Source organism: Paenibacillus sp. RC334 (genome assembly GCF_030034735.1).
GTDB lineage: Bacteria > Bacillota > Bacilli > Paenibacillales > Paenibacillaceae > Paenibacillus > Paenibacillus terrae_A.
The window spans coordinates 1266582-1324252 of the sequence record NZ_CP125370.1; the positions used below are offsets into that span (position 1 = coordinate 1266582).

The 57671-nt window shown below is 45.6% G+C and carries 58 protein-coding genes and 2 pseudogenes (1 of these 60 only partly in view); 44 read left to right on the plus strand and 16 right to left on the minus strand.

The window, feature by feature from the left end; all coding sequences use genetic code 11:
- The first annotated feature begins 1 nt into the window (after position 1).
- Entirely contained in the window at positions 2-841 is an 840-nt protein-coding gene (gene licT, locus QMK20_RS05975; RefSeq protein WP_283654997.1) for a BglG family transcription antiterminator LicT, read from the plus strand.
- Between the two features lie 119 nt (positions 842-960).
- Here the strand turns inward: licT and QMK20_RS05980 are convergent, their stop codons facing one another.
- A complete protein-coding gene (locus tag QMK20_RS05980) occupies positions 961-2166 on the minus strand; it encodes an L-threonylcarbamoyladenylate synthase (RefSeq protein WP_283654998.1) in 1206 nt (401 codons plus the stop codon).
- 1376 nt (positions 2167-3542) lie between these two features.
- Here QMK20_RS05980 and QMK20_RS05985 point away from each other — a divergent pair.
- The 3 genes from QMK20_RS05985 to QMK20_RS05995 all read left to right on the plus strand — a co-directional run bounded on the left by QMK20_RS05985 (position 3543) and on the right by QMK20_RS05995 (position 5492).
- Positions 3543-4679 carry an amidase domain-containing protein gene (locus QMK20_RS05985; RefSeq protein ID WP_283654999.1) on the plus strand — a complete coding sequence of 379 codons (1137 nt, stop codon included), beginning with the start codon at positions 3543-3545 and terminating at the stop codon, positions 4677-4679.
- 8 nt (positions 4680-4687) lie between these two features.
- The gene (locus QMK20_RS05990) at positions 4688-5056 is read left to right on the plus strand and encodes a hypothetical protein (RefSeq protein ID WP_283655000.1); all 369 of its coding nucleotides are present in this window, start codon (positions 4688-4690) and stop codon (positions 5054-5056) included.
- A gap of 256 nt (positions 5057-5312) precedes the next feature.
- Complete coding sequence (locus tag QMK20_RS05995) at positions 5313-5492, plus strand: aspartyl-phosphate phosphatase Spo0E family protein (RefSeq protein ID WP_283655001.1); 180 nt, start codon at positions 5313-5315, stop codon at positions 5490-5492.
- A gap of 88 nt (positions 5493-5580) precedes the next feature.
- Here QMK20_RS05995 and QMK20_RS06000 read toward each other — a convergent pair whose 3' ends face one another.
- Entirely contained in the window at positions 5581-6108 is a 528-nt protein-coding gene (locus QMK20_RS06000) for a cysteine hydrolase family protein (RefSeq protein ID WP_283655002.1), read from the minus strand.
- Between the two features lie 135 nt (positions 6109-6243).
- Here QMK20_RS06000 and tsaE point away from each other — a divergent pair, with 135 nt between their 5' ends.
- From tsaE to tsaD, 4 genes are read left to right on the plus strand one after another with little or no spacing between them, the layout of a single operon-like run.
- Positions 6244-6723, plus strand: coding sequence for a tRNA (adenosine(37)-N6)-threonylcarbamoyltransferase complex ATPase subunit type 1 TsaE (gene tsaE / locus QMK20_RS06005; RefSeq protein WP_283655003.1), 480 nt, complete (start codon positions 6244-6246; stop codon positions 6721-6723).
- 3 nt (positions 6724-6726) lie between these two features.
- A complete protein-coding gene (gene tsaB, locus QMK20_RS06010) occupies positions 6727-7563 on the plus strand; it encodes a tRNA (adenosine(37)-N6)-threonylcarbamoyltransferase complex dimerization subunit type 1 TsaB (RefSeq protein WP_283655004.1) in 837 nt (278 codons plus the stop codon).
- 17 nt (positions 7564-7580) lie between these two features.
- Entirely contained in the window at positions 7581-8096 is a 516-nt protein-coding gene (rimI, locus tag QMK20_RS06015) for a ribosomal protein S18-alanine N-acetyltransferase (RefSeq protein ID WP_283655005.1), read from the plus strand.
- On the plus strand, positions 8093-9157 hold the full coding sequence (gene tsaD, locus QMK20_RS06020) for a tRNA (adenosine(37)-N6)-threonylcarbamoyltransferase complex transferase subunit TsaD (protein WP_283655006.1): 1065 nt from the start codon (positions 8093-8095) through the stop codon (positions 9155-9157). Before rimI ends, tsaD begins: the two co-directional genes overlap by 4 nt.
- A gap of 597 nt (positions 9158-9754) precedes the next feature.
- On the opposite strand, the gene QMK20_RS06025 is transcribed toward tsaD, so the two are convergent.
- Positions 9755-11713: an ABC-F family ATP-binding cassette domain-containing protein gene (locus QMK20_RS06025; RefSeq protein ID WP_283655007.1), complete on the minus strand. Its 1959-nt coding sequence runs from the start codon at positions 11711-11713 to the stop codon at positions 9755-9757.
- Between the two features lie 274 nt (positions 11714-11987).
- Here QMK20_RS06025 and QMK20_RS06030 point away from each other — a divergent pair, with 274 nt between their 5' ends.
- The 7 genes from QMK20_RS06030 to groL all read left to right on the plus strand — a co-directional run bounded on the left by QMK20_RS06030 (position 11988) and on the right by groL (position 17414).
- Positions 11988-12647, plus strand: coding sequence for a 5-formyltetrahydrofolate cyclo-ligase (locus QMK20_RS06030; RefSeq protein ID WP_283655008.1), 660 nt, complete (start codon positions 11988-11990; stop codon positions 12645-12647).
- A gap of 37 nt (positions 12648-12684) precedes the next feature.
- Complete coding sequence (gene moaC / locus QMK20_RS06035) at positions 12685-13173, plus strand: cyclic pyranopterin monophosphate synthase MoaC (RefSeq protein WP_137061965.1); 489 nt, start codon at positions 12685-12687, stop codon at positions 13171-13173.
- Between the two features lie 112 nt (positions 13174-13285).
- Positions 13286-13768, plus strand: coding sequence for a MogA/MoaB family molybdenum cofactor biosynthesis protein (locus tag QMK20_RS06040; RefSeq protein WP_013309212.1), 483 nt, complete (start codon positions 13286-13288; stop codon positions 13766-13768).
- A 179-nt stretch (positions 13769-13947) separates the two neighbouring features.
- Positions 13948-14199: a twin-arginine translocase TatA/TatE family subunit gene (locus QMK20_RS06045; protein WP_283655009.1), complete on the plus strand. Its 252-nt coding sequence runs from the start codon at positions 13948-13950 to the stop codon at positions 14197-14199.
- Positions 14200-14311: 112 nt separating this feature from the next.
- The gene (gene tatC / locus QMK20_RS06050) at positions 14312-15082 is read left to right on the plus strand and encodes a twin-arginine translocase subunit TatC (protein WP_283655010.1); all 771 of its coding nucleotides are present in this window, start codon (positions 14312-14314) and stop codon (positions 15080-15082) included.
- Between the two features lie 347 nt (positions 15083-15429).
- Positions 15430-15711 (plus strand): co-chaperone GroES, encoded by a 282-nt coding sequence (groES, locus tag QMK20_RS06055; protein ID WP_025685233.1) that lies wholly within the window; start codon positions 15430-15432, stop codon positions 15709-15711.
- A gap of 71 nt (positions 15712-15782) precedes the next feature.
- Positions 15783-17414 (plus strand): chaperonin GroEL, encoded by a 1632-nt coding sequence (groL, locus tag QMK20_RS06060; protein WP_044647879.1) that lies wholly within the window; start codon positions 15783-15785, stop codon positions 17412-17414.
- A 66-nt stretch (positions 17415-17480) separates the two neighbouring features.
- Here the strand turns inward: groL and QMK20_RS06065 are convergent.
- A pseudogene (locus tag QMK20_RS06065) lies at positions 17481-17813 on the minus strand (tyrosine-type recombinase/integrase); the annotation flags it as partial.
- Between the two features lie 69 nt (positions 17814-17882).
- Between QMK20_RS06065 and QMK20_RS06070 the strand changes: the two are divergent.
- Genes QMK20_RS06070 through QMK20_RS27560 form a run of 4 tightly spaced genes read left to right on the plus strand, consistent with a single transcriptional unit; the run spans position 17883 to position 18851 of the window.
- Positions 17883-18017 carry a hypothetical protein gene (locus QMK20_RS06070; protein WP_283656362.1) on the plus strand — a complete coding sequence of 45 codons (135 nt, stop codon included), beginning with the start codon at positions 17883-17885 and terminating at the stop codon, positions 18015-18017.
- Positions 17981-18253, plus strand: coding sequence for a helix-turn-helix domain-containing protein (locus tag QMK20_RS06075; protein WP_283655011.1), 273 nt, complete (start codon positions 17981-17983; stop codon positions 18251-18253). Before QMK20_RS06070 ends, QMK20_RS06075 begins: the two co-directional genes overlap by 37 nt.
- Entirely contained in the window at positions 18148-18369 is a 222-nt protein-coding gene (locus QMK20_RS06080) for an IS3 family transposase (protein ID WP_161797189.1), read from the plus strand. The genes QMK20_RS06075 and QMK20_RS06080 overlap by 106 nt, the downstream gene beginning before the upstream one ends.
- Before the next feature lie 47 nt (positions 18370-18416).
- Positions 18417-18851: a transposase gene (locus tag QMK20_RS27560; protein WP_481857800.1), complete on the plus strand. Its 435-nt coding sequence runs from the start codon at positions 18417-18419 to the stop codon at positions 18849-18851.
- 471 nt (positions 18852-19322) lie between these two features.
- Here QMK20_RS27560 and QMK20_RS06090 read toward each other — a convergent pair whose 3' ends face one another.
- Positions 19323-19544: a hypothetical protein gene (locus QMK20_RS06090; RefSeq protein ID WP_044647876.1), complete on the minus strand. Its 222-nt coding sequence runs from the start codon at positions 19542-19544 to the stop codon at positions 19323-19325.
- A gap of 128 nt (positions 19545-19672) precedes the next feature.
- On the opposite strand from QMK20_RS06090, the gene QMK20_RS06095 reads away from it, so the two are divergent.
- Positions 19673-20149 (plus strand): hypothetical protein, encoded by a 477-nt coding sequence (locus tag QMK20_RS06095; protein ID WP_044647875.1) that lies wholly within the window; start codon positions 19673-19675, stop codon positions 20147-20149.
- A gap of 178 nt (positions 20150-20327) precedes the next feature.
- On the opposite strand, the pseudogene QMK20_RS06100 reads toward QMK20_RS06095, so the two are convergent.
- Positions 20328-20881, minus strand: a pseudogene (locus QMK20_RS06100) (transposase); the annotation flags it as partial.
- A 73-nt stretch (positions 20882-20954) separates the two neighbouring features.
- Here QMK20_RS06100 and QMK20_RS06105 point away from each other — a divergent pair.
- The 15 genes from QMK20_RS06105 (at position 20955) to QMK20_RS06175 (ending at position 37066) form a co-directional block, all read left to right on the plus strand.
- Positions 20955-21149: a hypothetical protein gene (locus tag QMK20_RS06105; protein ID WP_283655012.1), complete on the plus strand. Its 195-nt coding sequence runs from the start codon at positions 20955-20957 to the stop codon at positions 21147-21149.
- A gap of 143 nt (positions 21150-21292) precedes the next feature.
- On the plus strand, positions 21293-22672 hold the full coding sequence (locus QMK20_RS06110) for an MATE family efflux transporter (RefSeq protein ID WP_283655013.1): 1380 nt from the start codon (positions 21293-21295) through the stop codon (positions 22670-22672).
- A gap of 60 nt (positions 22673-22732) precedes the next feature.
- Positions 22733-23527 carry a DeoR/GlpR family DNA-binding transcription regulator gene (locus QMK20_RS06115; RefSeq protein WP_283655014.1) on the plus strand — a complete coding sequence of 265 codons (795 nt, stop codon included), beginning with the start codon at positions 22733-22735 and terminating at the stop codon, positions 23525-23527.
- A 264-nt stretch (positions 23528-23791) separates the two neighbouring features.
- A complete protein-coding gene (locus QMK20_RS06120; RefSeq protein ID WP_192510354.1) occupies positions 23792-24772 on the plus strand; it encodes a CehA/McbA family metallohydrolase in 981 nt (326 codons plus the stop codon).
- A complete protein-coding gene (locus QMK20_RS06125) occupies positions 24769-25743 on the plus strand; it encodes a CehA/McbA family metallohydrolase (protein ID WP_283655015.1) in 975 nt (324 codons plus the stop codon). Before QMK20_RS06120 ends, QMK20_RS06125 begins: the two co-directional genes overlap by 4 nt.
- Positions 25740-26849, plus strand: coding sequence for a 2-aminoethylphosphonate--pyruvate transaminase (gene phnW / locus QMK20_RS06130; RefSeq protein WP_283655016.1), 1110 nt, complete (start codon positions 25740-25742; stop codon positions 26847-26849). Before QMK20_RS06125 ends, phnW begins: the two co-directional genes overlap by 4 nt.
- Positions 26839-27660, plus strand: a complete 822-nt coding sequence (phnX, locus tag QMK20_RS06135) for a phosphonoacetaldehyde hydrolase (protein WP_283655017.1) — start codon at positions 26839-26841, stop codon at positions 27658-27660. Before phnW ends, phnX begins: the two co-directional genes overlap by 11 nt.
- Entirely contained in the window at positions 27641-28999 is a 1359-nt protein-coding gene (locus tag QMK20_RS06140; protein ID WP_283655018.1) for an aspartate aminotransferase family protein, read from the plus strand. Before phnX ends, QMK20_RS06140 begins: the two co-directional genes overlap by 20 nt.
- Positions 29000-29149: 150 nt before the next feature.
- Entirely contained in the window at positions 29150-30517 is a 1368-nt protein-coding gene (locus QMK20_RS06145) for an extracellular solute-binding protein (protein ID WP_283655019.1), read from the plus strand.
- A gap of 82 nt (positions 30518-30599) precedes the next feature.
- Positions 30600-31538, plus strand: coding sequence for a carbohydrate ABC transporter permease (locus tag QMK20_RS06150; RefSeq protein WP_137061976.1), 939 nt, complete (start codon positions 30600-30602; stop codon positions 31536-31538).
- Positions 31539-31548: 10 nt separating this feature from the next.
- Positions 31549-32379, plus strand: coding sequence for a carbohydrate ABC transporter permease (locus tag QMK20_RS06155; RefSeq protein WP_052646828.1), 831 nt, complete (start codon positions 31549-31551; stop codon positions 32377-32379).
- A complete protein-coding gene (locus tag QMK20_RS06160; protein WP_283655020.1) occupies positions 32376-33491 on the plus strand; it encodes an ABC transporter ATP-binding protein in 1116 nt (371 codons plus the stop codon). Before QMK20_RS06155 ends, QMK20_RS06160 begins: the two co-directional genes overlap by 4 nt.
- Before the next feature lie 18 nt (positions 33492-33509).
- A complete protein-coding gene (locus tag QMK20_RS06165; protein ID WP_283655021.1) occupies positions 33510-34313 on the plus strand; it encodes a histidinol-phosphatase HisJ family protein in 804 nt (267 codons plus the stop codon).
- 444 nt (positions 34314-34757) lie between these two features.
- A complete protein-coding gene (locus tag QMK20_RS06170; RefSeq protein ID WP_283655022.1) occupies positions 34758-35639 on the plus strand; it encodes an AraC family transcriptional regulator in 882 nt (293 codons plus the stop codon).
- 101 nt (positions 35640-35740) lie between these two features.
- Positions 35741-37066 (plus strand): prolyl oligopeptidase family serine peptidase, encoded by a 1326-nt coding sequence (locus tag QMK20_RS06175; RefSeq protein WP_283655023.1) that lies wholly within the window; start codon positions 35741-35743, stop codon positions 37064-37066.
- An 84-nt stretch (positions 37067-37150) separates the two neighbouring features.
- Here the strand turns inward: QMK20_RS06175 and QMK20_RS06180 are convergent, their stop codons facing one another.
- Positions 37151-37720: a hypothetical protein gene (locus tag QMK20_RS06180; protein ID WP_283655024.1), complete on the minus strand. Its 570-nt coding sequence runs from the start codon at positions 37718-37720 to the stop codon at positions 37151-37153.
- A 445-nt stretch (positions 37721-38165) separates the two neighbouring features.
- Between QMK20_RS06180 and QMK20_RS06185 the strand changes: the two genes are divergently transcribed.
- On the plus strand, positions 38166-38618 hold the full coding sequence (locus tag QMK20_RS06185) for an SRPBCC family protein (protein ID WP_283655025.1): 453 nt from the start codon (positions 38166-38168) through the stop codon (positions 38616-38618).
- A gap of 79 nt (positions 38619-38697) precedes the next feature.
- Here the strand turns inward: QMK20_RS06185 and QMK20_RS06190 are convergent, their stop codons facing one another.
- The 6 genes from QMK20_RS06190 to QMK20_RS06215 form a co-directional block, all read right to left on the minus strand.
- Entirely contained in the window at positions 38698-40188 is a 1491-nt protein-coding gene (locus QMK20_RS06190) for an oligosaccharide flippase family protein (protein WP_283655026.1), read from the minus strand.
- An 87-nt stretch (positions 40189-40275) separates the two neighbouring features.
- Positions 40276-41403 (minus strand): amidase domain-containing protein, encoded by a 1128-nt coding sequence (locus QMK20_RS06195; RefSeq protein WP_283655027.1) that lies wholly within the window; start codon positions 41401-41403, stop codon positions 40276-40278.
- Positions 41404-41405: 2 nt separating this feature from the next.
- Positions 41406-42083: a class F sortase gene (locus QMK20_RS06200; RefSeq protein ID WP_283655028.1), complete on the minus strand. Its 678-nt coding sequence runs from the start codon at positions 42081-42083 to the stop codon at positions 41406-41408.
- 80 nt (positions 42084-42163) lie between these two features.
- Positions 42164-42472 (minus strand): hypothetical protein, encoded by a 309-nt coding sequence (locus tag QMK20_RS06205; protein WP_283655029.1) that lies wholly within the window; start codon positions 42470-42472, stop codon positions 42164-42166.
- Positions 42473-42585: 113 nt separating this feature from the next.
- Entirely contained in the window at positions 42586-43368 is a 783-nt protein-coding gene (locus QMK20_RS06210; protein ID WP_283655030.1) for a polysaccharide deacetylase family protein, read from the minus strand.
- Positions 43369-43584: 216 nt separating this feature from the next.
- The gene (locus QMK20_RS06215; RefSeq protein ID WP_283655031.1) at positions 43585-43905 is read right to left on the minus strand and encodes a hypothetical protein; all 321 of its coding nucleotides are present in this window, start codon (positions 43903-43905) and stop codon (positions 43585-43587) included.
- Between the two features lie 193 nt (positions 43906-44098).
- Here QMK20_RS06215 and QMK20_RS06220 point away from each other — a divergent pair, with 193 nt between their 5' ends.
- The 6 genes from QMK20_RS06220 (at position 44099) to QMK20_RS06245 (ending at position 50836) form a co-directional block, all read left to right on the plus strand.
- On the plus strand, positions 44099-45064 hold the full coding sequence (locus QMK20_RS06220) for a carbohydrate ABC transporter permease (RefSeq protein ID WP_283655032.1): 966 nt from the start codon (positions 44099-44101) through the stop codon (positions 45062-45064).
- Positions 45061-45882, plus strand: a complete 822-nt coding sequence (locus QMK20_RS06225) for a carbohydrate ABC transporter permease (protein WP_283655033.1) — start codon at positions 45061-45063, stop codon at positions 45880-45882. Before QMK20_RS06220 ends, QMK20_RS06225 begins: the two co-directional genes overlap by 4 nt.
- Positions 45883-46004: 122 nt before the next feature.
- Positions 46005-47372 (plus strand): ABC transporter substrate-binding protein, encoded by a 1368-nt coding sequence (locus tag QMK20_RS06230; protein ID WP_283655034.1) that lies wholly within the window; start codon positions 46005-46007, stop codon positions 47370-47372.
- Positions 47373-47638: 266 nt separating this feature from the next.
- Entirely contained in the window at positions 47639-48226 is a 588-nt protein-coding gene (locus tag QMK20_RS06235) for a TetR/AcrR family transcriptional regulator (protein ID WP_283655035.1), read from the plus strand.
- A gap of 20 nt (positions 48227-48246) precedes the next feature.
- Complete coding sequence (locus tag QMK20_RS06240) at positions 48247-49611, plus strand: HlyD family secretion protein (protein ID WP_283655036.1); 1365 nt, start codon at positions 48247-48249, stop codon at positions 49609-49611.
- Position 49612: 1 nt separating this feature from the next.
- The gene (locus tag QMK20_RS06245) at positions 49613-50836 is read left to right on the plus strand and encodes an ABC transporter permease (RefSeq protein WP_283655037.1); all 1224 of its coding nucleotides are present in this window, start codon (positions 49613-49615) and stop codon (positions 50834-50836) included.
- A 104-nt stretch (positions 50837-50940) separates the two neighbouring features.
- On the opposite strand, the gene QMK20_RS06250 is transcribed toward QMK20_RS06245, so the two are convergent.
- The gene (locus QMK20_RS06250; protein ID WP_283655038.1) at positions 50941-53529 is read right to left on the minus strand and encodes a glycine betaine ABC transporter substrate-binding protein; all 2589 of its coding nucleotides are present in this window, start codon (positions 53527-53529) and stop codon (positions 50941-50943) included.
- Positions 53504-54727: a quaternary amine ABC transporter ATP-binding protein gene (locus QMK20_RS06255; RefSeq protein ID WP_283655039.1), complete on the minus strand. Its 1224-nt coding sequence runs from the start codon at positions 54725-54727 to the stop codon at positions 53504-53506. The genes QMK20_RS06250 and QMK20_RS06255 overlap by 26 nt, the downstream gene beginning before the upstream one ends.
- Positions 54728-55244: 517 nt before the next feature.
- Here QMK20_RS06255 and QMK20_RS06260 point away from each other — a divergent pair.
- Both QMK20_RS06260 and QMK20_RS06265 read left to right on the plus strand, forming a co-directional pair.
- Complete coding sequence (locus QMK20_RS06260; RefSeq protein WP_134910742.1) at positions 55245-55808, plus strand: GbsR/MarR family transcriptional regulator; 564 nt, start codon at positions 55245-55247, stop codon at positions 55806-55808.
- A 154-nt stretch (positions 55809-55962) separates the two neighbouring features.
- Entirely contained in the window at positions 55963-57444 is a 1482-nt protein-coding gene (locus tag QMK20_RS06265; protein WP_283655040.1) for a carboxylesterase/lipase family protein, read from the plus strand.
- Between the two features lie 113 nt (positions 57445-57557).
- Here QMK20_RS06265 and QMK20_RS06270 read toward each other — a convergent pair whose 3' ends face one another.
- A protein-coding gene (locus tag QMK20_RS06270) for a methyl-accepting chemotaxis protein (RefSeq protein WP_283655041.1) crosses the window boundary here: on the minus strand, positions 57558-57671 show its 3' end. 1929 nt of this gene lie beyond the right edge of the window; 114 of the gene's 2043 nt are visible here — the last part of the coding sequence; the start codon falls outside the window, past its right edge; it ends in the stop codon at positions 57558-57560.

The following is a 57671-nucleotide window of genomic DNA, read 5'->3' on the forward strand; positions in this document are numbered from 1 at the left end:
TATGAAGATTGTCAAAATTCTCAATAATAGTATTGTTCTTGCCGAGAAGGAGAACGGGGAAGATATCATTGTTATGGGGAAAGCTATCGGATATAGCAACAAGATCGGTAATTTCATTGATCCTTCCAAGATCGAAAAAATCTATGTGCTCGAAGACCAGACCTCCAAAGATCTGATCAAGCTCATGGAAGAAACACCTGCCGAATACCTGGAAATCACACGCCGAATTGTGGAAATGGCGGAGAAAACACTGGGTTCTAAGCTGATTGATTCGGTGTATTTCACGTTAACAGACCACCTTCATCTGGCGGTTATTCGCTTTAAATCGGGAATCATCCTACAGAACAGGCTGCTGTGGGAGGTGCGGAAATTCTATCCACGGGAATTCGAAATTGGCATTCGGGCACTGAAAGAAATCGAATCCAGACTGGGTCTCCGATTGCCGGAGGAAGAGGGCGGCAATATTGCTTTTCATATTGTCAACGCGCAAAACCTCGAAGGGCAACTGCAAGACGTTATCTTCATGACGAATTTCATCAAAGATGTTCTGAAAATTATCAATCACTATTTCGGGATTGAACTGGATACGGAATCCATAAACTATTCACGTTTTGTGACACACTTGCAATTTCTGGCGCAACGGTTACTTGAGGAACGTCCGCTGGACTCCGATAATTTTTTCCTCTACGACAATATAAGTACAACCTTTGCCAAAGAGCATCAATGCACGCTTGTCATTAAATCATACATTGAAAAATCGTTCAAATTCATTCTGACCCGAGAAGAGCAAATCTACCTGACGATTCATATTAGCCGGCTTCTTATGAGTTCAAACGAATGAAGATTCAATTCAAATAGGCAAACGCAAACTCCTAAAGGAGCCTGCGTTTGCCTATTTGAATTGAAGATATGCGCCCGGTATGGCTGAGGCGTGTTCAGCAGTAAAGCTTTCTTGTCTGGTTAATTGGTATCAATGAGAGAACCACGAGCTGCTTTGAGCAGCCTGTTCATGATGGCTGCGCCAAGTCCGGTATCCGGGCAGGTCTCAGCGATAATGTAGGTCGCTCCCACTTCATCGAATCGACGCAGCGCGGCATACAAGAAGCGGGCCCCCTCTTCCAGTGAGGATAACGAACCCAGAGAAACGACGCAGGAAGCAGCATCCTTGGCATACAAGGATCTGTGTTCTTCAAAAAGAAGTAGTCCTGTAACCTCACCCCTGTTGTCCGCATTGCGCAGTAGCCCAGCAGCCGCGTCCGCTACGCGCTGCGGCGAAGCACCGCCTACCAGGCCGAGCCATCCGCGCGGTGCATAATGGGCATATTTCATACCCGGCGCACGCGGTGCCGAATGGTCGTCATTGGCAGCGCCCGGAGCGACTGCTGCTTCTTTGTGAAGTGGGCCCGCCGTATTAGCCTGCGTAGAGACCGTAATACCAGCTACCGCCTCCAGCTGTTCGCCCGTGATACCGCCTGGACGCAGTATGGTCACTGTCCCGTCAGGCTGCACTTGTACCACTGTCGACTCCAATCCGACGCCTGTGGCCCCATCGTCCACAACCCCGCTGATGTAACCTGCCAGGTCATCCATCACATGAGAGGCCAATGTGGGGCTTGGCCGACCGGAGCGGTTAGCGCTGGGCCCCGCTACGGGAATGCGAGCCGCACGCAGCAGCGCCAGTGCAGTGGGATGGTCAGGCATCCGTACAGCGACGGTGTCAAGTCCGGCGGTCACGCGCTTCGACAGGACATCTGCCCGGACAGGCAGCACCAATGTCAACGGCCCCGGCCAGAAAGCATCCATTAACGCTTCGGCAGTCTTATTTACACCAGTAACCAGTTCCTCGAGCTGGCTCCGCTCAGCAATGTGCACGATCAGAGGATTGTCAGCCGGTCGACCTTTGGCGGCGAACACGGCTTCTACTGCGGCGGTGTTGCATGCGTCTGCTCCTAGGCCATAGACCGTTTCAGTAGGGAAGGCCACCGTACCTCCGCTAAGTAATAAAGCTGCCGCTTCGGCAATAAACCGCTCATCTTGTGCAGAATACTGCCGTACAGTTTCTCCGGCCGCCTTGGGTGGGGTTAGCTGCCAGTATATAGTTTCTTGATTTCCCTGAGTCTTCCATTGAACAGCAAATTCAGTTGTATCCGCTTTTATCAAGTTCATCACAAACTTTCTTCATATTAAATTGCAGTTCCTCAGTTAAGGCCTGATTGGGCCTTGGTCAACAGCTTGCCATTCTGGAAATGAGAACACGTTCGGCCACACGTTCATTTAAGCTGTCATAGTCGGCCTGTGAAGTTCCCGAGGAGACGCAAGCCACAAGTGTAATCAGAGATAATCATTGCTGCGCCGCCTAACCATTGCTTACTCGGATTGTTCATGGGTACAAAATCTCCTTATCCGTATATAAATAAAAAAATATCGTCTTATATTTTACCATAGCAGATGTCCGCTGTAACTGAGACTATGGCTCTGGTCGTAATTAAAGTAAGGTGAAAGAGAAGTGAATATTATTGAGGCAGCGAACCGATTTAATATAGATGTAGACAATATTTTACAACGGTTTGAAAAGGAAATTACAGAATATATACAACAACAGCAACAAGCCGTATGACATTATACGCAGCAGCACATATCTGAGCAGTTTACTCGTTTTCTACACGAATTAGCCTTTTATTATTTAAGTAAGGGTATATACCCAGATGGTTTTGAATATTTATTAATATGCTTGGGGAAATCTTCTATTATAAATAATAAATCATGTATAATTAAGTGTATAGGTTTGTTTGAGCTTTTTAGAGAACAGGCATTTTCCGAAACAAAAGCAGCCTACCAAAAACTCATTAAAGAGGTGTACGCAAATGAAAAGAAAAATCGCGATAATGTTGTTGGCGACTAGCTTTCTTTTGGTACTGTTTGTTCCTACTCAGGTACACGATTCTTTAATCAGAGTTCTTTTTGATCAACATGGAAGCGGTTGATAATATATGCTAAACATTAAATTCTAATTCAGGACCAGCTCAAGGGCTGGTCTTCTTCTATATATCATACATGTTTTCTTTATTTATCCATCATAGATTTAGAAATAACGCTTTAGACTAAGAATGTGAAAGGAGGGATTGGGATGAGAAATAAGAAATTTTGCAACATTCCTTAGAAACGGACAGAAAGAAGCTCTACAATCTGCAAAAGATATGGATCGGATAATTCTAGTGTGCTCAAGCAGTCCAACGTTCTGGATAAAAACTTATCAATTAGTATAATGAACCTTCTATGCAGCACATGAAAGAAACTACTGTGTAAAAAATTCGTTCTTGGGCGAGGAACTTTTGGCGGGTGACTCATTTTATCATTATTTAATAAAATATTTTTATTTCAATAGCCACAGCTATCTTTATGAAATATCAGATTCATCAAAAATAAACAAATAATCCTGAAAAGACAAAATACGACATCGTTTTTTGATATAAACGGCATATTAAAATATTTTCGGCTGTGTGCTAGTCTTTATACTATAAATAACATAAAGGGGTGCAATTATGTTAAAATTTATAAAGAAAATTGTTAGTCCGATACTTGTTATTTCTTTTTTAACCACCTCATTCATAGCATCGCCTGCATCAGCAGACGTAGAAAAGGAATTGACGTCAAAAGCTAAACCCAATTCGTCTTTTTCTACATTGGTAGATAACATTGTGCAAGGAAAAACCGAACTAAGAATCAATACCCTTAAAGAAACAAATGTTACAAAAGACGAAGCCTTAAAACAATATGCTAAAGCTTTTGATATTGTAGAAAAGTATATTGCAGAAAAAAATATTAAAATCAATCAAGATCTCGACAACATTGAATATCAAAGATTTATAAAGTCATTAGGGGTATCACTTGATGACTTTTCAGAGTCTGACAGACAAGAGATTGTGAAGCTAGTTAAGTTTGTGGATTTATACGAAAACGCTGAGAAAAATAAGATTATTAATAACCTTAAATCAAAATTATATGCAAAGTCCATTAATGAGAAAGACTTAGCGGAACTGTTGGAACTTGTACCAGTATCCTTATCTGAGGCTTCAACAGTTGAGGCTCCTACAACTGTTGAAGCCTCAGTTTATCAAGAAAAGGCGGACATAAAACCGTTAAGATATGCAAATGGATACAGTTCAGTTAATGCAAGAGACTATGCTTACAAATGGTGGGATGACCGTAATCCAACTTACTCTAAGTACTACGCCGATTATTTTGGTTGTTCTGTAAGTAGAGCATGTTGGAATGACTGCACCAACTTTGTTTCACAGGCATTATACGCTGGTGGTATGCTGGAATGGGATGGTTTATATTTAACTGGTGATGATGCTTGGTACTTTAGAAATGGCTCCCCCTTTAAACCATCTCATAGCTGGGGGGGTTCAAATAATTTCTATAATCACTGGAAGTATAGAGCTAAATTAGCATCTATTACAAACGATATGTCAATGGGAGACCCAGTAAATGCTGACTTCAATAATGATGGTGACATCGATCATACAGCTATTATAACTGAGTTTACGAATGGCCGTTTCTTTTTGACTCAGCATACAATAGATAGAAAAGACGCTCCCTTATCTACTTGGTATTCAAATGGGTACAAGGTTTATGCATGGAAAATGAGTACTGCAAAAAGAAGCCCAAATGACTGAGGTGTTTTATGCGCTTGATTTGTTTAGTATTATTAATAATCCTTGCATCATGCTCAAATGTAACAGACAGTTCGACCAAGGAGGTTAGTACTGAATATGAAAATGTTCAGGAACTTAACAATTTACCTGTTCCCAGCACTGCCATCGAAGTCGATGAAAAATCTGCTAGAGATTTAAAGAACTATAAAATTCCTCAGTCCTTTGAAAATTTTAATGCTTCATATCAAGAAAAACTCAAAGGTGAGGGATGGGAAATAACTGAAGTCGAGAGCAACAAGGTAATATCAGTAGAGAAAAAAAATATCAAATACTTACTGATTATCACTAAAAGCTCTGACACTCAAACAACCAATGTTACAGTTAGAGATAATTTTTAAGACCCCACACGGGGTCTTTTTTTTACTCTTATTGAGTTAATCAAGCTTTATATACTCAGCCAGCCAGATTCATCGTGAATTAGTGATTTGTTGATATTATTCGTTAGCGACTGATAATCTTATGCTAAATGTTAACTTTAATCAAAGGCCAGCTCAAGCTGGTCTTTTTTCTATAAATCGGACATTTTTTCTGAATTTATTCATCCTCATAATAGAAATAACCTCTTACACTAAGATCATAAAAGGAGGAATTGTGATGAAAAAGCAAGAAATTTTACGATATCGCTTGGAAAAGAACAGACAGAAGCTCTACGATCTTCAAAAAGAACACGGATTGGATGATGCACGTGTGCTCAAGCAATCTATGCTTCTCGACGAACTCATCAACCAATACAATCGGATCTTCTATACAAATGTAAAAAAGCCGACTGCTTGAAAGCAATCGACCTCTGAGCGAGAAACTTTTGGCGGGTGACTCGCTCTATTATTTTATCATACATGCCTTAAAATCAGAATGATTCATATTAAAAATGTACAGCCTCCGTTGCAAGCAAACGTACAAAACGATTACCGAGCATCTCATTGTGGTGTGCAACGATTTGTTCGCCACTCAGCACTTTACTATTAAATGTACTGTGCGCATCCGACACAAGCACATTATTCTGGTACCCCAGACTGTAGGCGTTCCGACAGGTCGTGTCGAGGCAGAACTCGGTTTGCATCCCCGCAATGATGAGCCGATCAGCTCCCAGTTCCTTGAGCACATTGTCCAATTCGGTTTGGTAAAAGCTGTCCCAGGATGTTTTACGGACAATTCGCTCATGGGGAAGGGGACGCACTGCATCGGCTATGGCCCAGCCTACACTGTTTTCCCGGAAATCCTCATCCGCTTCATCGGTATGCTGCACAAAAATCACCGGTGTACCTGCAGCTCTGGCTCTGGTCAAAAGCTGCTGCAAATGCTCTACAACTTCCTGCTCTCGGTACAGCTTCTCATCATACATAAACATAGCTTGCTGCACGTCAATTATGAGTAAAACGTTTTGTCCCATCGTTTCGATTCCCTCCCTGTATGTTTCATCTATCTTACAATAGCATGTCTTCATGCCTTGCGGCGACATAAGGTGAACTATATAATAAAGGACAAGTTGGCACGGTCCGATTCGGACGAAAGGTGATTAAAATATATGAAAATTTCGCAGGAACAGTTTACGTTCCGTTCTGCCGGAGAGGCTCAGACCGGGACTTTGGCAGGGTTTTTGGCAGCCAAAGCGGTTCCCGGAACGGTGATCGTGCTGGATGGAGACCTGGGAGCGGGCAAAACCGCTTTTTCCAAAGCCTTTGCCAGTCATCTGGGTGTCCCGGGTATCGTAAACAGCCCCACCTTTACGCTCATTAAGGAGTATGAAGGCCGATTGCCCTTGTACCATATGGATGTGTACCGTATTACACAGGATGAGGCAGAGGATCTTGGGCTGGACGAATATTTTTACGGGACAGGCGTATGTCTGGTCGAATGGGGCAGTATTATACCAGATATGTTGCCGGAGCAGCGGCTTCACATGTATATAGAAACAACGGATGTGGAGGAGCGCTTGATTCACCTTACCGGGTACGGCGAGCCTTATGAACAATGGTGCCGCAGTTTGCGGGAGAATGGAGTTTGAAGCATGCAAAGAGAGCATACAGATGAGAATGTAAAGCCGCGTGAGCGGTTTTTGGCGTTAGATACAGCGACGACCGTGATGGCGGCCGCTCTGATGAACGGAAAAGAGTTACTGGGAGAAAGCAATGTCTATGGCGAACGCAATCACTCGGTGCACGTGATTTCCGAATTGGAACGGCTTCTGAACGAAGACGGGCTGACACGAGATGATGTGGACGGCATTGCGGTGGGTGTGGGACCGGGGTCTTACACAGGCATTCGCATTGCGGTGACCGCAGCGAAAACACTTGCTTGGGCCTGGGGAGTCCCGGTGACATCCGTATCCACTTTGCAGGCGCTGGCCTGGGGCGGTTGGAGCCGTGGCACCGAGTCGCAGGGGCAAGAAGCTGGAAGTGAGTTAGCAAGTATACACTCGCCCGGAGAGCAGGCGGCAGACTGGATTGTTCCAGTGCTGGATGCAAGGCGCGGACAGGTTTACACAGGCTTGTTCGCAGCGAATGTGGACGGCAATACCGGGATTCCGCAGCGTCTGGAACCGGATGCGATCCGATTGATGGCCACTTGGACTGAGGACCTGCTGCAACGGCTGGAGGCTTTGCCGTCCGAACAGCGCCCTGCGGTCATTTGGCTGGTCGGTGAAACGGCGGTTCACGCAGAAACAGCCGAGCGCCTGCGTGCATGGAGCGAGCTTCGTATCGTACCGTATGAGCTGGAAGGAAGATGGGTTGGCCGCCTTGGGGCGGATAAGCTGCTTCGTCAGGAACATGACGAGTTACATACGCTGGTTCCAAACTATACCCAGTTGGCGGAGGCGGAAGCCAATCTGCTTCGTCAGCGCTGAAGAGAGCGGTGAACAACATGGCAAAGAACATACAACGGGAAGAAAAGCTGGAGTTTCGACTGATGCAGCTGGATGATATTCCCGATGTGCTGGCGATTGAGCATGAAGCGTTCACGCTACCGTGGACGGAAGAAGCGTTCCGCAATGAATTGACGATGAATCATTTTGCTAAATATATGATTATGGAGCTGAACGGACAGGCCATCGGCTACGCAGGGATGTGGACGATTATGGACGAGGCTCATATTACGAATATTGCCGTTCGTGAGGCCTATCGCGGGCGCAAGCTTGGAGATAAGCTGCTGGACGAGCTAATGCAAACGGCCTCTTATCTGGGGATGGAACGCATGACGCTGGAGGTACGGGTGACGAATCGGATTGCTCAGGGCTTGTATGAGAAAAAAGGCTTTAAGCCAGCGGGCGTCCGTAAGGGCTATTATTCGGATAATAACGAGGATGCCGTGATCATGTGGGCGGATCTTCCCGCACATGGGGCATCCGGTGAACAGGAAGGAAGCGTGCAGAAGCAATGACGCAAGAGGAAAAAGCAGGTACAGGCGCCGCCTCTGGCGAGCCTTGCTATATACTGGCAGTGGAGACGAGTTGCGACGAGACAGCTGTGTCCGTCGTGAAAAATGGCACCGAGGTGCTTTCTAACCTGATTTCCAGTCAGATTGAAACACATAAAGCCTTTGGCGGAGTTGTGCCAGAGGTGGCATCCCGCAAGCATGTGGAGAGCATTACCTACATGCTGGACGAGGCCATGCAAGCATCGGGAATTACGCCCCGCGAGCTTTCGGCGGTTGCCGTGACGCAAGGACCGGGACTGGTCGGTGCGCTGCTGGTGGGCATTGTCGCCGCCAAAAGCGCCGCCATGGCGTTCGGCAAGCCGTTGATCGGAACCCATCATATCGCAGGACATATTTATGCAAATCAGTTGGAGCATAAAATCGTATATCCATGCATTGCTCTGGTCGTATCGGGTGGGCACACGGAGCTGGTATGGATGGAGTCCGAGGGTCATTTTCACCTGATTGGCCGCACACGGGATGATGCGGTTGGGGAAGCCTACGACAAGGTAGCCCGTGCTATTGGATTTCCGTATCCCGGTGGTCCGCACGTAGACCGAGTGGCTCATGAATCGGAGGAAACTATCACCTTGCCGCGTGCATGGTTGGAGCCGGATTCCTATGATTTTAGCTTTAGTGGCTTGAAATCTGCGGTGTTGAATGTGATCAACCAGACGAAAATGCGCGGAGAAACCGTTCATGCCGGAGCCATCGCAAGAGGCTTTCAAGAGTCGGTCGTGGAGGTGCTGGTGGAAAAAGCAATTCGTGCCATGCGTGAATACGGCGCGAAGCAACTGCTGCTATGCGGCGGTGTTGCCGCCAATCGCGGACTGCGGACCGCACTTCGCGAACGTTGCGAGCGTGAAGGCATTGAGTTGCTAGTACCATCTATGAAATATTGTACGGATAATGCAGCCATGATTGGTGCGGCAGCTTTCGCCAAGTGGAAGCGCGGAGAAAACACCTCGCTGGACATGAAAGCTGATCCCGGGCTGTCTCTGGAAGAGTGGTCCGTCCAATCTTAATTGGAGAGGCATTGGCTAGTGAGTAGAAGGTAAGTGAAGAAAGTGGATAGGGACACGACTCATTTGGGTCGTGTCTTTTTATGTAATATATAAGCTAAATTCGAAAAATACGTATACATCACTATATATAAAATTCAAGAGGCATAAATACAGGAATTTGAGCCGGGGAATTTTACTGTCTAATTCTCCCGCAACATTCGTCATGATGTTGCACGATTTTTCAGCATTCATCAAAAAAATCTGAAATTTAATACTCCCCGAACAATGATATGATTTGTCAAGTTGTGAACAAAGTTATCCACATATCCCGTCCGAAATGTGGATAATCAAGCTCGAAGCAAGCAGCTTAAGACTTTTTTGGGATGCAAGAACAGGGGGCATTTTGCATCTTTAGGTTTTGAGAAATCTGTGGATAATGTGGATAAAAGGGTGGATAAATTTGGCTTTCATATGAAAATGGCTTTTTATCAATAAAAAAATGGCCCTAAAGGCCATTTTTCAATACATTTCATGCACATATTCTGTGGATATCTTTGTGTATAAAAAGACGAATGGGGCAAATGTGAAATTTTTAAGGCCATAATTGTGAAGCAGATCTTACTCCTCTAACAGTTCCTCCCATGATGCGTAGGTTGCTGTCAATTCCTGCTTGCGTGCGTCAAGTTGTGCCTGAATATCCTGAAGCGCCGTGTAATCCTGATAAACCTCTGGCAGAGTCATTTGCTCCTCCAGCCCGGTAATTTGTTCTTCCAGCTCTTTGATTTGATTTTCCAGTGTCTCCAGCTTGCGCTGACGACTGCGTTCCTCGCTCTTGGCTTGTTTGTCTGCGGCATAGGCTGCTGCACCTGTTTTGGGTGTTGTCTCGACCGTTGCGGATACAGACGATGCTTTGCTGCCTGTTGCCTGACTGGCCTCCAGAGCTTCTTGCGCAATTTCCGCCAGCTCCTGCTTTTTGTCTACATAGTCATCATAATTCCCCAGGAAATGTTCTATTCCTCCAGGATGAAGCTCAATGACACGTTCCGCCATTTTGTTAAGGAAATAACGGTCATGGGAGATGAACAGCAGCGTGCCGTCATAGTCGATTAGGGCAGCCTCCAGCACTTCTCTACTGAACAGGTCGAGATGGTTGGTAGGCTCATCGAGAATCAGCACATTGGCTTCGCGCAGCATCAGCTTGGCGAGAGAGACGCGAGCCTTTTCACCGCCGCTTAAAGTAGCTACCTTTTTCAGTACATCGTCACCACTGAACAGGAAGTTACCCAGCACTGTGCGAATTCGTGCCTCCTCCATATGGGGGTACTCGCTCCATAGCTCCTCCAGCACCGTATTGGCCGGGTTCAGGTTCGTTTGCTCCTGATCATACAGGCCGATTTTGATTTTTGTGCCCCAGTGAATCGACCCGGCAGCAGGCTTTAACGTTCCGGTCAGGCATTTGAGCAACGTCGATTTTCCAATTCCGTTCGGACCAATCAGCGCAACGGTATCGCCGCGTTTTAAGTCGAAGGATGCATGCTGAAATAACGGTTTCTTACCTTCGTAGGCTACGGAGAGGTCGCGTACCTCCAGCACTTCCTTCCCTGACATATAAGCTGTTTCAAAGGAAAAATGGGCTTTTTTCAGATCCCCCATCGGCCGATCCATTCGATCCATTTTATCCAGCTGCTTGCGGCGGCTCTGGGCGCGTTTGGTCGTGGAAGCCCGCACGATATTGCGTTGTACGAATGCCTCCAGACGGGCAATTTCCCCTTGCTGCTTCTCATAGTGCTTGAGATTGGTTTCGTACTCGGCAGCTTTCAGCTCCATATATCGACTGTAGTTACCTGTATACCGGGTCGAACGATGACGCTCGATTTCAATAATGGTGGTCACCAGTCTGTCGAGAAAATAACGATCATGGGATACGACCAGCAACGAGCCAGAATAGCCGCGCAAATAATCTTCCAGCCAGGTCAGCGTTTGAATGTCCAGATAGTTGGTCGGCTCATCCAGCATGAGTACATCAGGGGCGAGCAGCAGGATGCGGGCCAGCGCGAGACGTGTTTTCTGTCCACCGCTCAGTGTGGATACAGGCGTTTCCGGTGCAAACGAGCCAAAGCCCATACCATGAAGCACGCTGCGAATACGGGTCTCCATTTCATAGCCGCCGTGATCCTTGAACCAGTCCGACCTTCTCGCATATCTTTCCAGCAGATCTGCATAGCGCTTCTCGTTCTGCGCATTGGCGGGGTCGGCGATTTCCTGCTCCAGCTGCCGCAGTTCCCGCTCGGCTTCGATCAGTGGAGTGAATACGAGCATCATTTCTGCCCAGATGGATCGGTCGGAGTTCAAGCCGCTGTTTTGTGCCAAATAACCAATGCTGGTCTCCTTCGCCTTGAAAATTTGTCCACCGTCATATGATAGTTCTCCAGCGATGATTTTGAGCAATGTCGATTTGCCCGCGCCGTTCACACCTACCAGTCCAATGCGTTCACGTTCCAATATTTGAAGGTTAATCCCGTCCAGAACGGGCTCAATTCCGTAGGATTTCGTAATTCCAGTTACTTGCAATAGCATCGCGTATCGTTCCTCCATTACATTATGCACAGTTTTCCCCGCTTCCTCCGCAGGGTGTCTTCCTTCCAGTTTACATGAAAATACCCACTAATGCACTGCTATCACCCTGTAAACCCTTGAGCCGCGTGTAGTCAATTTGTATAAACAATGATAAACTTAAACGAGAACTGAAAAAAAATGAAAAAAGCTTGCAAGGTACAAGACTTACTGACAATTGGACAAATAGTAACGTTTTAAAGCATTATCGACGATTGTGCGGGAGGACGGATATTCTTTGGATGTCTGGAGTGTGAAGAACGCGCTGCGCTTGCAGCAACGGGAGGCGCGGGACTCCATGGACCCGCTGACGCGGCAGGAGGCATCGGCTGTGGCCTGTCGGCATGCAATTGAGGCATGGGAGCAGCTTAGAATAGACAGAAACGGAGATAGGCTGACGGTATTTAGCTATCTTTCTTTTGGCAGCGAGATTTCTACGACTCCCTTTATCGAGCATTGCTGGTCACGGGGGGACCGTGTGCTGGCTCCCAGAGTGGACCCGGTAACCCGGACCATGGAGCTGAGGCAGATGGGGCAGCACGGCGATATCGTGCCTGGCATGTGGAACATTCCTGAGCCTGCGCCCACATGCGATCAATGGGCGCCTGAAATGTGGTCGGGAATCGACTGGGTTGTCGTGCCGGGATTGGCTTTTGATCGTCATGGGGGCAGAATCGGCTACGGCGGAGGCTACTATGATCGTTTCACCGTACAGGTAGAGGCGCAGAAGCGTGATAACGGCAATGCAGGTCCGCTTTATGTTTCGCTGCTGCTGCCAGGACAATTGCAGGAGCAGGTACCCATGGAGCCGGGGGATTTGAGGGTAGATGTGCTTTTTACCCCGGAAGGTCCCATACATTGCGATATTGCAAAATCAGAAAAAACAAACGATGAATGAAGCGAAGTCGGCATGTGAAAGGAGCTGTGAGGGAGTCGTGGATTCCTTTACTCATTTTAACGAACAGGGACGAGCTCGTATGGTGGATATTTCGGGCAAAGCGTCCACGGTTCGTACAGCAGTCGCCGTGTCGCGGATTACGATGAATCCGGCTACACTCACGGCTGTGAAAGAGGGTAGGATCGGCAAGGGCGATGTTCTTGCTGTGGCCCAGGTCGCCGGGATTCAAGGCGCGAAAAAAACGTCGGACTGGATTCCGATGTGCCATCCGCTGGCCCTGACGGGTGTGAATATTACGTTTTCCGATAATGGACATGATGTGCTTCATATTGAAGCCGAAGTGAAGACTGAGGGCAAGACAGGTGTGGAAATGGAAGCTTTGACAGCGGCTTCAGCCGCAGCGTTAACCGTGTATGATATGTGCAAGGCGCTGCAAAAAGATATGATCATCGGCCCTACCATGCTGCAATCGAAAACAGGTGGCAAGCATGGGGATTTCCAAAGGGAGGACCACCGGGAACCTTGACATAGACAACATGTCGCCGAGAGGGTACTGTGATGTAGTGGAGAATGCAGCGTAGCTGTTTCTGATTTTCAGAAGAGAAAGTATTCTTTCATGATAGGAGAAGGGTGATCTTATGGTGTGGAAAACGGCGATCCTGACAGCCAGTGATAAAGGGGCGAGGGGAGAGCGTGAGGATACAAGCGCACAGGTCATCCGGGAACTCATCGAAGAAGAGCTGGGCGGAGAGATTGTGGAGTACCGGATCGTTCCCGATGAACCGGATGAAATTATTGCGGCTTTAATCGAAATGACCGATTATTTTCATGCAGACTTGGTGCTGACGACGGGCGGAACCGAGCTGGCAATCCGTGATGTGACACCCGAGGCGACTCGGCGGGTCGTGGAACGGGAAGTGCCCGGCATGGCGGAAGCGATGCGTATGATTGTGATGCAGAAAAATCCGGCGGCCATGCTTTTTCGTGGAATCGTAGGGATCCGGGGGCGTACGCTGATCGTGAATTTGCCGGGAACGCCCAAGGGCGTGCATGAAAATTTGGCGGCTATTATGGATCAATTGCCAGAGGCGCTTCTTATGGTGACAGGCCAGTTCCGGTAGAAGGCAGCACGTCGAGTGTGGTATGATATCCGTAAGAATTTACATGACTGTATGCGGGCTAACTATACAAGAAACATATAACGGACAAGTAGGGTACCCATGGTTGTTTCTGCGTCTGTATACCAGATGCTGTTTCTTGTTTTTAGTTTTTGCCCGTCAACATAAGGAGGATAACACTCATGCCTAATATCGGAGCACCGGGTTATATTTTGTTAATTATTCTGGCGCTGCTGCTATTCGGTCCGAACAAGCTGCCTGAGCTGGGTCGCGCTGTGGGGCGTACATTCCGTGAGTTTAAAAACGGAGCACGTGACATTTTGTCTGAAGACCAGCGGACTGAACGCAAAGACAGTAAGGATAGTACGGCCAAAGCATCCCAGACGACGGCTTCAGAAGTGCAGCCCCAGCCGGAGGATAAACGGTTATCTTAGGTTAGTTTCATTTTTGATGCCTTTTACAATTTCAAGAAGAGCCTCTTCTCCAGGGAAGGGCTTTATTTTTTAGGAGGCGCAGCTGCGTCCGATCCAGAAAGGAGGAGCGAGTTTGACCCCACCAGAGCATGAAATGCCGCTCATGGAGCATCTGGGCGAGCTACGTCGTAGAATCATTTATGTGCTGATTGTATTTGTTCTGGCACTGGCTGGTGGTTTATTCGCCGCAGGTCCTGTCTATGACTGGCTTATTCGCTCCGGTTCGGCGCAGGCTTTTCAGCTGAATGCATTTTCCTTCTGGGACGGAATAGGCATCTATATGAAGATCGCCATGCTGATCGGAATTGCGGTTGCACTGCCGTTTGCATGTTACCAGCTGTGGAAGTTTGTTAGTCCAGGCTTGCGACCGCAAGAACGGAATGCGACTTTGCGGTATGTGCCTTATGTGCTGCTGCTGTTTGTGATTGGTGCAGCTTTTGCCTATTTTATTGTTTTCCCGATGGCGATTCAGTTTACGTCGTCTGTCACCAAAAGTATGGGACTGCATGAAACGTATGGCATCGCCCAATATTTCACCTTCATGTTTAATATTGTGCTGCCTGTGGCTCTGTTGTTTGAACTGCCACTGCTCATCATGTTTCTGACGGGTATTCGGGTGTTAACTCCGATGAGGCTTCGTAAATGGCGGAAAATTTCTTATTTTTTGCTTGTCTTTGTCGCTGTCGTCATAACTCCCCCGGATTTTATCTCCGACTTCCTGGTGGCGATCCCGTTACTGGTGCTGTATGAAGTGAGTGTGTATATGTCAGCAGTGGTGTACCGCAAGCAACTGCGTGCGGACGAGGAACGGGAGGCACAACTGCGTGTAGCACCGGAAAGGTAACAGGCAGAACCCGAATTTCCGTGCAAAACGGTATCTTAGGGTTCTGGAGCTACATGGCAACTTGCAGATCATGAAGATCAGGGATAGCAGATCATGAAAAGCAGCAGCTTAGCTGCCATAAAAATAACCATTAGCCTGAGGTAACGGTTATTTTTATGGCAGATGGATATAATCGAGAAGGGTCGGCCATAAAAATTCCCATAAAAAATACATCAGGGACTTGAAATTCAATCTCAAGTTGAGTATCATAAAGTTGGTTGTTAGCACTGACGAGTGTCGAGTGCTAATACATACAACATAACAACCGTATAACGGAATAAAACACTTAATAAGGAGGCTATTTTTTCATGATCAAACCTTTGGGTGAACGCGTATTGGTGGAAGCAATTGAGCAAGAACAAACGACTTCCTTCGGAATCGTACTTCCTGACTCTGCTAAGGAAAAGCCGCAAGAAGGCAAAATTATCGCGGTTGGCGCAGGCGCATTGAAAGACGGTGCCCGCATTCCTCTGGAAGTAAAAGAAGGCGACCGTGTAATCTTCTCTAAATACGCTGGAACGGAAATCAAATATGAAGGTAAAGAATATTTGATTATGAAAGAAAGCGATATCCACGCGATCATTGGTTAACCGGAATCCGGACAAGACCTGAATATAGGAATCGAACAAATCATTCATAATCCATGGGAGGTTTATCGCAAATGGCAAAAGACATTAAGTTTAGTGAAGACGCTCGTCGCTCCATGCTTCGTGGGGTAGATGCATTGGCTAACGCTGTTAAAGTAACACTCGGACCGAAAGGCCGTAACGTTGTACTGGAGAAAAAATTCGGTAGCCCGCTCATCACAAATGACGGTGTAACGATTGCAAAAGAAATCGAGCTGGAAGACGCTTTCGAAAACATGGGCGCTCAACTGGTTAAAGAAGTAGCCACCAAAACCAACGATGTAGCTGGTGACGGTACGACAACCGCTACTGTTTTGGCTCAAGCCCTCATCACAGAAGGTTTGAAAAACGTAACTGCTGGTGCAAGCCCGATCGGTATCCGTAAAGGGATCGACAAAGCGGTTAAAGCAGCTGTTGCTGAACTGCAAGCGATCTCCAAGCCAATCGAAAGCAAACAATCCATTGCACAAGTAGCCGGTATTTCCGCTGCTGACGACGAAGTAGGCGAACTGATCGCTGAAGCTATGGAAAAAGTGGGCAAAGACGGTGTGATCACGGTTGAAGAATCCCGCGGTTTTGCAACTGAGCTGGAAGTGGTTGAAGGTATGCAGTTTGACCGTGGCTACATTTCCCCGTACATGATTACAGATACGGACAAAATGGAAGCTGTGCTGGACAATCCGTATATCCTGATCACAGACAAAAAAATCACGAACACACAAGAAATTTTGCCTTTGCTTGAGAAAATCGTACAACAAGGCAAACCGCTCGTGCTGATCGCTGAAGACATCGAAGGCGAAGCGCTGGCTATGCTCGTTGTTAACAAACTGCGTGGTACATTCAACGCTGTAGCTGTTAAAGCTCCAGGCTTTGGTGACCGTCGCAAAGCAATGCTGCAAGATATTGCTGCCCTGACAGGCGGTCAAGTGATCACGGAAGAACTGGGTCTGGACCTGAAAACAGCTTCCGTAGACCAACTGGGTACAGCACGTCAAGTGCGTATCACAAAAGAAAATACGATTGTGGTTGACGGCGCTGGTAACAAAGCCGACATCGACGCTCGTGTTAGCCAAATCCGTACGCAACTGGAAGAAACCACTTCCGAGTTCGACAAAGAGAAACTGCAAGAGCGTCTGGCTAAATTGTCCGGCGGCGTAGCGGTTATCAAAGTCGGTGCGGCTACTGAAACAGAATTGAAAGAACGCAAACTGCGCATCGAAGATGCCCTGAACGCAACCCGTGCTGCGGTTGAAGAAGGTATCGTATCCGGTGGTGGTGTAGCGCTCCTGAACGTATACAGCGCTGTTGCAGCCGTTGAACTGCAAGGCGACGAGCAAACAGGCGTGAACATCGTATTGCGCGCTCTGGAAGCTCCAATCCGCACGATCGCTGCTAACGCGGGTGAAGAAGGCTCCGTAATCGTTGAGCGTCTGAAACGTGAAAAAGTTGGCGTAGGCTTTAACGCAGCTACTGGCGACTGGGTAAACATGATCGACGCTGGTATCGTTGACCCTGCAAAAGTAACTCGTTACGCACTGCAAAACGCTGCTTCCGTAGCAGCTATGTTCCTGACTACCGAAGCGGTTATCGCTGACAAACCAGAACCTGCAGGCGCTGCTGGCGTTCCTGACATGGGCGGTATGGGTGGAATGGGCGGAATGATGTAATAAACCCAAAAACCCTTGCTGTAACAAGGGTTTAGGCGATTGATATGTTCATTTGTTAACAATTTGTTAACTCTGATCAGATTTTTTTGAGGCTCTCATTAGTTCGCTGAACTTTTGAGCAGCCTCTTTTCTTTTTGGCTTAGTTATATGAAGGTATATTCTGCGCGTTATCTCGTCGTTCGCATGTCCTAGCCGCTGCATGATTTGTTCGAGAGTGGCTTCAGCTTCAGCTAATAGTGACGTATGGGTGTGGCGAAGTGAGTGCGGGGTGAGATCAGGATTAAGTCCGGCTAGTTTTAAAAGTCTCTTCATCCTGAGTTCAACCATTTTTATAACTTGAGGATACCCAGCAAATTTGCCGACTCTCGCGAATATAAAACCCTGATCGTGATATGAAGTGCACCCCTTAGAATAGACATTGGAATAAACCCCTGGTTTATCCGATGAATTTCTAGGGGGTGCATTTTTATGCCAGCGAAAAAAGGACAGAAGTTTAAAGAGTATACGTTTGAAACCAAAGGGCCATACGGCTTCATATCGAAGAAGGTTGGACATATCGTAAACTTATGGAGAAGTTCGGGATTGCAGATCGACATCGGTTGAAAGAATGGATGCGGAAGTACAAGGAACTCGGTGAATTCGGACTTATGGACCAGCGAGGACGACGGAAGGAATATATGGACCAGGACAGGTACGTCCAAAAGTTAAAACGGGAAAACGATATGCTAAAAAAGTGTTTGGAAATCTGGATGCAGGAGATGAGGCGCACAAGTATGACGGGGTCTACGGCTACCGTCAAATCCAACTATTTTTGCAGCACGATCATGGAGTCTGGATGAACCATAAAAAGGTACTCCGGCTCATGCAGGTCTTGGGAATCCGCTCACAAATTCGTCGGAAGCATCGCTGCAACTATGCTTCTTCTACGGAAGGTCGTGTGGCGAAAATCTGCTAAAACAGGATTTCAAGGCGGACAAACCAAATCAAAAATGGGTCACAGATATCACGCAATATCGTGTGGGTGATTGCTGGCTATATCTATCTGCGATTAAAGACTTGTTCAATAACGAAATTATCGCGTACCAGTTGAGCCATAGAAATGATAACGAACGGGTTTTACAGACGTTTCGACAAGCCTGGAAACAGCAAAAAGACGTGACTGGCCTCATCGTTCACAGCGACCAGGGATTCCAGTACACGTCCTATGCGTACCATGACATGCTGCCAAAGGTTGGTGCCCGAATCAGCATGTCTCGCCGAGGCAATTGTTATGATAATGCCTCGATGGAGAGCTTCTTCTCGCATCTCAAAACGGAAGGGCTCTACCCATATGATATCCGAAATATGGATGAGGCACAGGGGCTTTTTTCAGTGTCTATAAAATGGGGTCTTGACCACATACGTCAAAGGGTTTTTTTTTTACGAATTGCCGCTTAGCCCTGTCAATTTCTTCAAGGACACATACTGTATACAGTATCTAAAAAAAGGAGGAGTTCATGTGAGTGAATGTGGACATGAGCATAAAGCCAAACATTTTTGTCCTTTCACATCGACGGGTGCAATTTTGGTGCTCTTTATCCTGTTGGTCATAATTACTAAAGCGTGCTGGATTTAATTTCGTGAAAAGAATTGTTGGATAATACTACTTCACTTGACTTGACTCATTTTTTAAGGATGGTAAAAAGTAGAGCCCAATGAACGCATTTGGCAATAGCCTATGCGTTCATTGGGTTTTGTCGGCGGGGGAATATTTCATGATGGATTTCTCAAACCATTCATCGAATGAACTAATTTCGCCTGATGCAGTTAAGATTAACGGATCTTTACTTGTTTCGTAAGCAATTTGAATTTAGAGTAGATGTGAAAAAGGACTCCGCTGGTTTATAACCAGTAAGGAGTCCTTTTGGTTTATTCCTGATCACTTCTCGTAAAAACTTTTCCAATCAAGATGTATATGATTAATGCAATAATCACAGCCAGACCATAGTCGATAATAAACTTAATGAGGTTTTCTAATGTGAAAAATCCAGTTCCTGTGTTGTATTGAAAAAATTCTAACCTTCCGTATGTTAGATTCCCGATAATGTTGCCGATGAGCAGCGCGATGATAAATCTCCAAATGTTTTTCACCAAATACCTCCTGAAAAAATAATTAATCAAAATAGAACTTGTCATAAAATCAACTATAGTTTACCATAAATAGAGTAACTATTACATCAATGGTAAATGCATATAAAAAACAATGAGGAGTTGAAGTGATGAAAAAAGTATGGATAACCTCACTAATGGCCGCAACTTTACTATCAGGTGTGATTGCGGTACCAGCCTCAATGTACGCATTGCCTTCTACAGACTCTAGTAGTGTTTCTAGTAGTGCTAAGGATTCTCTTAGTGAATCTGAATTACAAGATATCGAAGGTATCGCCGAATATTTCAATTTGTCTGAGCAGGAAAAAAATGATTTTATTAAAGCCATCCAAAATAAAGAAGACCGTGGAGAGTATCAAACACAAGGGAAATTGAGCTGGGCAGTAAAAGCTTTAAAAGCAGGATATGAAAAGCTTCCGGCCTCAGTGAAAGCTTTCATTGGAGTAGAGGGATTCTTACAGATTCTTGGTGTTGTTGATAACTTTACTGGAGCTATTGAAGATGCAATATATGCAGGTGCTTTGCAAGTTACCGGAAATGAAACTGCTGCTTGGTGGGTTACTAAGGCTCTAATGTTGCTTTTATAGGTTATTCAACAATAAGATGAATGGTGTAGATTTTCCTTAAACTAAAAGCTCTGCTAACCTAATTGGTCGGCAGAGTTTTTTTATTTTTGACCGGAGTGTGTGGCCCATAAACCAAAAAAAGACCTCTCAATAGATGATATATATGGTATTATATGGATTATGATACAAAATGAGACGGTTGCAGCAGAGCCGTAACGGAGTAATTCAGCCTTAGTTCAAAAATGACTTTTACTTTGTCTTGCTTTGTGATTTTTCCTTGCTTTGAACTAAGGCATTCAACTTTTTTAAGTAGGTATTCTCCATGCGCAAACGTTCTATTTCCGCTTGTAACGCCTCGATAAAGCCTTCAACTGGAGTTGGTTTCTTGGATTCTTCTTTCATGGATGGACGCCCCTTTTTCTTTGATTTGAGGGCATCTACACCTTCTGTCTCTAGTTGATTCTTCCAACGTAGTACCAGAGAATGTGTTGGTATATTGAAGATCGCAGCTGCTTCGCGGATAGATGTCCCATGTTCGTTTATATAATGAAGCACCTTTAGTTTATCTTCCACGGAATAAGTTGTATAGCCATTTTCAAAACCCTGTTCTCCATGATGTTCATACTGTCGAATCCATGTTAGGAGTATACTATGCGATACTCCTATACTCCTCGCTATGCTTTTCTGTCCTTCCTTCCCTTCAAGATACCTTTTTACCGCTTGTATTTTTTCTTGTGTGGTCACTTTAGCCATTACAAAAAATGCACCTCCAATGTTAGATGGTGTCTAACAATTGGGGTGCAGTTCAAAGGAGGTAGTCTTTTTTATGTCATTGAAATTTGCTTATCAGGATTTTTTTGATGACAGACGGTTCAAAAATACTACGCAGAAGAACATTGAAACTATCAAACCATGTTTGGTGAGTTTGTGGAGTTTATTTTTGATTGGTGGGCATTTTGCGATGGAAATTAAAGGATTGGTAAAGGTCATGATCTCTCGCCCTCATGCATTGACTAAATGACAAGCAATATGTATGATGAGTTAGGCAACATAAAAGCAACTAAAACAACAAGAAGACTATATTTATACAAACAGAACGAAGTGAAAAACATGCGAGGTATCGTACAATTTGAATGTGAATGAGGGATATGCTTGGGAGAGGGTATGATCGGAAAGTCTGGGTTTACTCGGGAGATGAAGGGATTAGTTATTCCTTCTGTGCTACAAATGCTTGTTGCTAATTCATTTTCTCTAGTGAATATGCTAATGGTGACCAGCTTGGGAGATGGGGCAGTTGCTATCACCGCTGCAGTAGGCAGAATCAGCTTCATTTTATCGATGATCCTTACAGCAGTCTATGGGATGACTGCTTATATGACCCAGTACCACGGAAAACAGCAGCATACGCTTATGCGAGCAACATTCGGTTTTATGCTGTTGACGGGAATCTGCATCAGTCTTCTGGCGTTTGTTGTTGTGTGGATCTGGAAGGAGCCGATTCTTTCTCTATTTATTAAGGACATTGAAATACTGCAGCTTGGTATTCAATACCTCACGATTATGGTTTTTGTTTTTCTGATCAGTGCGATTAGAGATGCTTATGCTCAGGCGCTGGGATCTATAGGGAAGGTTAGGGTAACTTTATATGTCGGTCTATGTGCGATGGCGATTAATATTACACTCGACTATGGGCTGATTTACGGGAAGTTGGGTTTACCCAATCTGGGTGTTGCAGGAGCGGCATGGGGAACGTTGATAGCTTCAGGTACGAGTCTTCTGTTTTTGTTTGTTTTCATTTATAGCAAATCGTATTATTTAAATATTCGATTCCAAGAGCTATTCAGTTTACCTCTGATACTGCGCAAGCAGGTGGTGAAAACGATAACCCCACTAGTGTTTCACGAAGGCATGTGGTCGATCGGAAATATGCTGTATACCGTAGCTTTTGGATCATTAAGCATCGCGGCATTGACTACATTCCAGCTTGCGAATACGCTACAAGGATATTTTATGATGGGGATTCACGGATTTGCCTACGCGGCAAAAGTGATGATCGGACAAAAGCTGGGACAGGACAAGCAGGAGCAGGCGCTGGATTATGCTCGCAGATTTACTCGGATTTCGGTCATTACGGGTATAATCGTTAGTGTTGTCATGATGATGGTTTCGCCGTTTGTGTCCTTTATTTTTCCTTACTTAAGTGGGGAGGTTCACGCTTCTTTAGGAAATATCCTTCTGCTGCAGGCTGTGGCAATGACCGCATTTTTCTTGAATAATGTATGGATTGTCGGTATGTTTAGAGCAGGTGGAGATAATTTGTTTACGATGAGCATGATTTTAATTACAACATGGGCCATTGCATTACCGGCAGTATTTGTTGGGGCATATGTGCTCCGTCTGCCGCTGGAATGGGTGTATGCATTATTTTTGTGTGAAGAGATGAGCAAGGCCTTCATAGGGTATAAACGTTATCGCTCCCAGAAATGGATGCGGAATTTGGTTAAGAATGTCCCTGAGACGCCTTCCTCGGCGTTATCTTTATAATGTCCAAGTGAGTGTCTAAATGCGTGGGAATAGTAGCGAGGAAGAATAGGAGGATTTGCAATGTCTCTTGCGGGTGAAGAAAGAAAGCTAAGTATTATGAACATGCTAAACGAGCATGGGAAGGTCATTGCGGGCGACCTAGCACGCATGTTCGAGGTTACAACAGAAACGATTCGTAGAGATTTGGATGAGCTGGAGAAGGAGAATAAGCTCAAGAAGGTGTATGGCGGTGCGATCAAGCTGAAGGTAGAGGTAGAGCCAGCATTGTTTGAAAGAGCCTGTATTAACCAAGAGGCGAAGGAGAAAATTGGATATCTTGCTTTTACACTAATTGATGATCATGACGTTATCTTTATAGATGAAGGCACGACACCGCTTCAGATTATCCCGTATCTATCTCAGAAGCAGCAGGTTACCGTTCTAACGAGCTCGATCTCTGCCATGATGTCCTTGATCGAGCTTCAGAAACGAGAGCAATTCGATGGCCGAATTATTATGCTTGGCGGCGAAGTGAGCGTGAAGCATCTCCGTGTATCAGGTGCTATTGCAGAAGCAAATATGTCGGATTTTTTTGTGAATAAGGCATTTGTAACTGTAGATGCCTTATCGATGGAGCACGGATTTACAAGCTATGACTATGAGAAAGCTACGTTGACTCGTAAATGGATCCAGCAGTCGGAAACTTCCATCGTTTTGGCGGATTCATCGAAATGGAACAAGCGGTCTATGGTTAAGATATGCGACTTCGAGAATGTCGATGTGGTTATTTCGGAACTGGAGCCTCCATCAGAATGGAAGACGCAGCTGGAAGACTCCAATACAAAATGGATGATGCCGAGTGAATCATATACGTGAGGCTTGATTCAGGCGTAAAGCTAGTAGAGAAGGAATTTCTTCTCTACTAGCTTTTTTTGTGTTGTTTGTTGTTGTGTTAAATTTGTAATCTCTATGTTAAATATTTGGGATCGCATTGTATTGATTGTTTTTTAGCAGTAGAATAATAAAAACAACATAAATAAAAATAAAAGCAATTAAAAGCATTTTTTTATTTGTGTTCATAATTTTGCGCTTCAGCAGGTTCCTAGTAATCTGATGATGATAAAAACAGGAGTGGTGACGATGAAAGACGCAGTGTATTTAGACAAAAGCAAAAGGAAGTACAAAGGAAATTTGCACTTACACACGACATGGTCAGATGGATCGCAAGAGGCGCTGGATGTTGTCGTTGCGTTCAAGGATAAGGGCTACGACTTTATCAGTATAACGGATCATGATGTATTCGTTCGTACGGCTGAATATGATACGGATTCTTTCATCGTGCTGCCAGGCATGGAAAGAGGAGGTTTGAATCACGTGCCGGATAAAGACTCTGGCTACCACTTTGGAGTGCTGGGTGATCCGACAATAGAGTCGGAGAAGGAACAATTTCATCATTTGCAATCGTTTGAGATTCCCATTCCTTGGGAGGGATCACAATCTCCGCAGAAGCTCATTGATGAAATGAAGGCTCATGGAAATCTCGTCATTTTCAATCACCCGGAATGGCATTTGACACGTTTCGAGGATATGGTTCAGTACGATGGATTTTTTGCGATTGAAATATACAATCATGCCACGGAATGGACGCCAAGTTCGTCTTATGGAGCGGCCTACTGGGATCATGCGCTTCAAAATGGCAAGCGTGTGTTTGGGATCGCTGCTGATGACTCGCACAATCATGACCCAAACAGCAAAATTGCTGAGTATGGGGGCGGCTGGGTTTCTGTCGAGGCGGAGGAGCTTTCGCAGCAAGGGATTATAGATGCACTAAAGAAGGGACAGTTTTATTCCAGTTCTGGACCTGAGATCCTGGATTATCGTGTGGAGGATGGGTTCGTCAACGTCGAGTGTTCGCCCTGCCAATATATTATGTTTAAAGCATTTCCACAACGCGGGCCGTTCCTCGTGCAATACGAGACAGGTGAGCTGATGACCTCTGGAAGCATGATGATTCAGAAGGACATGCAATATATTCGGGTCGAATGTGTGGACGAGAAGGGCAGAGTAGCTTGGTCTAATCCGATCTTTGTGGGAGATTTGGCGGAGGAGGAACAACAATGAGAGATGCTGTTCTTTTGGATGCTGTCTGTCAAAAGTATAAAGGAAACATTCATGCACACTCTTTTCGCAGTGATGGCGAGTATACCGTAGAGCAAATGATAGAAGCCTATCGCTCTAAGGGCTATGATTTTATGTGCTTGAGTGACCATGAGATCTATTTTCATAGCGATGCGTATGACACGGAAACGTTTATTATGCTGGACGGCTATGAAATGGCTTGCGAGATGGAACGTAATACGACCGGTCAGCAGTATCATCTGCATGGACTTTTGGATCGCTCATTGTTGGCAGAGAAGCCTTTTCAGCATGATGAGGAACATGCAAAGCCGGATTATGAGAGCTTGGATACCATTCAGCAATTGATTGATGAAATGAGGAGCAAAGGAAATCTTGTCATTATGAATCATCCCGAATGGTCTAAAAATCGGGAAGAGGATTTGCATAAACTTGAGGGCTATGCAGCGATCGAAATCTATAATCATCAATCCGAAATCCAAGAGGCGGTAGGTTATGGTGTATCCTACTGGGACTATGTTCTCAAGCGAGGCAAGCAGGTAAACGCAATCGCCGCAGACGATGCTCACGGGGGGCCGACTGATATGGTGGTATCCGAATTTTATGGAGGTTGGATAGCTGTAGAGACCGATCAATTAGAGCAACAGGCGATTATCGAGGCCATAAAAGCAGGTCATTATTATAGCTCCAATGGTCCCATGATCCATGATCTTCGCATTGAGAACGACAGGTTTAAAGTCAAATGCTCTCCTGTACGAAGCATTCGTTTTATTACTTTCCCGGACAATGGCTTGGCTGAAATGGATCCGACGGGTCAATGCATCACCGAAGCCGAATATATCATTCAAAATAATGAGCAATATGTACGAGTGGAATGTGTAGATGCATCGGGCAGAGTAGCGTGGAGCAATCCAATCTACCCGAAATCTGAGCGGCAGTTATTGGAGGAGCTATGAGCAATCCGTATTTATTATTAACACCGGGTCCCTTATCCACAACGTCAACGGTCAAAGAGGCGATGCTAAAGGATTGGTGCACTTGGGATCATGAGTATAAGGCGATTGTCGAGCAGATTCGTCTGCAACTATTAGAGGTTGGCCGCACATCTAACGAGCACTATGCCGCTCTGTTCATGCAGGGCAGTGGCACCTTCGGTATTGAAGCGACGCTTGGATCTGTCATCCCGAGTGAAGGCAAGCTGTTAATTTTGCAAAATGGCGCGTATGGGAAGCGCATCGAGGAAATCGCAAAGGTGCTCAAAATTCCCCATCTATCTCTTGTATTTGAAGCTAATACGCAGGTAGATCCACAAGCAGTGGAGAGAAAACTGGTTGAGGATGAAGCTATTACACATGTGGCCATGGTCCATTGTGAGACGACAACAGGCATTCTGAATCCGCTTGAAGCGGTGATGGATGTGATTAAGCGGAATAATCGAATAGCAATAATTGATGCAATGAGTAGCTTCGGAGGCATTCCGATGGAAGTAGAGGAGTTGCAAATCGACTTTATAATAAGCAGTTCAAATAAATGCATCCAGGGTGTTCCAGGCTTTAGCTTTATTCTATGTAAAAGGGATGAGCTCATAAAATGCAAAGGAAAAGCGCGGTCGTTATCGCTTGATTTGTATGACCAGTGGGAGACGATGGAGAAGGATGCTGGCAAATGGCGCTTTACTTCGCCAACGCATGTCGTGCACGCGTTTGCGCAGGCGCTAAAGGAGCTAGATGAAGAGGGCGGCGTGGAAGCCCGTCATGCGCGATATCGGACCAACCAGCAAATCGTCGTGGAAGGGTTGACTCAAGCTGGCTTTACGGCCTACTTGCCAAGGGAGCTACAGTCTCCCATTATTACAACCTTCTTGTATCCAACACATATTCCTTTTGCATTTGAACATTTTTATAACTTCTTGAAGTCGGCTGGTTTTGTCATTTACCCTGGCAAATTAACAGATGCTAATGTATTTCGAATCGGGAATATAGGGGATGTGCATGCCAAGGATATGGAGCGATTAAGTGAGCAAATATTACGTTATGTTGGAGTGACCAAATATGAAAATTGAAGGCATTATTTTAGATTGGGCAGGGACGACAGTTGATTATGGCTGCTTTGCACCAGTGCAGGTGTTTATGGATATTTTCAAGGAAATGGGCATCCCATTAACGATGGAAGAGGTTCGTGCTCCAATGGGGCAACTGAAGCGGGATCATATTCGATCGTTGCTGCAAATGCCAAGAATAGAAGCTTCTTTTCAGGTGAAATTTGCCCGTAGTTATACGGAGGCGGATATTGATGAGCTGCATGATCGATTTGAACCTAGACTGCTGTCTATTCTCCCGCAATATGGAAGGCCAAATCCACATGTTGTAGAGACCATACAGCTGTTGAAGCAGCAAGGCTTAAAAATTGGAGCAACGACAGGCTATACTTCCACCATGCTTTCCATTGTGGAAAAGGCTGCCAAGGAATATGGCTACGAACCTGATCATTGGGTAACTCCTGATCTGGTTATGGATAAAGGCAGACCTTATCCGTATATGATCTATGAAAATATGAAGCAGCTTGGTCTGGGTCATCATGCACAAGTGGTTAAGGTCGGAGATACGATATCTGATATTCAAGAGGCAAATAGTGCAGGCGTGTGGGCGATTGGTATCGTGAAAGGCAGCTCTATGCTTGGTCTTACGGAAGCTGAGGTAGAGCATTTGTCTCCAGAGGAAGAACGTCAGATTATGGCTGGTGTGCGTAAGAACTATATGGAAGCAGGAGCGCATGGCGTTATTGAGGACATATCCCAGTTGCCTGCGATGATTGAGCAAATCAATGAACGATTGATGAATAAGGAGCTGCCTTATGCCAATCCGCATCAATAGTCGTATAGAAGGAGATATCAATGGAACGGATGAACGTCAAGCTTGGCAAGATGAGCATCTAAGTGAAGAGACGCTTGCTGTCTTGGACCAGGATAGCAAGCTCTTTCTTCATCAGTCGATGTCCACGCCATGTTTAAATGCCATTGTAAGTGCAGAGGGAATATACATTGAGGATGTGGATGGACGCAGAGTAATGGACTTTCATGGAAATAGCGTTCATCATGTGGGTTACAAAAATGAGCATGTAATGAATGCCATCATTAAACAGATGCAGCAGCTGCCATTTCTGCCCCGCCGATATACGAGCCAGGTTGCGATTGATCTGGCACAGAAGCTGACCGAGCTTGCACCGGGAGATTTGAACAAGGTGCTATTTGCACCCGGAGGTACAAGTGCTATTGGAATAGCACTAAAGCTTGCACGCAGAGCAACCGGTAAGCACAAAACCATTTCGACGTGGGATTCCTTTCATGGCGCAAACCTGGATGCAATATCGGTTGGTGGCGAAGCTGTATTCAGGAGTGGGATTGGACCGTTGATGACTGGAACAGAGCATATGATGCCTTATAACAGCTATCGTTCAATCTTTGGTGAAGGAGAAACGGCTGCTGCCAAAAATCTGGACTACCTATCCTATATGTTGGAACGAGAAGTTGATGTGTGCGCTGTCATTCTTGAGCCTATTCGAAGCACGGATGTACAGATTCCTAGCGTTGCCTATATGCAACGACTTCGTCAAATCTGCGACGATTATGGCGTGTTGCTCATATTGGATGAAATACCGACGGCATTAGGTCGTACAGGCAAAATGTTCGTTCACGAGCATTATGATATTGTTCCAGATATCGTCGTCATTGGTAAAGGTTTTGGAGGCGGGATTTTTCCGATGGCGGGCATCGTTGCGAGAGAGCATTTGGATATTGCGGGCGATATTTCACTCGGACATTATACCCATGAGAAAAGTGCTGTAGGCTGTGCGGCAGCTTTGGCTACCATTGAATACATCGAAAAGGAAAACCTGCTTGACCATGCGCAAAGTATGGAGCAATGGCTGCTTTTTCATCTTGGGGAGTTGCAGAAGAAGTATGCCGTAATAGGTGATGTTCGGGTTAAAGGCATGCTTGCGGCAATAGAACTCGTATCTGATCGCGAGACAAAAGAGAAGGAAGTGACAGGCGCTGAGAAAGTTCTCTATGAATGCTTGTCCCGAGGACTAAGCTTCAAGGTATCCAGCGGAAATGTCATTACGCTTGTCCCCCCACTAATTACCAGTATTACACAAATGGAGGAAGCTATTTTGATTTTGGATCAATCGCTGGAGCAAGTGTTCACAAAATGAAAGCAGATTAATAACTTGTGAAAACAACATGAATACAATTGAAAATAAAATAAAACAAATAATTGATGTGTAATTGACACTGTTTTTACAATTCTCCGTTATAGTTTAGTTATGCCAGTGATAGCTGGAAAACGAGGAGGGTTTAGAAGCATGAAGAGGCTTGCACTTGGATTAGTTAGTATAATTACAAGTATTACATTGTTAGCGGGATGTAGTACAGGCTCAAATTCTGGTTCGGTTACAGAGTCTTCTAGCAATGATGGGAATATGAAAGAGGTCGTGATTTCCGTTCGTGAGAACACATGGGGAGCGCGTAAGGACAATTTTATAGAAGCAGAAAAGCGTTTGAACGAAGAATTGAAGTCGGAAAATGTGCAGATCAAAATAGACTGGTGGCCTGGCGTTGGCGATGATGAGCTGATTTTGCAAGCGCAAGCTAAAAAAGTAGCAGATGTGTTTATTAACTCCAGCGTAGATATTGGGTGGCAGTTGAACGCCGGTCTAATCCGCGATGTGGATTGGGTTGGGACATCAGATGTGTTCAAAAACATGCCAAAATCCTACGATAACATTATGAAGTACCAAAACCACTACTATGGCGTTATTCAGGATATGGACGCTTCTCCTGTATTCATTAGCCGAAAGGCACTGGAAGGCTTGGGCTGGACAGCCGCGCAAATCGATGAGCTGAAGGCTCGTGTTGATTCCGGCAGTTTTACATTCGGCGAGCTTGTTGATCTTGCAGATGCGGCTGTTAAGCAAAAGCTGGTTAAGGTAGGCTTTGGAGTTGAGGATACCCGATTTGAGGGCTGGAATTATACATTCGGCAACTTCAATTATAATGCGGAACAGAACAAGATGGTGCTGTCGCCAAATACGCAGAAGGTCTATGAGTTTTGGTATGACGCGCTGCAGCGCGGCGTAGTCACGGAGGGGATTGCTGATATTGATACGGACAAGGCTGCGGAGCTGTTCATTAAAGGCCAGTTATTCGCTGAATTTGCCCGTACTGAATTTTATCAAGTCATGCGTAAGCAACTTGGCATGGATGATGACTTGGCTGGCTATGAAAAATGGTTTAAGGAAAATGCCATCTGGATTCCGGTTCCGTCAGTTCAGCAGGGAGGAAAGCCTGTATCCTACAGCAATCCTGCGATGATCTATGTAGGAGCTAATGTGGATGATGAAAAGATGCCTTATGTTCAAAGGCTGATTGAGCATGTGCTGGATGCAGATCTGCAGATTAATCATACGCTTAAGAGCGGCAAGCTGCCTGTAACGGCGGCAGCACAGGAGGATCCGCGCTTCCAAAAAATGAGCTTCTACAAAGATCATGCTTATTTAATCGATTTTACGAAAACTCGCCCGGCTCAAATGGATTATGCGGTCTATATGAAATCTTTTACGCTTGGAATTGATGCTATTCTGACAAAAGGTCGAACAGCATCTCAGGCCTATGAGCTATTCAAAAAGGATGTACAACAAAATGTACCAGCGGACAGTCTCATTGTAGAATAACGATGATACAGAAAAGGTGCTCTGCTTGCATGAGCGCCTTTTCTGTATATTTTCTTTATAGGAAGCAGGTGCAGATCTCATTATGGAGATCCCAGTGGCTTTGGCCAAGACGGCTTACAAGAAGCCTTTTACCAAGAAAGTGTACCCATATTTATTCATTATGCCCTTTGCTCTTCTGGTGCTAGTCTTTTTTATTCTTCCGGCTATTGCGACCATTATCATGTCCTTCACGGATTTGAATGCATCAATGAAAATCAACTTTGTTGGTTTGGATAATTTCAAGCGAATATTTTCCGATTACAGCATGCCTCAAATTTTATGGAACACCTTCATATTTGCAGTTATTACGCTCGTGTTCTCTTTGTTCTTTGGTTTATTTATATCGATTGCGACCCAGTACTTCTTGAAGGGTAAATTTACGGCAGTCATTTATCGTGTCCTATGGTTAATTCCGAGCATCATTCCTGCTGTTGTATATGTTACGTTCTGGAAATATTTATTTGATCCTACGGATGAGGGGTTTATCAATAAGGTTCTGCTCTTATTCCAGCCAGATGGCGATCCCATTTCGTGGTTTACGAAAATCGCTATGGCTGTAGTGATCATTGCTACCATTGTATCTACAACTTCAGGCGGCATGATTCTGTTATCGGCTGCAATTAGCTCCATACCTGAAGATTTGTATAAGGCTGCCAAAGTAGATGGAGCAAGTGAAAAATCGGTCATCACTAAAATTATCCTTCCTTCATTAAAATGGCCGTTAATGTATATTACGATATCCGACCTTATCGGTTTTGTGTCCTCCTATTTCTTCATCTTGCTACTGACCAATGGCGGGCCTATGCGAGACACGACAACGTTATCTTTATATGCATATCAGCAGGCCTTTAATTTAAAATATTATGGCTACGGTGCCGCTCTTTCTCTTGTGGTAGTTCTGATCTCGCTTATTTTGACATTATGGCTGCTGAGGCTGTTTGATTTCGATGAAATGATCAAGCCATCACGCATTGAAGATTAGGAGGGCCAAGATGTCGACAACTACTGTAAAAAAGCTGCTCGTGCACACATATCTGCTGTTATTCACCATGCCTATCGTTGGAATGATTATATGGTATTTTCTCTCGGCAACCTTTAATAGCACGACAGGCCAATTTTCACTGGAGAACTTCAATTTTGTCAAAGAACCTGTCGAGTATGCGGGGGTTAACCTGCCGGCGATTTGGCCTATTGTTCTAAATACATTAGTCTATTCGTTTCTTATTGTGGTGATTGAAATTTTTATTGCCGTACCTGCCGCATATGCATTCTCCAGGCTCGATTTCAAAGGAAAGCTGGGCGCAATGAAGTTCCTGTTCCTGATGCGCTCATTTCCAGGCATTACACTCATTATCGCTACCTTTTTCATCCTTGTTCAAATGAATCTGGTGAACACGTACTTAGGCGTTATTCTCGTTGCGATATCAGGATCATTGCCAGGCAGAGTGTATATTATGAAAGGTTTCTTCGACGAGGTACCGTGGGATTTGGAATGGGCGGCTATGGTCGATGGATGTACGAGATTTAGAGCCCTCATGAAGGTGCTCGTTCCGTATGTATTGCCAGGCATCGGGGCGATTGCAGTGTTCGCCTTCTTAGGCGCCTACGGTGAATGGTTTCTATTCAAGCTTTTCATATTCGATGACAATATGCTGACGCTGGCTGGCTATCTGTCTCGTCTGGTAACGAAGGAAAATGTCATTATGAACTATGGATTGATCACGGCGATTGGTTTGTTTTACACGATTCCGCTAGTTGTGTTCTATATCTTTACTCAAAAAGTATTCCTGAAGGTCAATTTGGGAGGAGCAAAGCAGGTATGATTTCTCTTGTAAATATCGTGAAAAACTATGATGGTAAGCAAAACGAAAGCCGTGCAGTTGACGGGTTGAATCTTGAAATTGCAAAAGGTGAATTTGTTGCGTTGCTAGGTCCTTCAGGCTGCGGGAAAACGACTACACTTATGATGCTGGCTGGGTTACTGAAGCCAACTTCCGGGGAAATTTATTTTAAGGATAAGCTTGTCAATCATGTGGAGCCGAAGGATCGAAATATTGGTATGGTGTTCCAGTCCTATGCGCTTTATCCTCATTTGACGGTTCGTGACAACATCGCGTTTCCGCTTCGCGAGCGGAAAATGTCTAAGAAGGATGCGTACGAGCGTGCTCTGCAAACGAGTAAAATTTTGCAAATCGATCATCTGCTCGATCGCAAGCCTTCGCAGCTATCAGGCGGCCAGCAGCAGCGTGTCGCCATGGCGCGAGCATTGTCCAAGGACCCGGAAATTTTACTACTGGATGAGCCGATGTCCAATTTGGATGCGCGATTAAAATTGGATGTACGAGACGAAATTCGGAAAATCCAACGCAAATTAGGAGTAACGACTATTATTGTCACGCATGACCAAGAGGAAGCTTTAGCCATCTCTGATCGGGTAGCTATTCTGAACGGCGGAAAAATTCAGCAATACGCACCCCCGAATGAACTATTCCATCATCCGTCTAACCTGTTCGTCGCAAGCTTTCTAGGCAATCCGCCTATGAATTTGATTGACGGAACAGTGGAGCTGAGAGAGAACCGGCAGTGGGTGAAGACGAAACTGTTCGAATTGGAAATCCCTCCGGCGCGCAGGGTTGAGGAGCAGCACATAGGGAAAGCGGTTAAACTGGGCGTACGTCCTCATGATTTGTTCTTTCCGGAGCAACCAAATGAAGCAGCTATTATGCTAGAAATTGATCTTATTGAGCATTTAGGTAATGGACAATTAGTGAAAATGACGGATCCAGCTGGACAGTCCGATATTATGATTCGTTTACTGACTGATAACGAGAAACTGCTAAAGGAGCGCGAGACGGTCTTGATCGGCATTAGGCCAAATAAATTCCATCTGTTCGATATGACAGACGAAGGGCGCAATCTTTTGCAGTTTCAATAGAAATAGAAGGAGTAAAGGATGACAATACCCAATCTCTTAATCGATCAGCATGTGCATTCCTCCTATTCGCCTGACTCCAACTCAACGCTGGAGGAGCTTGTGCGATATGCGCTCGCACTGGGGAAGCCTGCTATCGTTACGACAGACCATTTAGAGTATGATTGCAAATATTTCAAGCAGGATGTTCATATTGACTGGAAGAGCTACCATAGAGAAGTGGAAGAGCTATTACTGCGTTATCCTATGGAGATTCGCAAAGGCATCGAGGTTGGCTTTCGAAGCGACTATAAAGACGTCATAAACGAATATTTGGCTCAGCGCGAGTTTGACGTCATTTTGCTTTCTGCGCATAATGATGGTTACCTTGACTTTTCCGAAAAGGCTTATCATGATCTGCCCATCCAGCAAAGGCTTAAACACTATTTTATGCAGGTAAGAGAGGCTGTTGACCAGATGGATAATTATGATATCGTTGCCCATTTGGATTATGTTACGAGATATACGATTTATCCAGTTGATGAAGAAGATATTGTGGCTTGCAAACCTGTTTTGTATGATATTTTGAAGCTAATCATCGAGAAGGGAAAGGTGCTTGAGCTGAATACGACAGGACTATATCGACAAGGCTGGATTCACCCTCATCCGTATATTCTCGACATGTATGTGAATTTAGGCGGCAGTGCGGTATCCATTGGTTCGGATGCACATCAGGTAGGGGATGTTGAGCAAGGCTTTGCGGAAGCGATAGAGCTGCTGCATGGCCTAGGTATTCAAGAGGTTGTGCAATTTAAGAGAAGAGCGCCGTATTTGGTGTCCATATAGTAATGACAACCACTGTCAATGTAATGGCAGTGGTTGTTGTTAGGATGGACAGGAGAACTCTGGAAATTAGCACCAGCGTTTTTTATGTGTTCAATACAGAACGTATATTTGTATATAATAAGAGCGAATGTTCTATTTTGAGGTGGTTTGAATGCAGTGGTATATCGGTGGACTTAAAACACTAAAAATCAAAATGAAAGCGTTGACATAAATTTTAACCCACTATATACTTAGCTTAGTTAAATGAATAGTACTAGGATTGTTACTGTTACGCAGGCAAAACCTAAGGAACAAAATGTTAAGATCCAAGGATCTTATGTATTTTGTTGTACTTAGGTTTTTTTATTTATAGAAAGAGAAAGGTTAAATATAAGTGGTTTCGGCATTCTGCTGAAGCCATTTTCTTCTATATTACTATGTTCACATCTGAGAGGGGCGACAAACTTGGAGTACAAATATGAAATGGTCCAGGCAGACAATCATTTTCCATTAAAAATTATAGTTCATTCCTCAAATGAACCAGTTTACATACCTGGGCATTGGCACGACAGCATAGAAATATCCTATGTGCTTTCAGGAAGAATCGATAATATCTATATTGATGGCGCGAATTATAGCTCCAAAGAGGGGGATATAGTGCTCATCAATTCAAATGCTATTCATTCCTTTTCTGTGGCTAAGGGAAAAGGAAGAGAGGCTATAACCGTTCTGATTCCTTGTGGATTTATTAGAGAAAATGTTAACGGCAGTAATCCCATTTCATTTGACTGTATATCCATTTTCGAAACCAACGAGCAGAGATTGCAGCAATTTGCGGAGCTGCGTGATTTGTTAAACACATTATTTGCAGCTTACCTCAACCAGAATAATGACCCTTTAGCACATATCCATTTAACGTCGTTATCTTATAAACTGGTGTATCTTTTGTTAAAGCATTTTAAAACCGACAACGAATCTATCCGTGGCTTTAACTCCAATAAATATTTGGAACGGCTGACGTTGATAACTGATTATATCAAAGAGAATTACGATGGGAGCTTATCGCTGGATTCCATAGCCCAGGTTTTTGGGTTATCTCCTGAGTATTTGTCCCGCTTTTTTGTCAAGCATGTAGGCATGACCCTATTTCAATATATCAATGCCATCCGCCTGGAGGGATCTTTTCGTGTTCTTATGAATACGGACCATTCCATCATACAAATTGCGCTGGAGCACGGATTTCCGAACGAGAAATCTTTTGCCAGGGTATTTAAGAAGGTTTATCAGGTTACACCACATCAATACCGGAAAGGGAACAAGGGGTGTTCTGGGGCCAGGAGTCAGTAAATGACCTTAATTAGGTTAATAAAAGGCGGGATGCAAATAAAAGAAATCATTAAAATAAACAATGTAAGCGTTTCACAAATGGACCTGGGAGGTACGACATCATGTTTAAACGGTTTAAAAAGGCTGCTAAAACAACCATGATATTTACTCTGGCTATCGGTACGACCCTGGCTTTCAGTTCTGGTGCATGGGCCAAGGATATAAAGATACAGCCCACTTCATACCGGACGGTTGCGGAGGTTAAGGATTGGGGAGCAACCATTACGAAGATCATTGTTAACCTGGGTAAGCCGGTACCCAAAGATGCGATAACAAAGGATACATTTAAGGTGCATGTAGAAAGAAGCGATAGCAGGTTGGTAAATCCCTTTGTTGAAAAAGGCAACCGGAAGATCACCAAGGCCTATGTATCGGACAAAAGCGGCAACCCTGTAAAGAAAACCGGAAACTACGTTGTATTGGAAATGGAGATCGGCCCGGCCATAACATTAAGCTCCGCTATTCATTATGATGCAGGTTCCGGGTTTAACGGATGGAATGAAAACAAATACACGATCACGCAGCAAAAAGCTATTAAAACCCAATCAGGAACGATTTCCGGCTTGAAGATTGATACTTCCACAGGTGAGATACGGAAGCTTGTTGATCAATTTACAACCGGCAAAGCTTTTTTTGACGGGGTTACTTTAACCTATGCGGACTATACGCCGGCAAAAGACAAAGTAAAAAACCCTCTAGTAATCTGGCTACACGGTATGGGGGAAGGAGGCACAGATCCAACGATTCCGATCTCTGGAAATAAAGCGGCAAATTTTGCTTCTAAGGACATTCAATCCTATTTTGGCGGGGCTTATGTGTTGGCGCCTCAGACCCCAACCTACTGGATGGATGGTTTTACAGGCTTTGGAGATGGAACCTCGAAGTATGAGCAAGCATTGATGTCCTTAATTAAGGACTACGTGGCCAAGAACAAAGACATTGATACAGATCGAATCTATATTGGCGGAGACTCCAACGGCGGATACATGACTATGCTGATGATCCGTGATTATAAAGACTATTTTGCAGCAGCTATGGTTGTGTGTGAAGCCTTGAAGGATAGCCTTATAACCGATGAACAAATTAGCGAAATGAAGGATCTGCCGATCTGGTTTGTGGCCGCCAAAACCGACACCATAGTACCGCCCAACGATTATATGATTCCGACCTACAACCGTTTAGTGAATGCCGGAGCAAAGGATGTTCATATGTCGTTATTTGACAACGTAGTGGATACTTCCGGCTTGTACAAGAAGAGCGACAAAACACCGTATGAATACAATGGCCATTGGTCCTGGATTTACGTGTATAACAACGAAGTATCGAAGGTGATTAACGGAAAGAAAACAACGATGATGCAGTGGCTAGCCTCCAAAACATTGGACTGAAAGGTATAGCTATGTAAATAAAAAGGTTATTTATCGTTAAACAGTAAAGCCTCTCATCAGCTTCTTAGAGTGATGGGGGGCTAGTTACTTCATAAATACTTTTATACAGACAACTGTTTCAGAATTTTTTTCCAGGGTTTGAACGGATACGCCAGATTCCAAGAACAAGGAATAGCTTTTATTGTTTTGCGTCCATGCTGCTTGATTTACTACATTATTATTCCCCTTTATTGTGATGTCAGTACCATGTATATCCTTTTTGGAGACTTGACTATAAATTTCATAATTTCCGCTAATATCCTCGCTGCCTTCCGCTACTCTATAACGATTGGTATCTTTGCCATTGCTATAAAAAACTTCAACGATTGAATTGCTTATGACTTGGATCAAATCTTGCTTGTATTCATCAGTAAGGATTGAAGGTGCATAAGTTGCAAAGCCTACAGATTTTTCAGCAGCTTGTAATGTTTTAAATTCTACAAGCGGATTCGGAATTTGTACATTTTCCTCTTGTGGTGTATGAATAGTAATGGTTTGTTGAGTAACGTTAACCGTTTTAGGATTGGAGAAAAGAATATTGTATATTTTTACTGGAACATATACATTACCTTTTACAGTTGTAGGAGCAGCACCTAATTTGGTTGGGGCGGACATACCAATTGCACAACATGGACGGCATGATGTGAAAATGCCAAAAACCCTTGTTGTAGCAAGGGGTTAGGAGATGTTAACTCTGATCAGATTTTTTTGAGGCTCTCATGAGTTCGTTGAACTTTTGAGTAGCCTTTTTTCTTTGGTTTGATTACATGCAAATAAGACGGCTCATTATATCTCAGAGAGCGCCTCCAGACAGACCATCTGCTAGAAGATTCAATCCAGAATAAAAAATGTAATCCGAGAAAAACATTAGACGTAAAAATGATGCTCCAACCTTTCTCTGTCTTCTGAGGAAGCGCCCAAATACTTGAAGCAGCAGCGAAGAATCCAGATGATGATTAGCTATCACTCATTTGAGTGGCTTTTTTTATCTTACATCTTTATGGTTATAATAATGTAGACATGATCAAAATGCTGTTGGACTGAAGGGATTGAAGATGAAATGACACTACCTATTTCTTTGCCAGATATTTCACAAAGGCCGCATCATCTGACGGTGGAACGAAAAATGGAGGCGTCCCCTGTTGTCCTGTATCAAGCGTGGACCAAGCAGTTCGAGCAATGGTTTGCAGCCCCAGGGTCCGTAATCATGGACGCCCGAGTGAATACAGCCTTCTTTTTCGAAACGCATTTTGAGGGAAAACGTCATCCGCATTACGGAAGATTTCTAAGACTTGAACCAGATCGCCTTATCGAATTGACCTGGGTTACTGGGGAAGGGGGCACAAAGGGGCATGAAACGGTGCTCACCGTTGAGCTTAAACTCAGCGGAAATGGCACACAGCTTCGCCTAACGCACGCAGGTTTTCCAGATACAAATTCGAGGGACCAGCACGAGCGGGCATGGCCGATGGTACTTGATCAGCTCGACAAGAAGATGATGACCAATAGCTGATTAGAAATCTGAAAGCTAATAATATTATCAAATAGAAAAAGGCATCTCACGAGTTTAATAAACTTGTGGGAGGCCTTCCCTACTCTTCGAAAACGCTCTTTAATCGTACCTTCAAATACATAGCACACCAGAAGCAGTAATGGAGTACCTCTACAATCATATGAACAGTCTCCGGCCAGCCCAATGAGGATAACGCCTTGGAACACAGCGTACCAACGATAAGAATGGCTTCAAAAACTAAAATGTCCATCAACAGCACAATGGCTGTACGGGGGTTGGTTCGTTGGAAGGGTTGTAGGGCTTTGAAATTCCAGGCCGTTGCGATCAGCTCCAGCATGATGATTCCCAGGGACATGCCGGCATATCCAAGACCGGGAATGGAAACTAAGGAATAAAGAATGATGAAATTGGCAAGGACTCCTGTTCCAAGGCCAATAAAGGGAGTTTTCTTCCGATTTTGTGCCCATAAGATGCTTGTTGTAATTTCCCGCAATCCGACGAGTAACGGTAACATCGCCAATGATTTAATGGGGATCTCAGCACTTTGCATACCAAAAACAAATAGGGAAATTTCTGAGGCATATTCAAAAATGAAGAAACCAGAGGCTAATCCCCACACCCATGCTACCTGAAGGGCGGTATGGCTTTTTTTGTAGAATAAGCTATACTCCTTATTTTGCCAATCTGAAGTTATTTTCATCGTGAGCGTATGTGTTAATGAGCCTGTAATTAAAGTAGGCATATAAGCGACGACAAGAGCGATACCTGTGACAATACCGAACATCTCCGCTGCTTCTTTGGAAGAAACCCCGGCAACCTGTAATCGTTGAGGGATGATGATCGCATCCATAAAGTCGGAAGTTGGGATAAGCAAGCGTGTAAGTGCAATAGCAAAGGAAGCTTGTACCACTAAAGGTAAATCTGCTCGACTTGATGGGGGGGATAAAGCTACAGAGGGACGGTTATACATAAAAAAAGCAGTAAGCACAGCAAAGGCTAACAATGCGCCTGTAAAAGTTCCCAGTACCGCTCCGCCTACAGCAAACTCGATGCCGGATTGAATAAATAGTGGCACCAGCAACATTAAAGTACCGATCCGGGCGGTTTGCTCTATGATTTCCGAAAGGGCAATCGCAGTGTACCTTTCAAGCCCTTGCAAATATCCGCGCAGCAGACTTAGCAAGGGAACGGCCAGTATAGCAGGGGAGAGGCATCGAATTACAAAATCGAGCTGTGGATAGCCGAGCAAATTAGCGATCGGCTTTGATAGCCAAAAGGTTAAGATACTGCATGCCAATCCTGTGAGAATCAGGAATATCGCAAATACTTTGAACAACCGCCAGCCTCTTGCTGTATGTTTAGCTGTAAACATACCCAAAGCTGTCGGCAATCCCCCTGAAATAATCATCAATATTAAGCTATAGAAGGAATAGGCTAGCTGATAAAGGCCCATTCCTTCAGCTCCAACAAGTCGTGTCATAAATACTTTTCCAACCAAACCGATGGCTTTTACAACAATCATCGCATTAGCTCTCACCATGGTTTGTTTTAATATAAGAGGTAATTTCAAATCATTTTCCACCCCATTAGAAGCTGTCCATTTTATTCCTATGACAGCAACCTCCGGGATATGAACAAGTCTTAAGGGTCATGATGCTTAATCTTGTATATGAATCAACAAATATTTGGTATTTTTATCCCACCCTAAGTCAAAGGGGACTCTGAAACGGTCTGCGGTATGGGAGTTGACTAAGGGATAGCCACTCTGATCAAATCCGACTACAACCGAGAAGTGGTCTACGTCTCCTTGTAATACGTAAGCAATTAAATCACCTGGAAGCAACTGGGGCTTGTTAACATGCTGCTGTCGTTCATTGACCGATTGGACAATATCGGAGAAGCTTCCTTGTTCTATAATCCTTCCATAGCCGGAGCGTAGCAGAAAATTTTTAAATGCGTCCGTTTGAACCCAGGATTGGCTTCCATCGTTGCGATACAAGTAATGCCACCCTGATTTCATAGGAAGCCCTCCGCCTTCCTCCTTGTCCCCGATAACTTGGGAGGAGAAGTTGGTACAATCGCCTCCTTTGGAGTTATAATCCAGGTATTTTTGATTATATCGCTGACCATTACCTGCTCCCCATGTCGTTCCTGCATACTTGTTCGCATAGTCAACGGCGCGGGCCCTGTTGTATTTATGAATAACCCTTTCTGGTGTTGCCGGATCTTTATGGGGAGTAAAAAATAAGTCGGATTTTTGAATCTTTTTTGAATTCTCTTCCAGAGGATCTGAATACCATTCACGTTCCACGTACCAACGATTATCTCTTTTTCTCAGTGTAATGCCATGACGTGTTCCAATTCCAAAATCATGCCGACCGGGATAGCTGTCGATATACTCATAGCTCAATTTCAAGGACTGAACAAGTGACACTTTTGCCGTATCGCCCAACACTATGGCCCGGGCTATCCGAATGGAACTTTTCGCATTCACAAATTTTATTTTTCGAAGCTTGGCCCATTCATGAATATATTCGGCCCTGTTTAGTTCATGAAGGTACGCATATTGGCTGCTTCGTTTATCTTTAAATAAGTAATGGTCTTCGATATGCGTTTTGTCCTGATCCATTAACAACCGGGTACGGTCATCAAACAGTTCTTGAAGAAAGGGGGTAACGTTATCCTGTTTAGCTGGCTCGGCTTGTGCATGAAATAAAGAGAAGCTGTAAGCCGGAATTATTATTAAGATCATGCACAGCAATTGTAATTTTCTGATCCTAAGCACAATTATTCATTCTCCTTGAAAATAATTGGGTTGTTTTTGGAATTGTCCTTGTTTTGAACCGTAATTTTCTCACAGGCTGAATTCATGTGTGTTAATTTGGTAAAGACGACCAGCCTTCCTTCATGCTCCTTCTTGCTTCGACTGTAGCGTCCGGCACAGGTAATCAAGTTTAAACGGTGTTCTTCTGTAGGGCCAAAAATCGTTTGAATCGGTGCTTCAGAGGTTAAGTAAAATTTTACCGACTCCACAACAAACTGTAGCTTACAACCGTCATCGCCAGTCACATACACAAAATCCCCCCTTTTCAGTTTTTTAAGAGGATAAAAAACTGCCGGGCCTGTGTATGTATCAACATGACCATCCATAATTGCATTACCTGCCGCTCCTGGCAATATACCAGTAGATAAATAACCTACTCGATCCGTGTTGCCTGGAACGCCCATTTGACCATTTTTTAAGTAGGTTACCGGTTCTATAATCGAATGAATACGAACCGCAGGAATATCGATTTTACGTGGAATGCTCCCTTGGAAAGGTTTACTTTTAACCTGTAAGGGCTTCGTCGTTTTAGTTTGTTGAATTTCAGGCTTAGCTGGGGTGTGGCTGGAGTTAGCATGGGAGCTACCTTGAGGTTCAGCCGAAGATGAACAGCTCGTACTACCCAGCAAAATCAATAGCACAATGACACGAATAATCCACTTATTGTTCATATGAAGAAAGAGAGAGGGTTAACAAGCTAACCCTCTCCTTTTACCCCTCCCTAATTCATTTGCTCGCTCGCGCCACCGAATCCGGTTTTTGGTAATTTAGTAGCCTTTGCTTTTATACTTTTCGCATGAATGCTTTTTTCTCCAATCATTTTGGCAGGTGCAGCTTCACGCGCATGTAGCTTGTGGACTTTCTCATGTTTGCTCTTGGCGTGCAGCTTGTGTTCATGTTTCGCATGAGCCTTAACCTTATGTTGGTGCATTTTGTGTTCATGCTTTTCCGTTGTGGGTGCTGCAGATACCATTGATCCTGCTGACAGAAGTACAGCCAGGGACGCTACAGTCAATATTGCTTTTTTCATGTTATTGCCTCCTTGAGATAGTTGGTAATTCATAAATATATTTTCCGTATGAAGAACGTTTTATGTAGCCAATGATTTCAAAGGAAAGGATTGGATCGGAACTTTCCAACTCTTTACTTATTCACCTCAATAAGTCCTTCAGGAGTCTCACGATTGGCAAGCAGTTCGGATACGGTGACGAAGGTAAAGCCTCTTTTTTTCAGCTCAGGTAAAATGATTTTGAGGGCTTCAACGGTTTGTGTACTTTTATATACATAATCGTGCATGAGGACGATATCGCCATTGCGAGCATTACGAAGTACCTTATTGGCGATCCGGTGTACACCGGGCTTCCGCCAATCCAGGGTGTCCTGATGCCAGGACCATAAAATTAATTTAAGCCCTTTTTCTTTAGATAGTCTGACGAGCGAGTCGGTATAGGAACCACCCGGTGGACGGAAAAGATGGGTTTCAACCCCTGTTGCTTGAACGATGCTGGCTTGGCCCTGATCCATTTCAGACAGAGCTTTGTTACGGGAAATATTATGGAAGGATGGATGATGGAAAGTATGGTTGCCAACCTCATGGCCTTCTTTTCGTTCCCGTTTAACAATGTCAGGGAGTTTTTCTACACGGCTGCCGACGACAAAGAAGGTCGCTTTGGCGTCATATTGCTTGAGTAAATCCAGAATGGCGGGCGTTTTGCTTTCATCCGGTCCGTCGTCGAATGTGAGGGCAATTACCTTGCGCTGGGTAGGAACTTCCCATACAATGTCGCCACGTTCTTCATAATAGGCTCTACCCTTTGTTGGTGCAGGGGAGGCATACGAGGCGGCCTCGGTATAGGGTGTGGCGCAAAAGCTGGCACAGAACAACGAAACAACGATACTTGCAGACAGTAATCGGTTATATTTCATTAGGCTTCTTCTCCGTTCTGACGTTTTCTCACATTAGCTTGCCAAGAAGGAGCACATACCATTCCTCGTTCCCAAAATTTATCTGCTTCTAATTCAGTTAAATTCCTGTCCAAAATGTAAAATAAATACGTAAAAACCTCCAGCTTCGTAATATGCCGATGGTCGGCTGTTCACGAAATTGGAGGTTTTTTGTTTTGTGACTGAATGGATCGAGCGTTAGCTCAGCAGTGTCACCACCAGCAGATTGTACAGCACCAGCGGCAGAATGACGTCTCTGTAGGCATAGGAACGATAGGGAGTGGGGGTGCCTGGGGGGGGCGTGTGGTGCGGCTGAGGAACTCTCAGATACAAGTGATCCGCGTCGATGTGGACAATCCTTCCTTCATACACATGATGATCCATTGTTTGAACCCGGACGGTGTGATTGACGTAAGGACCCAACTGGTGATGCAGATGATCGCGGACCCTTTTGAGTTCTGTCTGAAATTCCGGTCTGGCCTGATATAAGGTTTGCGGATTGACAGTGTTGTACGGCATTCGCCTCTGACCTCCATACTCATATAATGATGTATCGTATGCAGGAGTCTGTGCCATTGTGCAGCTACCCAGATGAGACAGGTTTTACAAAGGCATGAAACATTAACATTATGCTCCAACCCACTTGATGTTCCCTTTACATCGAAACGATACACTTACTGAGGTTGGATTGAAAAGAAAGGGGCGCTCCGTTTTGGGTGAGCTTAACAAATCTATGGGACTCGGGACGAGGAGCCAGCAACAGACTTCGTCTAAGGCCCGCGTACGCACGGGTTCGCTAAAAATTCAGAGACTGCGCGAAAACGCGCTGGCGTATACGTTTTTGGCTCCTTCGCTCATTTTGTTTGCTGTATTTATGTTTTACCCGATGATCAAGTCGGTTTATCTCAGCTTGCACTCCACAGATCCCGCAGGAAATGTTGCAGCTTATGTTGGGTTAGACAACTTTGCTACACTTTTCAGCTCGGGTCAATTCCTGCAAGGAATCAAGGTTACACTCCTGTTTACGCTGCTGACGGTGCCTGTAGGCATTTTGCTGGCGCTGGTGCTGGCTGCACTTACACATAGCAAGCTGCGGGGGATGCGTATTTTCCAGTTCGCTTTTTCGCTGCCGATGGTGCTGTCGGTCGGCTCATCTGCGGTCATTTGGAAATTTCTTTTTCATCCGACTCTGGGGATGTTTAACTACGTGCTTTCCCTGCTACATATCAATCCGGTTCCGTGGCTGACCAGCCCGGATTGGGCGTTGTTTTCCGTAGCGATCATGACCATCTGGATGAATCTCGGCTTTAATTACATTATTTTATCAAGCGGACTTCAAGGGATTCCAGATGACATGTATGAGAGTGCCAAAATGGACGGGGCAGGCCCGCTGGTGACGTTTTGGCGTATTTCCATGCCGCTGCTGTCGCCAACGATTTTCTTTGTAACCGTAGTATCCATCATTGGAGCTTTCCAGTCCTTTGCCCAAATTAACATTTTGACCAAGGGCGGTCCGGTGAACAGCACGAATGTGTTCGTGTATTCCATTTATCAGGAAGCCTTCGTTAATTTCCGATTCGGAACGGGCAGCGCACAGGCAATTGTACTGTTTGTCGTCATCCTGTTGCTTACGATGATCCAGTTCAAATGGGTGGAAAGAAAGGTGCATTACCAATGAAACGACATCTTAGTTCAACACTCGTGTATGTGCTGCTTACGATTGCGGCTGCTTTGATTTTATATCCGGTCATTTATACATTTTTTATGGCTGTTATGTCGCCGGAGGAAGCAAGCGCCTATCCACCGAGCTTTTTCCCGCATTCCTTTCATATGGCCAATTTTACCGAGGTGTTTGAAATCGTTCCGATTGCTGCATTCATCGGTAACACCTTTCTCATTTCGGGCTTGACGATGATCGGTCAGTTGATTACAGCCAGCTTGGCGGCATATGCCTTTGCCAAAATGGAATTCAGGGGGAAGAACTTCATATTCAGCATGTTTGTCGCTACCATGATGATCCCGTGGGAAGTGACCATTATTCCGAACTATCTGACCGTACGTAGCTGGAATTGGCTGGATACCTATCAAGGGCTGACAGTTCCGTTTCTGGCGACGGCATTCGGAACGTTCCTGCTGCGGCAATTTTTTCTCCAGCTTCCCAAGGAATTGTTCGAGGCGGCTCGTATGGACGGGTGCGGACATGTTCGTTACTTCCTGTTCCATGTGCTTCCGCTATCGCGCCCGGCGCTCGGAACATTGGCTGTGTATTCGTTCCTGAATATGTACAATTCGTACCTGTGGCCGTTGTTGATCACGAACAGCGAGAATATGCGTACGGTACAGATCGGAATTTCCATGCTCGAATTTCAGGAATCCACCTCATGGAATCTTGTGTTCGCGGGTACGGCCCTTGTCATTTTACCGTCTCTGCTTCTGCTGATCTTTGGTCTGAAGCAGTTGGTACGCGGGATGGCAGCGGGTGCGCTTAAAGGCTAAACAAGCCCACAAGTACAGTAACACCTGCGCAAGCAGCCTATATACAGTGCTTTATCACCAAAGAATATTGCAAGAAAATCTGTATGCGAGAATCATTTAATCAAAGGGAGAGAAGAGAGATTATGAGATTTTTTCGTCTGAAAAGTGCTTTGACCTTGCTTATCCTCACTGCAATCGTTGTTGCAGCAGGTTGTAGCAATAACACGGCGGCTGAGAAGCCAAGCAACGGTAGTGATGCGGGAGCAGCAGCAGGTTCTCCGGTGAAGCTGACTTGGTGGCATTCCATGTCCGGTAACGGTGAGAAAGCAATCAAGCAAATCGCCGCAGACTTTAACGCCAGCCACAAGGACATTCAGGTAGAGCCGGTATACCAAGGTAAATATGATGACAGCTTGAACAAGCTAAAAGCGTCGCTGGGTTCCGATAGCGGCCCGGACATCATTCAGGTGTATGAAATCGGCAGTAAATTCATGATTGACTCCAAGATGATTACTCCTGTACAACAATTTATTGATGCAGACAAGTTCGATCTTTCGCAGCTTGAGCCCAATATTACGCGGTATTACACCATTGACGGTAAGCTGAATGCAATGCCATTTAATACATCGAATCCAATCTTGTACTATAACAAGGATGCTTTTAAAGCGGCGGGACTTGATCCGGCTAATCCTCCAAAAACATATGATGAATTCGAAAAGGCTGCCAAAGCCTTGAGCAAGGACGGGAAATCCGGTGCCTCCATCGCTATCTATGGCTGGTTTATGGAGCAGTTGTTTGCTAATCAGAATGCGGATTATGTGAATAATGGCAACGGACGCAATCAGGCAGCAACGGAATCGCTGCTGAATTCGGATGCAGGTGTGAAAACCCTGACTTGGTGGAAGAAAATGATCGACGAAAAGGTTGTATCCAATCTGGGACGTAACTCCGATGATACTGCCAAAGCTTTTTCCGCAGGACAAATTGCCATGACACTGGATTCCACCGCTTCGCTGCGTAATATTGTGGAGCAGGTTGGCGATAAATTCGAGGTAGGCACTGGCTTTCTGCCAAGAGCGAACGAAGCGAAAGAAGGCGGTGTGGTTGTAGGCGGCGCGAGCTTGTACATCATGAACAACAAGCCTGAAGCCCAGCAAAAGGCAGCGTGGGAGTTCATTAAATTCGTTGCTTCCCCGGCTGTACAGGCACAATGGAGCGTGAATACGGGGTACTTCCCGATCACCAAAGCAGCTTATAACGAGCAGGTACTTAAGGACAATATGGTGAAATACCCGCAATTCCAAACTGCTGTTGACCAATTGCACGCATCGGCGCAATCCACGGCTACACAAGGCGCAGTGATGGGCGTATTCCCGGAAGCGCGTCAAATCGTAGAGGATGCAATCGAGGCCGTCTTGAGCGGACAGCAACAGCCAAAACAGGCGTTGGATCAAGCCGCACAAGAGATTACAGGCAAAATTGCGCAATACAATCAAACAGTAAAAAAATAATCGGCCTTCCCTTAAAAGCGGCTGGTAAACTTAATACGCGACCCCTTTACCAGCCGCTTTTATAAAATAACGGACCGAATAAGTGACCCCCTCACTTGTTCGGTCTGTTTTTTGTATGTCTGAATTCTCCCGTTTTTAGAACGTCCGTTTAGACGAACTGTCTAAAATTGTTTATTTTGTACATTTCCTATTGCTGGATAACTAAAAATGGGCTTATAATGAATACATATTTTTGTACTGGACGGTCAGTTCAAAAAGGAGGAAGCATGAAAAACCAGACGAAGGAAATTATTTTTAACGGTGCGCTTAAGGCTTTTTCCGAACGTGGCTTCAATGAAACCAATATGGAGGAAATCGCCAAGGTGTGCGGCATTGCTAAAGGGACCCTTTATTACAACTTCAAAAATAAACAAGATCTGTACATTTATATTTTGAAGATGGGGATGGAGCGCTTTGTTCAGGATATCCGTGAAACCATGTCTCAGGTTCCGAAGGATCAGGTAGAAACGAGGATTCACAAGCTGATTCAAGTACACGTTGAGTTTATTGGAAGAGAGCCGGATTTTTGTCGTTTGCTAGTTAGCAAGGGATGGGTTTCGCAGGAGCAGCATTTTAATATCAGGCAGGTATTGGCTGACTATTTTGATTTTATGGAAGCGGAGATCGACTCTGGTAAGTTTTACGGGAAAATTTCGAGTAAGCTGGATGCGAAAACGACGGCAAATTGCTTATTTGGTATTTACATTTTTGCACCGATGCGATCAATGGTTTGGGGAGAAACGATGAACTTGCAGGTAGTTCGGGAGAGTATTGAAATTTTTGTTTGTAATGCGCTGGGTATGCATCATAAATAGACAGATGGAGTGATGAGAACATGAAAGCTAAAAAATATACGATTTACGCCGTACTTATTGTTTTAATCGCTATAGGGATTTATGCTTTGACCGCTTTTCAAAGGGGAGGGAGTAGCTTGTCTGCGGATCAGTCCTCTTCCATTCCAACAGCTTATGTAGAATCGGATACGCTCAATGCCAGCTTTAAGATGGCGGGACGTATTGATCAGATGCTCGTCAATGAGGGCGACAAGGTGAAAAAAGGGCAGGTGTTAGCCCATCTGGAAAGCCGTGAGCTGGAAGACAAGGTGAAACAGGCACAGGCGGCATTGCTGGCAGCCCAGAGTAATGTGTCCAAAGCGAAGGCTGGCGTATTGCAGGCTCAAGCGGGAGTGGGGCAGGCACAGGCTACCGTGAGTGCAGCTCAGGCCAAAAAGAGCCAGGGCACCACAGCAGTGGGCGTGACTGCACAGGCTTCCTCCAGTCAGATCGAACAGGCACAAGCGGCTGCGGCTGCGGCCAAAGCGAAGCTGGATGCCCTCAAGAGCGGCGCAAGACCGCAAGAGCTGGAGCAAGCACAAGTGAGTGTGAAGGCTGCCAAGGAAACGCTGGATTTGACCACTAAAAATCTGGAGCGTGCCAAAAAGCTTCAAGAAGCTGGGGCAGCAACCCAAGCCTCACTGGATCAAGCGACGCTGGACCATCAACAGGCGGAAGCCAAGTACAATTCAGCATCCCAGCAACTGAATATGGTACGCGAGGGAAGCCGCAAGGAAGAAATTACGGCGGCTGAAGCACAATACCGTCAGGCATTGGCTGCGGTGAAGGAAGCACAGGCAGGAGCAGGCAAGGTTACTTTGCAGCAGGAGGATGTCAAAGCCGCGCAGGCTTCGGTAGAACAGGCGCAATCTGCTGTGAAGGCGGCGCAATCCACGGTAGAGCAGGCACAGTCGGCGGTTGCAGGTGCCAACGCACAGGTAGCCCAGGCAGAAGCTGCCCTTCAGGAAGCTCAGACCTACTTGAGCTACACCACGTTGCGTGCATCCGAGGACGGCATTGTGAAATCCAAATCGCTCAGCTTGGGTGAAATGGCCAGCGCAGGCTTCCCGGTCTATACGATTGAAACTTCGACTCAGCGTTGGGCTAAATTCTATGTGCCGGAAACGTCTTTGAATGGTCTTCAGGCAGGGGATACTGTACAAGTTAAACTGCTGTCGGGCGGCAAGGAGCTGAAAGGTAAAGTCATCTTGCTGGAATCGGCTGCCGACTTCGCTATTCAAAAACCGAGTCAAAGCTCCGGTGATAAGGATGTCCGTTCCTTTGGCGTTAAAATAGCTTTGCCGGATCTTGCTGCTTCGGTTCCGACAGGCTCCACGGTTCTGTTTACAGGCAAAGGGGCGCAGTAATATGCAGGATCAACAGGAAAGAATTCGTATCCGCGATGTATTTCGTGAGGAATGGCTGAGCATCTTCCGGGATCGACGCTTTATGGCTATTCTGCTGATTACACCGATTGTGTATACCATCTTGTTCGGCTTCCTGTATTCTCATCAGCGGATTACCGAGATGCCTGTCACGGTATATGATGGAGATAATTCTCAGCTCAGTCGCCAGATCATTCAGGCGTTCGATGCGACAGATTCGTTTGCCGTTACACGGCAGGCCACCAATCAGGAGGATGTTGTCCGTCAGGTGGAAACCGGGGAAGCGAAGGTAGGCATCGTCATTCCCGACAATTTCACCACCCGGCTTAAGCATGGGGAGAACCCGCCTGTGCTGACCCTGATTGACGGCAGTAACATGATGTATTCCAACAGCGCCAGCCGGATCGCAAATCAGGTCATCAGTAGCGTGAGCGCCGGGGTTTCGGTCAATTCCATGAAGCAAAAGGGAATGAACGCCGATCAGGCGGCATCAACGCTGAGTACCATCCCGTTCCGGTCCAGAGTGCTGTTCAACCCGGTATATGATTACAAGCTGTTCATGCCGCTGGGGGTCATTTCTGCCGCTCTCCAGCAGTGTTTGCTGCTCGGTATTGCTTTGTCCTGTACGCGGGATAAGGAAGCAGGGACTTGGGGGAGATTTGCCGCATGGAAAAATACCCCCTGGCGACTCGCGATTGCCAAGCTGACACCGTATTATGTGGCGGGAGCCTTCAATGTGCTGACTGTATTCAGTATTAGCGCCCTATGCTTTGATATCCCGTTCAGGGGGCAGGTGCTGCCGCTGATTATGGTGTCGCTGGCCTTTAACTTTGCCTTGTGCGGTTTAGGGTTCCTGTTCAGTCTCTTTTCCAAGACAAGAGTGGATGCGACCCAAACCCTCATGTTGATTGCCGTTCCTTCCTTTATGCTGTCAGGCTATACGTGGCCGCTGGAAGCGATGCCCGGCTTCTTGCGGGGACTTGCCGAAATATTGCCACTAACGTATTACCTGGATGCTGTACGGAACATCACCCTCAAAGGGCTGGATATCACGTATGTCTTCAAGGATACGATTGCGCTGGGCGTTATTGGCTGTGTGAGTCTGCTGGTGTCCTTCGCGATCTATCCGCTATTCTTTAGACAGCGTCAGACGGCAGACCAGCATGCCGATATATCAACGCAAGAGGGAGTTACACTTAAAGGCTAAAAGGCTAAGAGTAACTAAATACGCATATTAAAAAGGCAGACCAGGTTTTTACTCCTGATCTGCCTTTTGGTTTTAAGTGTATATCGTATTGGCTGAATGAAATATTATTGCGTCTTTAAGTCTTCAATAGAATCAATGGGTACGTAGGATGGAACTACGAGTCCGGACATAACGCCGGTCATGCTGGTTCCAATGTCGTCCACCTGATCCTTGTATTTTGCCCAGTAATCAGCATGCGTCAGTGGAAGCCAGGCAGCAGCGGTAGCATCCACACTTCCGCCTGCAACGCCTGTCCACATAGGGCCAATCTCTACCTGAAGGGCAGTCACTTTGTAACCCAAATTTTGCTCCAATACATATTTCAATACATTCGTACTGGCAATTTCAGAATCCCAGGCAGCGTAGCTCAGCTTCAAAGGATCGCCATGGACAGGCTGCAAGTCCTTAATCCATTCCTGCACCTTATCTGGATGCTTATCGGCCCAGTTTTTGGCGGCCTGCTGTGGGGAGTTACCGTCCTGAATGGCGATCATCACTTCACCCATATCCTCGGCAGTCCACTTGAAGCGGCTCAGAAATTCATAAGCAACAGGTGCATCCTGTTTCAGGCCTTTGCGGGCAATTGTATGGATTTCTTCCTTATCACCATAAGCCTTCTTAGGGTCCTTCAAGTATTTTAAATCATACTTGTTAAACATCCAGTGAGGGGTCCAGCCTGTTACAACGATGGGCTGCTTGGCTTTGATCGCCTTATCCAGTGTAGCTGTCATAGCAGCCCCGGAGCTTTCAAGCAGCTTCCAGTCAGACAAGTTGTATTCCTTCATAGCTTTGGCAGTCAGCTTCATGAGACCGGCACCGGGGTCGGTACCAACAATACGGTATCCGACCTCCTTGCCAAAGTCCCCAGCAGCGGCAGAAGCCGGAGCGGCTCCATTGCCTTGCAAATCAGTAATAGATTTGACATTCATATAAGCTGGCACGACCAAGCCCGTTTTGACACCCGTCATATTAGCGCCCAGATCATCAAGCTTATCCTTGTATTTAGCCCAGTAATCCGCATGTGTCAGTGGCAGCCATGCAGCCGGAGAAGCATCCACATCACCACTGGCGACACCCGTCCACATTGGACCTGCTTCAACTTGCAACGCGGTTACTTTGTAGCCCAATTTGTTTTCCAAAATATATTTCAGCAAATTCGTGCTGGCAATTTCAGAATCCCAAGCCACATAACTGAGCTTGAAGGTGTCACCATTGACAGGTTGCAGTCCTTGGGTCCATTCCTGCACCTTATCGGCATGCTTCTCAGCCCAATCCTTGGCAGCTTGCTCAGGACTGGTTCCGCCTTGAATAGCAACCATCATTTTTCCCATATCTTCCGGTGTCCATTTGAACCGTTTCAGAAACTCGTAAGCGATAGGGGCGTCCTGTTGCAGCCCTTTACGGGCAATCGTATGAATACCCTCGGCCTCGCCATAAGATTTTTTAGGGTCTTCCAAATATTTGAGATCATATTTGTTGAACATCCAGTGCGGCGTCCAACCTGTAATAATGATCGGTTTTTTCGCTTTTATGGCTTTGTCCAGTGTTGCAGTCATCGCTGCACCGGAACCTTCTACCAGCTTCCAGTCGGACAAATTGTAGTCTTTTAACGCCTTGGCAGTTGATTTCATAATCCCTGCCCCGGCATCAATTCCGATAATTTTGTAGCCGACTTCTTGGCCAACCGGGTTGGCAGCAGCGTTTCCTTTGCCAGATGCAGAAGGGTTCGATCCAACAAAATATTGCGATGCGCCAGCGATCAGAATGACAGCCGTAACCGCAGAGGTAATCCATACCTTTTGCTTGGTGGATATGCGACTTTTACCTCTTTTCGCTGGTTTGAACAGGTTCTGCGTGAAACGGTCAAGCACGATAGCCAGAACAACGACAGCCAATCCGGCTTCAAAACCTTTACCAATTTGGAGTTGTGTCACGGCACGGTATACAACGGCACCGATCCCTTCCGCACCGATCATGGAAGCAATAACGACCATAGACAGTGAGAGCATAATCGTCTGATTAATACCAGCCATTAAGGTTGGCATAGCCAGTGGAAGCTGTACTTTGAACAGCTTTTGCGCCGAGGTTGAACCGAATGCGTCAGAGGCTTCGACCAATTCACCCGACACTTGCATAATCCCCAAATTCGTCATACGAATGGTTGGCGGGATCGCGAAGATAACAGATGCGATAACGCCCGGTACAACACCGAGGCTGAAAAAGGTAACCGCAGGGAGCAAGTAGACGAACGCGGGCATCGTCTGCATAAAATCAAGCAAAGGCGTAATAATGCGTGACGCCGTTTTGCTGTATGCACACCAGATCCCGATCGGAATCCCGATGACAATGGATACGAGTGCGGATGTGATGACCAGTCCGAGCGTATTCATCGTTTCGCTCCAATAGCCGAGATTGTCAATCAGCAGGAAGCCGATGACGGTAAACAGCGTAAGCTGGACCCGGCCGATCATAAACGCGATAATCCCGATGATCACAATGAACACCAGAGGGTGCGGAAGCATGAACAGCCCAGAGAAAAAGCCTACAACAGCTTCAATAACAGAAGAGATAACATTAAACAATCCGGCCAGATGAATACCCATCCAGTCTACAATAGTCTGAATCCACTCAGCGATTGGCAGTTTCGGTATCAAGGGCATTCACCTCCTTCGTGGTGGTTACATCTCCGCCAAGTGCGCCCAGCAAAGCTCCACGGACGATAACACCCAACAGCTTCTGTTTGTCATCGACCACAGCCAGAGGGACCTTGGACGAGCTTGTAATTTCGAACAAGTCATTAATGACGGTTTCAGCAGCAACCTGCGGTCCGTCCGTCATGAGAATATCTTCAATTTTCAAATTGTTGCGCAGCGCATGGACAGCATCTTCAGCATTGATAACGCCCAAAAGTTTCTTGGTACGATCAATGACGAACAGATTGGAAATCCCGCGTTCGCGCATCAATTCCAGAGCAACACGTGGACCGCGATCCATTGTGATCGTTTCTGGACGAAGCATAACATGAGCAGCCGTCAATACCTTGGACAGATCCACATCCTCGACGAAGCGGGCTACATAAGAGTTAGCCGGTTGGATCATAATTTCTTCCGGTGTACCGATCTGCACGACCGATCCGTCCCGCATCAATGCAATCCGGTCACCGATCCGTAGCGCTTCATCCAGGTCATGGGTGATAAACACAATCGTTTTCTTCATTTTATCTTGAAGCTCCAGCAGCTCATCCTGCATGTCACGGCGAATGAGGGGGTCCAGTGCGCTGAATGCTTCATCCATCAGAAGGACTTCAGGGTCATTAGCCAACGCCCGTGCCAGACCGACACGTTGCTGCATACCGCCACTCAGTTCATCGGGCATTTTATCGCCCCAGTTTTTAAGACCAACCAGTTCCAGCGCTTGCTGTGCTTTTTCCTGGCGTTTCGTTTTTTCTACCTTTTGTATTTCAAGGCCGTATTCTACATTTTCCAATACAGTCCGATGTGGGAACAGGGCGAATTTTTGAAAAACCATACTAATGGTTTTACGGCGAACTTCGCGGAGTTGTTCTTTGTTCATCTTACGGAGATCCTTGCCGTGGACCAGAATTTCACCGGAGGTAGGCTCAATCAAGCGATTTAGCATTCGCACTAAAGTGGACTTGCCACTGCCCGAAAGACCCATAATAACGAAAATTTCACCTTGCTTAATTTCCATGTTGGCCTTGTTGACACCAACGGTAATTTGTTTTTCTTTGGCCAGCCTTTCCTTGCCCCAGCCTTGCTCCAGGAGCGGAACACCTTGCTCTGCGTGAGGACCAAAGAGTTTGCTGACATTTTTGACTTCCAAAATCGTCATACATACACCTCTTCTTTCTATACTTTGCTTGGTATTAACCCCGTGTTGCATTAAGGATCGAGTATAAAAATCAATATTTTGAACATCCTGAACGGTTAATGACAAAATTAATTGTAACAGAAGCATTGCTTACTTTTCAAACAAAAAAACTGTTCATAAAGTACGTACAGAAAAAACTGTACAAAGTTTCCTGCCATATGCTCCTTCGTTCTTTAGAATGCTCAAACATCCGGAACTTTACAACCGATAGCTCTTTTTTTAAAATAGACAATGAAATATAACCATAAGCAAAAGATTTATGTATATCCATAATTTAAAAAGTTTACTATCATTAGCAATTTTGCGAATTGTGATTTTGAACGACCCATGCTGTTGTAATATAGACAGAAGCTTTGTTTTTGAAACATTTCATTTTTAATTGAAAGATTTCATGTGTTGCGTCAAAGCCAATCGATTACGGGTGAAAGTCGTTCATACGATCTTAGGCAAAATGCTCTAAAATTAGGAGGTTGCAAGCATGAGCTTGTACCAGTTAGGTGATGAGCAGCAGGCTTCGCTGCAAAAAATTCGCAAACGTGTCATAGAAGCTATAGGTAAAAATATGGACTTGTATGGGATCACCCTGTCTGCGGGGCATTTGTACGGTTTGCTTTTTTTTGCGGATAAACCGATGACGCTGGACGAAATGGGTCGTGAAATGGAAATGAGCAAAACGAGCATGAGTACCGGTGTCCGAACATTGCTGGATTTGAAAATGGTCAACAAGGTGTGGAGCAAAGGCTCACGCAAGGATTTGTATGAAGTCGAATATGACTGGCATCAAACGTTCACAGACTTCTTTGCAATTAAATGGAGAAAAGCGGTTGAAACGAATTTGCTGGTGCTGCGCAAGGCCATTGAGGAGCTGGACAGATTGCTGGAGCGGGATGGGGAATATGAGGAATTTAAGGCTGTTCTCCAGCAGGATCGTTTGAAAATGAAGCAGGCTGTTGCCTATTACAAGTGGCTGGACCGACTGATTGATTCGATGGAAAGCGAAGAAATATACAAGCTGATTCCGAAGGAAGAGGTTCGTGATTAATCGTTTATCCTCTTTTCTTTCCATAAAAATGCCGGAGCGTAAAAAGCGTTCCCGGCGTTTTTTTGTGTTTGGCTTTGTTAATTTTGGATTAGCTTTGTTCGATTTTGGTTTGGCCCTGTGCAAAGGGTATAATAGAGCTAAAGGAGGCTTCATTATGGAGAGTATTACAGTACATACCCGCCTGGGTCAGCTTCGTGGGGAAACGGTGAATGGATATCGTGTATGGAAAGGCATCCCATATGCACAGCCTCCTGTGGGAGAACTGCGTTTTCACGCGCCTCAGCCTTTGAAGCCTTGGGAAGAGGTACGAGATGCGACGCGCTTTGGGCCGATCTGTCCGCAGCCTATGCCATCTGCTGAGAGTATGACCGGGAATCTGGTGGAACCGCCTGAGCAGTCGGAGGACTGCTTGTACCTGAACGTCTGGACGCCTGCTTCGGAGGCACCTGCGAAGGGACGTCCGGTGATGGTGTGGATTCACGGCGGAGCTTTTGTAACAGGATCGGGAATTATTCCATTATATGACGGGGCACGGATGGCGGAAAATGGCGATGTTGTCGTCGTTACGCTCAATTATCGGCTCGGGCCGTTGGGCTTTTTGCACCTGACTCCACGGGGAGACGGACTGACCTCTAATGCGGGGCTGCTGGATCAGATTGCTGCGCTGGAATGGGTCAGGGACCATATTGCTGCATTTGGCGGTAACCCGGACGAGGTGACGGTGTTCGGTGAATCGGCGGGCGCCATGAGCATTGCCGCGTTGTTGGCCATGCCAGCCGCTGAGGGCCTGTTCCGACGTGCTATTTTACAGAGCGGAGCATCGCAGGTGCTGCCGACTTCACAGGCGGAGCAAGTCACGACTGCATATCTCCAGCAGTTGGGGGTGGACACCCTGCATCCGGAACGATTGTTTACGCTACCGACGGAGGCGCTCATGTTTGCCATGGCCAAGACGCATGAAATGATGGGTCCGGGACTGGCAATGCTCTATCAACCCGTTGTGGATGGTGTGACCTTGCCTGACGTACCCCTTTCTGCGGTAGCAAAAGGATCAGCAAAGCGGGTATCCGTTATGATCGGAACAAATTTGCAGGAGGGTGCTTACTTTATTCGCAAGGAATCCCATCTGATGAACAAGTCGACGGCGAGTCAGGCATTGGAAATGATGACGGGCATGTCAGATGTTGGCGATTTGACGGAACCTTTCCCTGTTACGATTGAGGGGCAAGCGCAGATGCTGACCGATCTGTTCTTCTGGCGGCCTGCGCTGGCTTTAGCGGTTGCCCAAGCGGTTCATGCCCCGGTGTGGATGTACCGTTTTGACTGGACGCTGCCGGGGCATCCTGTATTCGGACAAGCGGTTCACGGCGCGGAAATTGCGTTTATTTTTGATAATCTGGAGCTGCTAGGCAAGCTTGGATTGGACGTTCATCCGCCTATGAGGACGCTGGCTTACGATATGCAGCAGGCATGGGTTGCTTTTGCACGTGACGGAAAGCCTGTGCTGCCGGAAGGGGAATGGCCGGTATATGACAGGGAATCGCGGGCTACGACCATTTTTCATCAAGGCATCTCGGTGCAGCATGACCCGGAAGGGGAAAGACGCCGCCAGTTGACCGGACAGATGAGTATTTGATCCAAGTATTGAGATATCGTCTAATGCCCTAACATCACAAAAGCCTTCGCCCGTATTTTTGTATACGGACGAAGGCTTTTTTAGGTTGAACAGGTGCAGATGTATTACAGGAACTAAATCTTGAATCGCTTCACCAGCTCTTGCAAATCCTGCGCCATATTGGACAGCTCCTGAGAGGAAGAAGCGATTTCTTCCATCGCCGCCATTTGCTCCTGAACGGCTGCGGA

Coding starts and splice junctions, on each gene's coding strand:
- QMK20_RS06175 (WP_283655023.1), top strand. CDS start 35,741: ATGTTTAAACGGTTTAAAAAGGCTGCTAAAACAACCATGATATTTACT.
- QMK20_RS06095 (WP_044647875.1), top strand. CDS start 19,673: ATGAAAAAAGTATGGATAACCTCACTAATGGCCGCAACTTTACTATCA.
- QMK20_RS05995 (WP_283655001.1), top strand. CDS start 5,313: ATGAAAAAGCAAGAAATTTTACGATATCGCTTGGAAAAGAACAGACAG.
- QMK20_RS06125 (WP_283655015.1), top strand. CDS start 24,769: ATGAGAGATGCTGTTCTTTTGGATGCTGTCTGTCAAAAGTATAAAGGA.
- tsaE (WP_283655003.1), top strand. CDS start 6,244: ATGAAAATTTCGCAGGAACAGTTTACGTTCCGTTCTGCCGGAGAGGCT.
- licT (WP_283654997.1), top strand. CDS start 2: ATGAAGATTGTCAAAATTCTCAATAATAGTATTGTTCTTGCCGAGAAG.
- QMK20_RS06110 (WP_283655013.1), top strand. CDS start 21,293: ATGATCGGAAAGTCTGGGTTTACTCGGGAGATGAAGGGATTAGTTATT.
- QMK20_RS06000 (WP_283655002.1), bottom strand. CDS start 6,108: ATGGGACAAAACGTTTTACTCATAATTGACGTGCAGCAAGCTATGTTT.
- QMK20_RS06215 (WP_283655031.1), bottom strand. CDS start 43,905: ATGCCGTACAACACTGTCAATCCGCAAACCTTATATCAGGCCAGACCG.
- groL (WP_044647879.1), top strand. CDS start 15,783: ATGGCAAAAGACATTAAGTTTAGTGAAGACGCTCGTCGCTCCATGCTT.
- QMK20_RS06235 (WP_283655035.1), top strand. CDS start 47,639: ATGAAAAACCAGACGAAGGAAATTATTTTTAACGGTGCGCTTAAGGCT.
- QMK20_RS06180 (WP_283655024.1), bottom strand. CDS start 37,720: ATGTCCGCCCCAACCAAATTAGGTGCTGCTCCTACAACTGTAAAAGGT.
- QMK20_RS06210 (WP_283655030.1), bottom strand. CDS start 43,368: ATGAAATATAACCGATTACTGTCTGCAAGTATCGTTGTTTCGTTGTTC.
- QMK20_RS06155 (WP_052646828.1), top strand. CDS start 31,549: ATGTCGACAACTACTGTAAAAAAGCTGCTCGTGCACACATATCTGCTG.
- phnW (WP_283655016.1), top strand. CDS start 25,740: ATGAGCAATCCGTATTTATTATTAACACCGGGTCCCTTATCCACAACG.
- QMK20_RS06115 (WP_283655014.1), top strand. CDS start 22,733: ATGTCTCTTGCGGGTGAAGAAAGAAAGCTAAGTATTATGAACATGCTA.
- QMK20_RS06045 (WP_283655009.1), top strand. CDS start 13,948: ATGCCTAATATCGGAGCACCGGGTTATATTTTGTTAATTATTCTGGCG.
- QMK20_RS06230 (WP_283655034.1), top strand. CDS start 46,005: ATGAGATTTTTTCGTCTGAAAAGTGCTTTGACCTTGCTTATCCTCACT.
- QMK20_RS06140 (WP_283655018.1), top strand. CDS start 27,641: ATGCCAATCCGCATCAATAGTCGTATAGAAGGAGATATCAATGGAACG.
- QMK20_RS06240 (WP_283655036.1), top strand. CDS start 48,247: ATGAAAGCTAAAAAATATACGATTTACGCCGTACTTATTGTTTTAATC.
- QMK20_RS06265 (WP_283655040.1), top strand. CDS start 55,963: ATGGAGAGTATTACAGTACATACCCGCCTGGGTCAGCTTCGTGGGGAA.
- QMK20_RS05980 (WP_283654998.1), bottom strand. CDS start 2,166: ATGAACTTGATAAAAGCGGATACAACTGAATTTGCTGTTCAATGGAAG.
- QMK20_RS06260 (WP_134910742.1), top strand. CDS start 55,245: ATGAGCTTGTACCAGTTAGGTGATGAGCAGCAGGCTTCGCTGCAAAAA.
- groES (WP_025685233.1), top strand. CDS start 15,430: ATGATCAAACCTTTGGGTGAACGCGTATTGGTGGAAGCAATTGAGCAA.
- QMK20_RS06075 (WP_283655011.1), top strand. CDS start 17,981: ATGGAGAAGTTCGGGATTGCAGATCGACATCGGTTGAAAGAATGGATG.
- QMK20_RS06120 (WP_192510354.1), top strand. CDS start 23,792: ATGAAAGACGCAGTGTATTTAGACAAAAGCAAAAGGAAGTACAAAGGA.
- QMK20_RS06145 (WP_283655019.1), top strand. CDS start 29,150: ATGAAGAGGCTTGCACTTGGATTAGTTAGTATAATTACAAGTATTACA.
- QMK20_RS05985 (WP_283654999.1), top strand. CDS start 3,543: ATGTTAAAATTTATAAAGAAAATTGTTAGTCCGATACTTGTTATTTCT.
- QMK20_RS05990 (WP_283655000.1), top strand. CDS start 4,688: ATGCGCTTGATTTGTTTAGTATTATTAATAATCCTTGCATCATGCTCA.
- QMK20_RS06165 (WP_283655021.1), top strand. CDS start 33,510: ATGACAATACCCAATCTCTTAATCGATCAGCATGTGCATTCCTCCTAT.
- QMK20_RS06160 (WP_283655020.1), top strand. CDS start 32,376: ATGATTTCTCTTGTAAATATCGTGAAAAACTATGATGGTAAGCAAAAC.
- tsaD (WP_283655006.1), top strand. CDS start 8,093: ATGACGCAAGAGGAAAAAGCAGGTACAGGCGCCGCCTCTGGCGAGCCT.
- QMK20_RS06040 (WP_013309212.1), top strand. CDS start 13,286: ATGGTGTGGAAAACGGCGATCCTGACAGCCAGTGATAAAGGGGCGAGG.
- rimI (WP_283655005.1), top strand. CDS start 7,581: ATGGCAAAGAACATACAACGGGAAGAAAAGCTGGAGTTTCGACTGATG.
- QMK20_RS06185 (WP_283655025.1), top strand. CDS start 38,166: ATGACACTACCTATTTCTTTGCCAGATATTTCACAAAGGCCGCATCAT.
- QMK20_RS06105 (WP_283655012.1), top strand. CDS start 20,955: ATGTCATTGAAATTTGCTTATCAGGATTTTTTTGATGACAGACGGTTC.
- phnX (WP_283655017.1), top strand. CDS start 26,839: ATGAAAATTGAAGGCATTATTTTAGATTGGGCAGGGACGACAGTTGAT.
- QMK20_RS06205 (WP_283655029.1), bottom strand. CDS start 42,472: ATGAAAAAAGCAATATTGACTGTAGCGTCCCTGGCTGTACTTCTGTCA.
- QMK20_RS06255 (WP_283655039.1), bottom strand. CDS start 54,727: ATGACGATTTTGGAAGTCAAAAATGTCAGCAAACTCTTTGGTCCTCAC.
- QMK20_RS06070 (WP_283656362.1), top strand. CDS start 17,883: ATGCCAGCGAAAAAAGGACAGAAGTTTAAAGAGTATACGTTTGAAACC.
- QMK20_RS06150 (WP_137061976.1), top strand. CDS start 30,600: ATGGAGATCCCAGTGGCTTTGGCCAAGACGGCTTACAAGAAGCCTTTT.
- QMK20_RS06245 (WP_283655037.1), top strand. CDS start 49,613: ATGCAGGATCAACAGGAAAGAATTCGTATCCGCGATGTATTTCGTGAG.
- QMK20_RS06225 (WP_283655033.1), top strand. CDS start 45,061: ATGAAACGACATCTTAGTTCAACACTCGTGTATGTGCTGCTTACGATT.
- QMK20_RS06025 (WP_283655007.1), bottom strand. CDS start 11,713: ATGCTATTGCAAGTAACTGGAATTACGAAATCCTACGGAATTGAGCCC.
- tsaB (WP_283655004.1), top strand. CDS start 6,727: ATGCAAAGAGAGCATACAGATGAGAATGTAAAGCCGCGTGAGCGGTTT.